At 71.1% G+C, this 55,462-nt stretch carries 55 protein-coding genes, 1 tRNA gene and 2 pseudogenes (2 of these 58 only partly in view); 26 read left to right on the forward strand and 32 right to left on the reverse strand.

The genetic code is table 11. The features are described 5' to 3' along the window. Positions 1 to 1,133, forward strand: the 3' portion of a protein-coding gene (locus ACZ3II_RS06830; RefSeq protein WP_465516675.1) for an alpha,alpha-trehalose-phosphate synthase (UDP-forming). It extends 274 nt beyond the left edge of the window; the window shows 1,133 of its 1,407 coding nt (coding positions 275–1,407); its start codon lies off the left edge, out of view; it ends in the stop codon at positions 1,131 to 1,133. A gap of 64 nt (positions 1,134 to 1,197) precedes the next feature. Here ACZ3II_RS06830 and cobA read toward each other — a convergent pair whose 3' ends face one another. The 3 genes and pseudogenes from cobA to cobC form a co-directional block, all read right to left on the reverse strand. Beyond that, positions 1,198 to 2,406, reverse strand: a complete 1,209-nt coding sequence (gene cobA / locus ACZ3II_RS06835; RefSeq protein ID WP_465516676.1) for a uroporphyrinogen-III C-methyltransferase — start codon at positions 2,404 to 2,406, stop codon at positions 1,198 to 1,200. Next, positions 2,403 to 3,455, reverse strand: coding sequence for a nicotinate-nucleotide--dimethylbenzimidazole phosphoribosyltransferase (gene cobT, locus ACZ3II_RS06840; protein ID WP_465516677.1), 1,053 nt, complete (start codon positions 3,453 to 3,455; stop codon positions 2,403 to 2,405). The genes cobA and cobT overlap by 4 nt, the downstream gene beginning before the upstream one ends. Next, a pseudogene (gene cobC / locus ACZ3II_RS06845) lies at positions 3,452 to 4,528 on the reverse strand (Rv2231c family pyridoxal phosphate-dependent protein CobC); the annotation flags it as partial. The gene cobT and the pseudogene cobC, both read right to left, overlap by 4 nt. Before the next feature lie 171 nt (positions 4,529 to 4,699). On the opposite strand from cobC, the gene ACZ3II_RS06850 reads away from it, so the two are divergent. Then, positions 4,700 to 6,844 carry a transglycosylase domain-containing protein gene (locus ACZ3II_RS06850; RefSeq protein WP_465516678.1) on the forward strand — a complete coding sequence of 715 codons (2,145 nt, stop codon included), beginning with the start codon at positions 4,700 to 4,702 and terminating at the stop codon, positions 6,842 to 6,844. A gap of 180 nt (positions 6,845 to 7,024) precedes the next feature. Here the strand turns inward: ACZ3II_RS06850 and ACZ3II_RS06855 are convergent, their stop codons facing one another. After that, positions 7,025 to 7,654 (reverse strand): TIGR03086 family metal-binding protein, encoded by a 630-nt coding sequence (locus tag ACZ3II_RS06855; RefSeq protein ID WP_465516679.1) that lies wholly within the window; start codon positions 7,652 to 7,654, stop codon positions 7,025 to 7,027. Positions 7,655 to 7,964: 310 nt separating this feature from the next. Beyond that, on the reverse strand, positions 7,965 to 10,208 hold the full coding sequence (locus tag ACZ3II_RS06860) for a cobyrinate a,c-diamide synthase (RefSeq protein WP_465516680.1): 2,244 nt from the start codon (positions 10,206 to 10,208) through the stop codon (positions 7,965 to 7,967). 137 nt (positions 10,209 to 10,345) lie between these two features. On the opposite strand from ACZ3II_RS06860, the gene ACZ3II_RS06865 reads away from it, so the two are divergent. Together ACZ3II_RS06865 and ACZ3II_RS06870 are read left to right on the forward strand one after the other, a co-directional pair. Then, the gene (locus ACZ3II_RS06865; RefSeq protein WP_465516681.1) at positions 10,346 to 11,263 is read left to right on the forward strand and encodes an SURF1 family cytochrome oxidase biogenesis protein; all 918 of its coding nucleotides are present in this window, start codon (positions 10,346 to 10,348) and stop codon (positions 11,261 to 11,263) included. Between the two features lie 10 nt (positions 11,264 to 11,273). Beyond that, positions 11,274 to 11,705, forward strand: coding sequence for a hypothetical protein (locus ACZ3II_RS06870; protein WP_465516682.1), 432 nt, complete (start codon positions 11,274 to 11,276; stop codon positions 11,703 to 11,705). A 9-nt stretch (positions 11,706 to 11,714) separates the two neighbouring features. Here ACZ3II_RS06870 and ACZ3II_RS06875 read toward each other — a convergent pair whose 3' ends face one another. From ACZ3II_RS06875 to ACZ3II_RS06920, 10 genes are all read right to left on the reverse strand, one after another. Then, positions 11,715 to 13,235, reverse strand: coding sequence for an ATP-dependent DNA ligase (locus tag ACZ3II_RS06875; RefSeq protein WP_465516683.1), 1,521 nt, complete (start codon positions 13,233 to 13,235; stop codon positions 11,715 to 11,717). Then, positions 13,213 to 13,434, reverse strand: coding sequence for a hypothetical protein (locus tag ACZ3II_RS06880; RefSeq protein WP_465516684.1), 222 nt, complete (start codon positions 13,432 to 13,434; stop codon positions 13,213 to 13,215). The genes ACZ3II_RS06875 and ACZ3II_RS06880 overlap by 23 nt, the downstream gene beginning before the upstream one ends. 175 nt (positions 13,435 to 13,609) lie before the next feature. Beyond that, positions 13,610 to 13,798, reverse strand: a complete 189-nt coding sequence (locus ACZ3II_RS06885; RefSeq protein WP_173476709.1) for a hypothetical protein — start codon at positions 13,796 to 13,798, stop codon at positions 13,610 to 13,612. Positions 13,799 to 13,979: 181 nt separating this feature from the next. Further along, a complete protein-coding gene (locus ACZ3II_RS06890) occupies positions 13,980 to 15,455 on the reverse strand; it encodes an FAD-dependent monooxygenase (protein WP_465516685.1) in 1,476 nt (491 codons plus the stop codon). A 13-nt stretch (positions 15,456 to 15,468) separates the two neighbouring features. Beyond that, positions 15,469 to 16,821 (reverse strand): M20/M25/M40 family metallo-hydrolase, encoded by a 1,353-nt coding sequence (locus ACZ3II_RS06895; protein WP_465516686.1) that lies wholly within the window; start codon positions 16,819 to 16,821, stop codon positions 15,469 to 15,471. 51 nt (positions 16,822 to 16,872) lie between these two features. Further along, a complete protein-coding gene (locus ACZ3II_RS06900) occupies positions 16,873 to 17,952 on the reverse strand; it encodes a M48 family metallopeptidase (RefSeq protein WP_465516687.1) in 1,080 nt (359 codons plus the stop codon). Between the two features lie 97 nt (positions 17,953 to 18,049). After that, positions 18,050 to 19,576 carry a cobyric acid synthase gene (locus tag ACZ3II_RS06905; RefSeq protein WP_465516688.1) on the reverse strand — a complete coding sequence of 509 codons (1,527 nt, stop codon included), beginning with the start codon at positions 19,574 to 19,576 and terminating at the stop codon, positions 18,050 to 18,052. Beyond that, positions 19,573 to 20,529, reverse strand: coding sequence for a cobalamin biosynthesis protein (locus tag ACZ3II_RS06910; protein ID WP_465516689.1), 957 nt, complete (start codon positions 20,527 to 20,529; stop codon positions 19,573 to 19,575). Before ACZ3II_RS06910 ends, ACZ3II_RS06905 begins: the two co-directional genes overlap by 4 nt. A 3-nt stretch (positions 20,530 to 20,532) precedes the next feature. Continuing rightward, the gene (locus ACZ3II_RS06915; RefSeq protein ID WP_465516690.1) at positions 20,533 to 20,997 is read right to left on the reverse strand and encodes a hypothetical protein; all 465 of its coding nucleotides are present in this window, start codon (positions 20,995 to 20,997) and stop codon (positions 20,533 to 20,535) included. Positions 20,998 to 21,252: 255 nt separating this feature from the next. Continuing rightward, a complete protein-coding gene (locus tag ACZ3II_RS06920) occupies positions 21,253 to 21,837 on the reverse strand; it encodes a single-stranded DNA-binding protein (RefSeq protein ID WP_465516691.1) in 585 nt (194 codons plus the stop codon). A gap of 173 nt (positions 21,838 to 22,010) precedes the next feature. Between ACZ3II_RS06920 and ACZ3II_RS06925 the strand changes: the two genes are divergently transcribed. From ACZ3II_RS06925 to ACZ3II_RS06935, 3 genes are all read left to right on the forward strand, one after another. Further along, entirely contained in the window at positions 22,011 to 23,093 is a 1,083-nt protein-coding gene (locus tag ACZ3II_RS06925) for an alpha/beta hydrolase (RefSeq protein ID WP_465516692.1), read from the forward strand. 13 nt (positions 23,094 to 23,106) lie between these two features. Beyond that, positions 23,107 to 23,182: transfer RNA gene (locus ACZ3II_RS06930), tRNA-Arg, on the forward strand. 396 nt (positions 23,183 to 23,578) lie between these two features. Beyond that, positions 23,579 to 24,460 (forward strand): SPFH domain-containing protein, encoded by an 882-nt coding sequence (locus tag ACZ3II_RS06935; RefSeq protein WP_465516693.1) that lies wholly within the window; start codon positions 23,579 to 23,581, stop codon positions 24,458 to 24,460. A gap of 13 nt (positions 24,461 to 24,473) precedes the next feature. Here the strand turns inward: ACZ3II_RS06935 and ACZ3II_RS06940 are convergent, their stop codons facing one another. The 5 genes from ACZ3II_RS06940 to ACZ3II_RS06960 form a co-directional block, all read right to left on the reverse strand. After that, a complete protein-coding gene (locus tag ACZ3II_RS06940; RefSeq protein ID WP_465516694.1) occupies positions 24,474 to 25,445 on the reverse strand; it encodes a hypothetical protein in 972 nt (323 codons plus the stop codon). A gap of 94 nt (positions 25,446 to 25,539) precedes the next feature. Further along, entirely contained in the window at positions 25,540 to 26,727 is a 1,188-nt protein-coding gene (locus tag ACZ3II_RS06945; RefSeq protein ID WP_465516695.1) for an ABC transporter permease, read from the reverse strand. A 1-nt stretch (position 26,728) separates the two neighbouring features. Beyond that, positions 26,729 to 27,379 (reverse strand): ABC transporter ATP-binding protein, encoded by a 651-nt coding sequence (locus ACZ3II_RS06950; RefSeq protein WP_465517240.1) that lies wholly within the window; start codon positions 27,377 to 27,379, stop codon positions 26,729 to 26,731. Between the two features lie 5 nt (positions 27,380 to 27,384). Continuing rightward, positions 27,385 to 28,434 (reverse strand): peptidoglycan-binding protein, encoded by a 1,050-nt coding sequence (locus ACZ3II_RS06955; protein ID WP_465516696.1) that lies wholly within the window; start codon positions 28,432 to 28,434, stop codon positions 27,385 to 27,387. Then, positions 28,431 to 28,985, reverse strand: coding sequence for a hypothetical protein (locus ACZ3II_RS06960; RefSeq protein WP_465516697.1), 555 nt, complete (start codon positions 28,983 to 28,985; stop codon positions 28,431 to 28,433). The genes ACZ3II_RS06955 and ACZ3II_RS06960 overlap by 4 nt, the downstream gene beginning before the upstream one ends. Before the next feature lie 125 nt (positions 28,986 to 29,110). Here ACZ3II_RS06960 and ACZ3II_RS06965 point away from each other — a divergent pair, with 125 nt between their 5' ends. Beyond that, the gene (locus ACZ3II_RS06965; protein WP_465516698.1) at positions 29,111 to 29,767 is read left to right on the forward strand and encodes a response regulator transcription factor; all 657 of its coding nucleotides are present in this window, start codon (positions 29,111 to 29,113) and stop codon (positions 29,765 to 29,767) included. Further along, entirely contained in the window at positions 29,764 to 30,879 is a 1,116-nt protein-coding gene (locus ACZ3II_RS06970) for a sensor histidine kinase (protein WP_465516699.1), read from the forward strand. The genes ACZ3II_RS06965 and ACZ3II_RS06970 overlap by 4 nt, the downstream gene beginning before the upstream one ends. On the opposite strand, the gene ACZ3II_RS06975 is transcribed toward ACZ3II_RS06970, so the two are convergent. Further along, positions 30,851 to 31,738 (reverse strand): DMT family transporter, encoded by an 888-nt coding sequence (locus ACZ3II_RS06975; RefSeq protein WP_465516700.1) that lies wholly within the window; start codon positions 31,736 to 31,738, stop codon positions 30,851 to 30,853. The two genes, ACZ3II_RS06970 and ACZ3II_RS06975, sit on opposite strands and share 29 nt — an antisense overlap. Positions 31,739 to 31,852: 114 nt before the next feature. Between ACZ3II_RS06975 and ACZ3II_RS06980 the strand changes: the two genes are divergently transcribed. Together ACZ3II_RS06980 and serA are read left to right on the forward strand one after the other, a co-directional pair. Continuing rightward, the gene (locus ACZ3II_RS06980) at positions 31,853 to 32,776 is read left to right on the forward strand and encodes an aminoglycoside phosphotransferase family protein (RefSeq protein ID WP_465516701.1); all 924 of its coding nucleotides are present in this window, start codon (positions 31,853 to 31,855) and stop codon (positions 32,774 to 32,776) included. 209 nt (positions 32,777 to 32,985) lie between these two features. Beyond that, positions 32,986 to 34,203, forward strand: a complete 1,218-nt coding sequence (serA, locus tag ACZ3II_RS06985) for a phosphoglycerate dehydrogenase (protein ID WP_465516702.1) — start codon at positions 32,986 to 32,988, stop codon at positions 34,201 to 34,203. Between the two features lie 34 nt (positions 34,204 to 34,237). On the opposite strand, the gene ACZ3II_RS06990 is transcribed toward serA, so the two are convergent. Next, on the reverse strand, positions 34,238 to 35,632 hold the full coding sequence (locus tag ACZ3II_RS06990) for a hypothetical protein (protein ID WP_465516703.1): 1,395 nt from the start codon (positions 35,630 to 35,632) through the stop codon (positions 34,238 to 34,240). A gap of 82 nt (positions 35,633 to 35,714) precedes the next feature. Continuing rightward, entirely contained in the window at positions 35,715 to 36,389 is a 675-nt protein-coding gene (locus tag ACZ3II_RS06995; protein WP_465516704.1) for a response regulator, read from the reverse strand. Between the two features lie 207 nt (positions 36,390 to 36,596). Here ACZ3II_RS06995 and ACZ3II_RS07000 point away from each other — a divergent pair, with 207 nt between their 5' ends. From ACZ3II_RS07000 to ACZ3II_RS07030, 7 genes are all read left to right on the forward strand, one after another. Beyond that, a complete protein-coding gene (locus tag ACZ3II_RS07000; RefSeq protein ID WP_465516705.1) occupies positions 36,597 to 37,082 on the forward strand; it encodes a hypothetical protein in 486 nt (161 codons plus the stop codon). A gap of 18 nt (positions 37,083 to 37,100) precedes the next feature. Then, positions 37,101 to 37,694: a class I SAM-dependent methyltransferase gene (locus ACZ3II_RS07005; protein ID WP_465516706.1), complete on the forward strand. Its 594-nt coding sequence runs from the start codon at positions 37,101 to 37,103 to the stop codon at positions 37,692 to 37,694. Positions 37,695 to 37,758: 64 nt separating this feature from the next. Further along, complete coding sequence (locus ACZ3II_RS07010; protein ID WP_465516707.1) at positions 37,759 to 38,232, forward strand: MarR family winged helix-turn-helix transcriptional regulator; 474 nt, start codon at positions 37,759 to 37,761, stop codon at positions 38,230 to 38,232. Further along, positions 38,229 to 39,881, forward strand: a complete 1,653-nt coding sequence (locus ACZ3II_RS07015) for an MDR family MFS transporter (RefSeq protein WP_465516708.1) — start codon at positions 38,229 to 38,231, stop codon at positions 39,879 to 39,881. Before ACZ3II_RS07010 ends, ACZ3II_RS07015 begins: the two co-directional genes overlap by 4 nt. A gap of 63 nt (positions 39,882 to 39,944) precedes the next feature. Further along, positions 39,945 to 40,247 carry an antibiotic biosynthesis monooxygenase family protein gene (locus ACZ3II_RS07020; RefSeq protein ID WP_043527900.1) on the forward strand — a complete coding sequence of 101 codons (303 nt, stop codon included), beginning with the start codon at positions 39,945 to 39,947 and terminating at the stop codon, positions 40,245 to 40,247. A gap of 795 nt (positions 40,248 to 41,042) precedes the next feature. After that, on the forward strand, positions 41,043 to 41,282 hold the full coding sequence (locus tag ACZ3II_RS07025) for a hypothetical protein (RefSeq protein WP_465516709.1): 240 nt from the start codon (positions 41,043 to 41,045) through the stop codon (positions 41,280 to 41,282). An 849-nt stretch (positions 41,283 to 42,131) separates the two neighbouring features. Continuing rightward, positions 42,132 to 42,863 carry a DNA-methyltransferase gene (locus ACZ3II_RS07030; protein WP_465517241.1) on the forward strand — a complete coding sequence of 244 codons (732 nt, stop codon included), beginning with the start codon at positions 42,132 to 42,134 and terminating at the stop codon, positions 42,861 to 42,863. 44 nt (positions 42,864 to 42,907) lie between these two features. Here the strand turns inward: ACZ3II_RS07030 and ACZ3II_RS07035 are convergent, their stop codons facing one another. Both ACZ3II_RS07035 and ACZ3II_RS07040 read right to left on the reverse strand, forming a co-directional pair. Continuing rightward, positions 42,908 to 43,147, reverse strand: a complete 240-nt coding sequence (locus tag ACZ3II_RS07035; protein ID WP_465516710.1) for a hypothetical protein — start codon at positions 43,145 to 43,147, stop codon at positions 42,908 to 42,910. 370 nt (positions 43,148 to 43,517) lie between these two features. Then, positions 43,518 to 44,087: a DUF5753 domain-containing protein gene (locus tag ACZ3II_RS07040; RefSeq protein ID WP_465516711.1), complete on the reverse strand. Its 570-nt coding sequence runs from the start codon at positions 44,085 to 44,087 to the stop codon at positions 43,518 to 43,520. Positions 44,088 to 44,156: 69 nt separating this feature from the next. Here ACZ3II_RS07040 and ACZ3II_RS07045 point away from each other — a divergent pair, with 69 nt between their 5' ends. Both ACZ3II_RS07045 and ACZ3II_RS07050 read left to right on the forward strand, forming a co-directional pair. Further along, on the forward strand, positions 44,157 to 44,669 hold the full coding sequence (locus ACZ3II_RS07045; protein ID WP_465516712.1) for a helix-turn-helix domain-containing protein: 513 nt from the start codon (positions 44,157 to 44,159) through the stop codon (positions 44,667 to 44,669). Positions 44,670 to 44,689: 20 nt separating this feature from the next. After that, a pseudogene (locus tag ACZ3II_RS07050) lies at positions 44,690 to 45,934 on the forward strand (PBSX family phage terminase large subunit). Positions 45,935 to 46,157: 223 nt separating this feature from the next. Here ACZ3II_RS07050 and ACZ3II_RS07055 read toward each other — a convergent pair. The 3 genes from ACZ3II_RS07055 to ACZ3II_RS07065 form a co-directional block, all read right to left on the reverse strand. After that, positions 46,158 to 46,328 carry a hypothetical protein gene (locus ACZ3II_RS07055; protein WP_465516713.1) on the reverse strand — a complete coding sequence of 57 codons (171 nt, stop codon included), beginning with the start codon at positions 46,326 to 46,328 and terminating at the stop codon, positions 46,158 to 46,160. Between the two features lie 998 nt (positions 46,329 to 47,326). Further along, the gene (locus tag ACZ3II_RS07060; protein ID WP_465516714.1) at positions 47,327 to 48,133 is read right to left on the reverse strand and encodes an ANTAR domain-containing protein; all 807 of its coding nucleotides are present in this window, start codon (positions 48,131 to 48,133) and stop codon (positions 47,327 to 47,329) included. A 70-nt stretch (positions 48,134 to 48,203) separates the two neighbouring features. Next, positions 48,204 to 48,386 (reverse strand): hypothetical protein, encoded by a 183-nt coding sequence (locus tag ACZ3II_RS07065; protein WP_465516715.1) that lies wholly within the window; start codon positions 48,384 to 48,386, stop codon positions 48,204 to 48,206. 307 nt (positions 48,387 to 48,693) lie between these two features. On the opposite strand from ACZ3II_RS07065, the gene ACZ3II_RS07070 reads away from it, so the two are divergent. Continuing rightward, entirely contained in the window at positions 48,694 to 48,894 is a 201-nt protein-coding gene (locus ACZ3II_RS07070; protein ID WP_465516716.1) for a hypothetical protein, read from the forward strand. Here ACZ3II_RS07070 and ACZ3II_RS07075 read toward each other — a convergent pair whose 3' ends face one another. Further along, the gene (locus ACZ3II_RS07075) at positions 48,895 to 49,416 is read right to left on the reverse strand and encodes a DUF1360 domain-containing protein (protein ID WP_465517242.1); all 522 of its coding nucleotides are present in this window, start codon (positions 49,414 to 49,416) and stop codon (positions 48,895 to 48,897) included. After that, on the reverse strand, positions 49,413 to 49,661 hold the full coding sequence (locus ACZ3II_RS07080) for a DUF6158 family protein (RefSeq protein ID WP_465516717.1): 249 nt from the start codon (positions 49,659 to 49,661) through the stop codon (positions 49,413 to 49,415). Before ACZ3II_RS07080 ends, ACZ3II_RS07075 begins: the two co-directional genes overlap by 4 nt. 90 nt (positions 49,662 to 49,751) lie before the next feature. Here ACZ3II_RS07080 and ACZ3II_RS07085 point away from each other — a divergent pair, with 90 nt between their 5' ends. The 3 genes from ACZ3II_RS07085 to ACZ3II_RS07095 all read left to right on the forward strand — a co-directional run bounded on the left by ACZ3II_RS07085 (position 49,752) and on the right by ACZ3II_RS07095 (position 51,790). Further along, positions 49,752 to 50,183 carry a hypothetical protein gene (locus tag ACZ3II_RS07085; RefSeq protein WP_465516718.1) on the forward strand — a complete coding sequence of 144 codons (432 nt, stop codon included), beginning with the start codon at positions 49,752 to 49,754 and terminating at the stop codon, positions 50,181 to 50,183. An 18-nt stretch (positions 50,184 to 50,201) separates the two neighbouring features. Further along, positions 50,202 to 50,519, forward strand: a complete 318-nt coding sequence (locus tag ACZ3II_RS07090) for a DUF3817 domain-containing protein (protein ID WP_465516719.1) — start codon at positions 50,202 to 50,204, stop codon at positions 50,517 to 50,519. A 308-nt stretch (positions 50,520 to 50,827) separates the two neighbouring features. Then, positions 50,828 to 51,790: a C40 family peptidase gene (locus ACZ3II_RS07095; RefSeq protein ID WP_465516720.1), complete on the forward strand. Its 963-nt coding sequence runs from the start codon at positions 50,828 to 50,830 to the stop codon at positions 51,788 to 51,790. Between the two features lie 152 nt (positions 51,791 to 51,942). On the opposite strand, the gene ACZ3II_RS07100 is transcribed toward ACZ3II_RS07095, so the two are convergent. Further along, the gene (locus ACZ3II_RS07100) at positions 51,943 to 52,944 is read right to left on the reverse strand and encodes a sigma-70 family RNA polymerase sigma factor (RefSeq protein WP_043529791.1); all 1,002 of its coding nucleotides are present in this window, start codon (positions 52,942 to 52,944) and stop codon (positions 51,943 to 51,945) included. 527 nt (positions 52,945 to 53,471) lie between these two features. Here ACZ3II_RS07100 and ACZ3II_RS07105 point away from each other — a divergent pair. Beyond that, positions 53,472 to 54,161 carry an SDR family NAD(P)-dependent oxidoreductase gene (locus ACZ3II_RS07105; protein ID WP_465516721.1) on the forward strand — a complete coding sequence of 230 codons (690 nt, stop codon included), beginning with the start codon at positions 53,472 to 53,474 and terminating at the stop codon, positions 54,159 to 54,161. On the opposite strand, the gene ACZ3II_RS07110 is transcribed toward ACZ3II_RS07105, so the two are convergent. Next, positions 54,152 to 54,799 carry a dTMP kinase gene (locus ACZ3II_RS07110; protein WP_465516722.1) on the reverse strand — a complete coding sequence of 216 codons (648 nt, stop codon included), beginning with the start codon at positions 54,797 to 54,799 and terminating at the stop codon, positions 54,152 to 54,154. The two genes, ACZ3II_RS07105 and ACZ3II_RS07110, sit on opposite strands and share 10 nt — an antisense overlap. A gap of 161 nt (positions 54,800 to 54,960) precedes the next feature. Between ACZ3II_RS07110 and ACZ3II_RS07115 the strand changes: the two genes are divergently transcribed. After that, positions 54,961 to 55,462 carry the 5' portion of a nucleotidyltransferase gene (locus ACZ3II_RS07115; RefSeq protein ID WP_465516723.1) on the forward strand. Its footprint extends 74 nt past the window's final position, so only the first 502 of its 576 coding nucleotides appear in the window; it begins with the start codon at positions 54,961 to 54,963; its stop codon lies beyond the right edge, outside the window.

Below are 55,462 nucleotides of genomic sequence, written 5' to 3' on the forward strand. Positions count from 1 at the left end.
CGATCTGGCCGCTCTACCACGACGCGGTCGAGACCCCGGCCTACAAGCGGCGCTGGCGGGAGACCTATCGCGTGGTCAACCACCGGTTCGCGCAGGCAGCGGCGGAGGTGGCCGACGAGGGCGCCACCGTCTGGGTGCAGGACTACCAGCTCCAGCTGGTGCCGTCCATGCTCCGGGAGATGCGTCCCGACCTGCGGATCGGGTTCTTCCTGCACATCCCGTTCCCGCCGATCGAGCTGTTCATGCAGATGCCGTTCCGGGCGGAGATCCTGCGCGGCCTGCTCGGCGCCGACCTGGTCGGTTTCCAGCAGAAACTGGCCGCCCAGAACTTCGTCCGGCTGGCCCGGCACCTGCTCGGCCTGCGCTACGAGGGCCAGTCGATCCAGGTGGACGGGCGCAAGGTCAAGGCCGGCGCGTTCCCGATCAGCATCGACACGCGCGAGATGGAACGGCTGGCCGCCGATCCGGCGGTGCAGGCCCGGGCCAAGCAGATCCGGGCCGAGCTGGGCGATCCGAAGACGGTGATCCTCGGCGTCGACCGCCTCGACTACACCAAGGGCATCGAGCTGCGCCTCAAGGCGTTCCGCGAACTGCTCGCCGACGGCAAGCTCAACGTCGGCGACGCGGTGATGATCCAGGTCGCCACGCCGAGCCGGGAGCGCGTCGAGCACTACCAGACCCTGCGGGTGAAGGTGGAGCGCGAGGTCGGCCGGATCAACGGCGAGTTCGGCAAGGTCGGCACCCCGGCCGTGCACTACCTGCACCAGTCGGTCGACAAGCAGGAGCTCGCCGCGATGTACGCGGCCGCCGACGTGATGATGGTGACCCCGCTGCGGGACGGGATGAACCTGGTCGCCAAGGAGTACATCGCCTGCCGCGGTGACTCCGGCGGCGCGCTGGTGCTCAGCGAGTTCGCCGGCGCGGCGACCGAGCTGCGGCAGTCGTTCCTGTGCAACCCGCACGACCCGGACGGGGTCAAGGACGCCCTGCTCCGGGCGATCAGCGCCGAGCCGGCCGAGCTCAAGCGCCGGATGCGGGTGATGCAGCGGCACCTGCGCACCCACGACGTCTCCCGCTGGGCCAAGACGTTCCTGGACGAGCTGGGCGTCGGCGAGGCCCCGGAGCCTTCTTAAGAGCGTTCGGGCGCCGGGCCGCTTTCGGCCCGGCGTCCTTTCGCTTTCGTACGGGGTGAGCGCGCTACCCCGCCGCCGGACTGAACTGCTCGCCCACCGACACCACGTCACCGATCACGACCACGGCCGGCGGGCGGATCCCGGACGCCGCCGTCTCCTCCGCGACCGCCGCGAGCGTGCTGATCAGCGACCGCTGGTGGGCCGTCGAGCCCTCCTGCACCACACCGACCGGCGTGCTCGCCGCCTTGCCCTCGGCGATCAGCCGCTCGGCGATCCTCGGCAGGTTCTTCAGGCCCATCATCAGCACGACCGTGCCGCGCAGCCGGGCCACCGCCGCCCAGTCGACCAGCGACTCCGGGTGGTCCGGCGGGATGTGCCCGGAGATCACCGTGAACTCGTGCGCCACCCCGCGGTGGGTGACCGGGATGCCGGCCAGCGCGGGCGCCGCGATCGAACTGGTCACCCCGGGCACCACCAGCACCGGGATCCCGGCCTGGGCGCAGGCCAGGGCCTCCTCGCCGCCCCGGCCGAACACGAAGTTGTCGCCGCCCTTGAGCCGCACCACGAACTTCCCCTGTGACGCCCGGTCGACCAGGATCCGGTTGATCTCCTCCTGGGCGGCCTGCGGACCGTACGGGATCTTCGCCGCGTCGATCAGCTCGACCTCCGGGCGCAGCTCACCCAGCAGCATGCCGGGGACCAGCCGGTCGGCGACCACCACGTCGGCGGCGGCCAGCAGCCGGCGGCCCTTCACGGTGATCAGCTCCGGGTCGCCGGGGCCCGCCCCGACCAGCGCCACACCCTTGAGCTCGGGACTCGCCGGCGGGGTGGCCTCCAGAACGTTCGCCACCATGTCCCGGACCGCCATCGCGCGGCGGCGGTCGCCACCGTCGGTGACCGCCACGGTGACCTGGCCGTGCCGGGTGACAGCCGGGGTCCAGGCGGTGGCGGCGTCCCGGTCGTCCGCCCGTACGCAGAAGATCCGGTGTTGCTCGGCCGCGACGCTGACCTCGGCGGCCGCAGCCGGGTCGTCGACCGCGACGTGGACCACCCAGGCGCCCTCGACGTCCGCCGACGCGAAGCGGCGCGGCGTCCAGACCGCCCGCCCGGCGTCGACGTGCCCCTGCAGGGTGGGGGTGAGCTCGGGCGACACGATCTCGACAGCGGCGCCCGCCGCGATCAGGGCCGGCACCCGGCGGGTGGCGACCGAACCGCCGCCGACCACCAGCACACGGCGTCCCTCGAGACGCAGCCCGAGTGGATAGATGCTCATTTCTCCGAAACTCCCGCCGAGTCGAACGTCGCCACCTCGTGCAGCACGCGCACCGCGGCCGACACGACGGGCAGGGCCAGCACCGCGCCGCTGCCCTCACCCAGGCGCATGCCCAGGTCGAGGAGCGGCTCCAGGCCGAGGTGGGCGAGGGCGACACTGGCCCCGGGCTCGGCCGAACGGTGCCCGGCGACCATCGCGGCCACCGAGTCGGGGGCGAACGCGGCGGCGGTCACCGCGGCCGACGCCGCGATCACCCCGTCGACGATCACCGGTACGCGGCGCGCGGCGGCGCCCAGGATGAAACCGGTCAGGGCGGCGTGCTCCAGGCCGCCGACCGCGGCGAGCACGCCCAGCGGGTCGGCCGGGTCCGGCCGGTGCCGCTCCAGCGCGGCCGTCACCACGGAGATCTTGTGCGCCAGCGTCGCGTCGTCGATACCGGTGCCCCGGCCCGTCGCGACGTCCGCCGAGGCGCCGGTGAACGCGGCGATCAGCGCCGCCGCCGGCGTCGTGTTGGCGATCCCCATGTCGCCGGTGAGCAGCGCTTTCGCACCCTGCTCGACGAGCGTCTCGGCGACCCGGACGCCGATCTCGACAGCGGCCAGGGCCTCCTCGCGGGTCAGCGCCGGGCCGATCGTCATGTCCCGGGTGCCGCGGCGCACGTTGGCGTCCAGCAGGGTCGCGCCGCCGTGCAGCGGAATCGCCACCCCGACGTCGACCACCATCACGTCGGCGCCGGCCTGACGGGCGAACGCGTTCACCACCGCGCCGCCGGCCACGAAGTTCGCCACCATCTGCGCGGTGACCTCCTGCGGCCACGGGGACACGCCCTGCGCGTGCACGCCGTGATCGCCGGCGAAGACCGCGACCGTGGCCGGCTGCGGCAGCGGCGGCGGGCACTCCCCGGCCAGCCCGGCCAGGCGCACCGACAGCTCCTCCAGCGCGCCCAGCGAACCGGCCGGCTTGGTCAGCCTGGCCTGCAGGTCCCGGGCGGCGGTCATCGCCGCCTCGTCGGCCGGCCGGATGGCGGCCAGGGTGCTCTCCAGCGTCACGGTCGCTCCTCGATCACATCGGTCAGAGTCTGCACGAATCCGTCTGTGGTGGCAGTGTCGCGCACCGCAATCCGCAGCCAGTCCGGGCCCAGCCCCGGGAAGGTGTCGCCACGGCGTACCGCGTAGCCACGTTCGCGCAGCTCAACGCGTATGTCATCGGCGCCCGGGAGGCGTACCGCAACGAAAGCGGACGCCGGATCCCCGGGAACCGTGACGCTCGGCACTCGCCGCAGCCGTTCCACCAGGTGGGCGCGCTCCGCCGCGAGCTCGGCGGCGATCCGCCGCTCGGCCGCGACCGCGACCGGGGACGCGCAGGCGGTCGCGGCGGCGAGCGCCGGGGTGGAGACCGCCCACAGCGGCCGTACGGCGGTCAGCCGGGGCACCAGATCGGCCGGTCCGAGCAGGTAGCCGATCCGCAGCCCGGCCAGCCCCCACGTCTTGGTGAGGCTGCGCAGCACCACCAGGCCGGGCAGGTCACGGCGCGCGGCCAGCGACTCCGGCTCGCCCGGCACTCCCGGCCGGTAGGTGGTGTCGGCGAACGCCTCGTCCACCACCAGAACCCGGCCGGGGCGGGCCAGCTTCGCGATGTCGGCGGCCGGGTGCAGCACCGACGTGGGGTTCGTCGGGTTGCCCACGAAGACCAGGTCGGCATCCTCCGGCACCAGCCCCGGATCGAGCCGGAAGCCGTCCTCCTCGCGCAGGATCACCCGTTCCACCGGGTGGCCGGCGTTGCGCAGCGCGGCCTCCGGCTCGGTGAACTGCGGATGCACCACGACCGGCCGCCGGGCGCCACGCAACGCTTGGGCGAGCAGCACGAACGCCTGGGCGGCGCCGGCGGTCAGCAGCACCTCGGCCGGGTCCCGGCGGTGCCGGTCGGCGACTGCCGCTGTCGCTTTCCCTTCTTCGGGGTACGCCGCCAGCGCGCCCAGGGACTCCACGATCGGATCCGCCAGCCACCGGGGCATGGCCTGGCGCCGCACGTTGACCGCGAGATCGATCAGGCCCGCCCCCACCTCGGCGTCGCCGTGATGATCAAGGTCGAAACTCATGCGCTCAGCATGCCTCTTTGTGGCCGTTCCCCTTCGTCCGGGCGCTCCCGCCCGGCCGCCTCACCGTCGCCGGCCCCTCTGCGCCACACCCCTCCGGCCGCCTCGCCCTCGCCGCCCTCAAGCCGCGCTTCTTTTCGGCTTCCTTACTTCGGGTGTTCCGTCCGAACATGAGGGGTTTTGTCATACCTTCTTAGGGTGACCAGCCGACGCCTCACCGTAGCCGGAAGAGTCGCCCTCCTGATCCGCGCCGGGCTCATCGCGGGCCTGGTCCTCGCCGGTCTCTCCTACCCCTTCACGGCTCTCGCCGGGATGGGGGTCAAGGCCGGCAGCGAAGCGCTGGAAGGCATGCCCGAACAACTCACCGAGACACCGCCCGCCCAGACCACCTACGTCTACGCCAGCGACGGCAAGACCCTGCTCACGTTGTTCTACGAGGAGCACCGCAAACACGTCAGCCTGGCCGACATGTCCCCGCACGTGATCAAGGCGATCGTGGCGTCCGAGGACGCACGCTTCTACGAGCACAACGGGGTCGACGCCAAGGGGGTGGCCCGTGCCTTCGTCGCCAACCAGCAGGCCGGCGGCGTCTCCCAGGGCGCGTCGACACTGACCATGCAGTACGTCCGGATGGCGTTACGGGACAGCGCACGGACCCCTCGGGAGGCCCTGGAGGCCACCGAGCAGACCGCCACCCGCAAGCTGCGCGAGATGCGGCTCGCCATCGAGGTCGAACAGCGGTTGAGCAAGGACGAGATCCTCGAGCGGTATCTGAACGCCGCCTACTACGGGCACCGGGCGTACGGCATCTACGCCGCGTCGCAGGTCTTCTTCTCCAAGTCGCCGCGCGACCTCACGCTCACCGAGGCGGCACTGCTGGCCGGGTTGGTCAAGGCGCCGTCCGCGTACGACCCGGCGACCAAGGACCAGAAGGCCGCCCTGGAACGGCGCAACTACGTCATCGACCAGATGCGCAAGATCAACGCGATCACCGCCGACCAGGCCGCCACGGCGCGCCGGACGAAGATCAAACTGAGGTTGTACACCCCGCCGAACGACTGCGTCTCGATCGCGCCCCGGCACAACGACTGGGGCTTCTTCTGCGACTACTTCAAGAAGTGGTGGCGCGACCAGCCGGCCTTCGGCCGCAGCCCGCAGGAACGCGAGGAGAACCTGCGGCGCGGCGGGTACCGGGTGGTCACCTCGATCGACCCCGCAATCCAGCGGTACGCCATGGAGCACGTGCTCGACAAGGAAGGTCGCAACAGCTCCATCGCGCACGGGCAGGTCGTCATCCAGCCGGGCACCGGGCGGGTGCTGAGCATGGCGGTCAACCGGCGGTACTCCCTCGACCAGGAGGAGAACGGCAGGCACAGCGACCGGTCGCTCGACGACGTCAAGGGCAACTATCCCAACACCGTGAATCCGCTGCTGGGCGGCGGCGACATGGCCGGATATCAGGCCGGCTCCACCTTCAAGATCTTCACGATGCTGGCCGCTCTGGAAGCCGGGATGCCGCTGTCGACGTCCTTCTACTCCCCGCAGCGGTACGTCAGCCGGTACATCACCGCGCCCGGGCCGGCCACCTGCGGCGTCCACTGGTGCCCCAAGAACTCCAGCGAGTCGATGACCGGCAACCAGACCATGTGGAGCGGCTTCGGCAAATCGGTCAACACGTACTTCGTGCAGCTCGAGGAGAAAATCGGGGCGGAGAAGGCGGTGCAGATGGCGGAACGGCTCGGGCTGCGCTGGCGCACCGCCGTCGACAAACGGCTCGCCACCAAGGAGCACGCCTCCGGGTGGGGCGCCTTCACCCTCGGTGTCAGCGACGCCACCCCGGTCGAGATGGCCAACGTCTTCGCCACCCTCGCCGCCGAAGGCAGGCACTGCGAGCCCCTGCCGGTGATCAGCATCCGCAACCCGGACGGATCCCCGGCCCTGCACCAGGGGCGTCTCGTCGCGGCGCCCCGCTGCGACCAGGCCGTCAAGGTGAACGTGGCCCGGGCCGCCACCGACGCCGCCCGCTGCGTCACCGGTTACGGCGCGGCCCGCGGCGGCTGCGGCGGGTGGGGGACGTCGGAGATGGTCTACGGCACGCTGGGACGGCCGGTCGCCGGCAAGAGCGGAACCACCGACGGCAACAAGACCGCCTGGTTCAGCGGTTACACCCCGCAGCTGGCGGCGTCCGCCTTCGTCGCCGACCCGGACAACCCGGAGCATCTGGTCGGCACAGGCCGCTCGACGATCTCGAAATACACGGTCGCGGAGACTCTGCGCGACGCCCTGGAAGGCGTACCGGAAAAAGATTTCGAGCCTCCCTCCGACAAACTCGTCTGGGGCTGACCTCACCCCACGGGCCGCCCGGGCACCTCGCCCCGGCGGCCCGTGCCCTCTCCGGCCGCCGGCACCACCGGCTCGGCTCGCCGTTCGCTCCGGCGCCTCGGCACGCCGCCCTGCCGAGCCGCCACGAGCCGCCGCGTCAGACCACCCCACCTCCCGTGCCGGTGGCAGGCGCTGCGGTTGTCACCCGCGCGATCGGTGGCGAGGCGGGGCGGCTGGGGAGGGACGGCGTGGTCGGCGCCAGAGCGGGTCACGGCCGGCCAGCCCGAGCACCTGGGCCAGCAACTCCTCCTCCGGGGCGACCGGGACCCGGGGGCCGAACAGCCCGGGCGTGCCCTCGGCCGGCCCCTGCGCCAGGAACTCGACGAGCACCTCCAGCGCCCGCGGATCGGCCGCGTAGTCCTGGCCGGTGGCACGGGCCAGATCCCACCCGTGCATCACCAGCTCGCTCATCGCGACAGCGCCCATCGCGGTGGCCGGCATGGTCACCCCACCGGCCTGGGCCGTGCCGGTCCAGGCGGCCGGGTCCTTCCACGCGGTGGCGAGGTCGGCCAGCAGCACGGGGAGCCGGCTGCGCCAATGCCGGGACAGGTGCTCGGCCGAGGGCTCCGGTGGCGGGCCGCCGGCGCCGTCGCGTTTGCGGGCGGCCATGGTGAAGGCGAAGGCCAGGCCCATCAGATGATCGAGCAGGGTCGCGACCGGCCAGCCCGGGCAGGGGGTCGGCGCGGTGAGGTCACGGTCGTCGACCCCCAGCAGCAGGGCTCTGATCTGACGAACCGGCGGGTCGAAATCCAGCGGCACACGGTCGGCCACGATCTCCTCCTTCGGTTGTCGTATGCCTCACGGTACGAGGGGGGTACGACAACTTCCGGGCACGCGATCGCCCTTTCGCACGCTGGATCGTTTCCGGCGTCGGGCTCGCTGCTCAGGTCCGGTCAGAGCAGCAGCGGCAGCCACGCCGCACGGCATCGCTGCCGCCGCTCGACAGACCAGGGCCCGGCGGCGGCATCCGCCGCGGAGAGCATCACGATCGCCGCTCAGTTGACCGGCCGGGAAGCGCACAGCGGCCGGTCGCTGCAGGCAGTGCCTCGGCCCCTGGCTCGATGACTTCGGCGGTGAGCGGTCAGCGCGTGGGCATGTCGTGGGGATGGCCGTCCGCGGGCGGCATGCCGGGCCCGGACGATGCGGCGGGCGGCAGGATCTGACCGGAGATGGCCACGCCCGGGTCGGGGTGGTTGGTCGTGATCTGGATCTGCGGCATGGCGCCGGTGGGCAGGATGTGGCCCTGACCGGGGTGTGGCGGCATGCCCTGACCGGCGCCGCCGAAGGACATCTGGCCGGGCGGCATGCCGGGGCTGGTCGGCAGGCCGGGCGCCGGCATCACCTGGGTCGGCGCACCGTTGTCGGGCCCCTCCAGGTCGGAGCCACCCGGCATGCCGGAGTCCGGGAAGCTGGAGCCGGGCATTCCTGAGCCGGGCGCACCGAAAGGCGCACCGGCCGGACCGGGACCTTGGCCGGGCGGTGGACCGAAACCGGGACCACTCTGACCGGCGGAGGCGCCACGGGGCGACCCGTTCGGCCCGGCATTCTGACCGGGCGACATGTCGAACGGCGGCCCGCCGGGGCCTTGGCCGTGCGGCATGTCGAACGGCGAACCGCCCGGCATGTCAAAGGGCGACCCGTTCGGCCCCTGCGGCATGTCGAACGGCGGACGTGCACCCGGCATGTCGAAGGGCGAGCCGGAAGGGCCGGAGCCCTGGGGTATGTCGAACGGCGAGCCGCTCTGCGCGGGCGGCATGCCGTAGGAGGGGCCGGAACCCTGGCCGGGAAGCATCCCGACCGGCACCGCCTGCGGCGGCCCCGGCACGGCCGGTGACTCCTGGGTCGGCGGCATACCCGACGGCTGGCCACCCTGACCCGGACCACCGTGACCGGGACCGCCCGGGCCGCTCGGGGCGGGCGGCATCCCCGGATGGCCGGCGGGCGGACCGGCGTGCATGCCGTTCTGCGGGCCGTGCGGGTTCTGGGCGCCCTGCGGGCCGGCGTGGGCGGCGGCGACCAGGCGGCGGGCGATCTCCGGGGCCGCGGCCCAGTGCAGGGCCAGCTGGGAGGCGTGGACCTGGCGCCAGACGAAGCCTTCCGGGTTCCCGCCGGACCAGGTCCAGGCCGGGTTGGCGCCGTGCCGCGGGGTCACCACGGCGCGGTGCTGCTTGTAGCCGGTGATGCGGGCGCCGGCCGGGGCCAGCACGGACGTGCCGGGGGCGGTCGCCTCACGGTAGCCGGCGACGGTCTGCTCGCCGGTGGTCGCGGTCGCGTCGAGGACGCCGCACATCGGGCGTCCGTCGAGTTCGCGGCCGAGCCACGGCAGGGCGACGCCTTCGGCCACCACCGGCCAGCCGTCCCGGGCGAACTGGGCGACGGCCGCGCAGAGGCGGCGGTTGGCGGAGAGCTCCTCGGCGTACCCCTCAGGAAGACCCGCACCCACCACCAGCCCGCGCGTGCCGGGAGGCAGCACCTCATCGCGCAGCGGGTCGACGACCGCGACGTCCGCGCCTGCCGCGGTGAGCAGCTCGGCCGTCTCGACGTAGGTGTAGGGGGCGCCCTGTCCCCCGGCCAGGGCGATCAGCGGTCGCTGGTCGAACCGTTCGTCACCGGCCGCCTCCGCCGGGGTCCAGAGCGGGCCCGGGATCGGCGGCGCGGACGCGGCGAGGGCCATCAGCCGGTCCATGTCGAGGGCGCCGGAGACGGCCTCACCGAGGCGCCGGACCGCGCGACCGGCCTCGACCGTGCGGTGCGCGACCGGGACCAGGCCGTGGGTACGGGCGGGCAGGGTGTTGGGCAGATCACCACGGTGCAGGGCCCCGAGCACCGGCATGCCGATGTCGTCCATGGCGCTGCGGAGCATCTGCTCGTGCCGCTCGGAGGCGACCCGGTTCAGGATCACGCCGCCGAGGTGCACCATCTCGTCGAACATCCGGAAGCCGTGCACCAGCGCGGCCAGCGAGTGACCCATCGCGGCCACGTCGACGACGAGGACCACCGGCGCGCGCAGGGCGGCCGCGACCGAGGCGGTGCCGTCGATCTCGGGCTGGCCGGTGAGGCTGTCGAACAGGCCCATCGCGCCCTCGATCACGGCGAGCTGGGCGCCGGACGCGCCGTGCGCGAAGAGCGGGGCGACGCGTTGCGCGCCGACCAGGCGTGGGTCCAGGTTGCGGCCGGGGCGGCCGGCGGCCAGACCGAGGTACGCCGCATCGGTGTGATCCGGGCCGACCTTGAACCCGGCCGTCGGGACGCCACGACCGCTGAGCGCGGCGAGCAGGCCCACGGCGATGGCTGTCTTGCCGTGGCCGGACGACGGCGCGCTCACGACCAGACGAGGCTGGGCGGTGATCAATGTCTCCCCCGAGGTTTCCGCAGGCGGCCGCCACGTGTTCATCGGCTGCCGGATGTCGCAGACTACCTGGCTGCGGCGGGAGCCACCGCCTCGCCAGGTAGCCTCGGGGGGTGTACCGGTTCCTGCTGACCCCCCGCTGGCTGGGCGCGGCCGCGCTCACCGTCGCCGCCGCCATCGTCATGGTGATCTTGGGCAATTGGCAGTTGCACCGATACCAGGAACGTACGGCCATCAATGAACGCGTCGACGCGGCGGCCGCCACCGCGCCGGTCCCGCTGACCTCGGTCCTGGCCGCGCCGACCGCCGCGGGCACCCCGGGCGTCGATCCGGGCGAGCCCGTGGCCTGGACAAAGGTGACAGTGACCGGTCGTTACGACCCGTCCCACGAGATCCAGGCCCGGGGCCGCACGGTCGCCAGCAAGGTCGGGTTCGAGATCCTCACCCCGCTGATCCTGGACGACGGGACGGCAGTCCTGGTCGACCGCGGCTGGGTGCCCGCGCCACCCGGCGGCGCCCTCGAGTCGCCGCAGGTCCCGGCCGCGCCGACCGGCCGGGTGACGGTCGTCGGGCAGATTCACCTGTCGGAAAGTAGACCCGCTCCCGTGGAGCGCCGGGACGGCCGGCTGGACACCCGGCGGATCAACCTGCCGCGGCTCGCCGGCGAGATGCCCTTCCCGGTGTACGGGGCCTATGTCCTCCTCACCGAGCAGACCCCGGCCGCCGATCCGGCGTTCGCCCAGATCCCGATCCCGCACGAGGACTCCTGGCAGAACGGCGGCTACGCGGTCCAGTGGTGGCTCTTCGCCGGCATGACCTTCGTGCTGTACGGCTGGCAGGCCCGCCGGGAGGCCGAGGAACGGGCCGGCCGTTCCCCCCGGACCCGCCCCGCGAAGACGGTCACGCGCCCCCAGGACCGGGTCGCCGAGGCCGACGCCCGGGACCGCGTCGCCGCCGCTGACGCCCGCGATCGCGTCGCCGCCGCTGACGCCCGCGAGCGTCGTCTCGCGGCGCAGGACGACGCCGGTTAATGTCTCGGGCATGACCTTCCCGCAGGGTGACCCGTGGGGCTCGCCCACGCCGGAGCCGGACAGCCGGGACCACGTCGTTCCGGCGGCGACCGGCCCGGTGATCGTGGAGATCGCCGAGATCCAGGTCACCTCCACGCTGGTGCGCACGCCGGTGGGCGACTTTCCGCTCGCCGGTTCGCGCTGGCTGGTCACCGACCATTGGATCGCGCAACGGCGTACCCCCACGTGGGCGAAGGCCCTGGCCTTCCTGGGCATCTGCCTCACCGCCGGGCTGAGTCTGTTCCTCCTGCTCTACAAGGAGGCGATCCCACAGGGCAACGTGCATGTCACGGTCACGAGCGGCCCGCATCAGTACGTCTCCCGCATCACGATCCGTCACGAGGACGACGTGCACACGATCAACCAGCAGGTCAATTACGTACGCAGCCTGGCCGCCCTCTGACAGCGCCGGTCAGGCCGGGTTGAGGGCACGGACCGCATCGATGGTGTCGGCCTCGGCGGCCGGCTTGTCGTCGCGGTACCGCAGGACCCGGGCGAACCGCAGCGCGACCCCGCCGGGATAGCGGGGCGACCGCTGCACCCCGTCGAAGGCGATCTCGACGACCTGCTCCGGCCGGACCCGGACCACCCAGCCGTCGTCGGAGACGGCGAGTTCCTTGAACCGCTCGGTCTGCCAGCGCAGCAACTCGTCGGTGAGGCCCTTGAACGTCTTGCCGAGCATGACGAACTCGCCGGTCCGCGGGTCCCGGGCACCCAGATGCAGGTTGGAAAGCCAGCCGCGGCGCCTGCCGTTGCCCCATTCGACCGCGAGGACGACCAGGTCGAGCGTGTGCCGGGGTTTCACCTTGACCCAGGCGGCGCCGCGCCGGCCGACGTCGTAGGGCGCGTCCGGCGACTTGATCACCACACCCTCCTGCCCGGCGGCCAGGGCGGCGGCGAACGAGGCGGCGGCCTCCTCCGCGCTGCCGGCCTCGGCGCGGCCGACGGTCAGCGCCTCCGGGACGGCCCCGGCCAGGGCCGCCCACCGGGTCCGGCCGGGCTCGTCGAGCAGGTCGGCGCCGTCGAGATGCAACAGATCGAAGAAGTACGGCTGGAGGCCGCTGACCGGGGCGCCCCGGGTCGCCGCCCGGCTCGACGTCTCCTGGAACGGGCGGGGCCGGCCGGTGGCGTCCAGCAGCATCGCCTCACCGTCGAGAACCGCCTCGCGCAGCGGCAGCGCCCGGACGGCCGCCACCACCTCCGGCAGGCGGGCGGTGATGTCGTCGAGGCTGCGGGTGAAGACGGCCACGTCGTCGCCGGACCGGTGCACCTGGATGCGGATGCCGTCGAGCTTGACGTCGACGATCGCGGGCGTGCCGGTGGCCTCCAGCGCGGCCGCGACGTCGGGAGCGCTGGACGCCAGCATCGGGCTCAGCGGGGTGCCGACCCGCAGCTGGATCCCGGCAAGCGCGGGCGCGCCACCGGTCAGCGCGGTGGCGGCGACCATCTTCAGGTCGCCGGAGAGAAGCAGCGCCCGGCGTACGGCGGTGGCCGGGACCTCGGCGGCGAGCGCGATCGCCTCGGCGAGCAGCCCGGCCTGGGCGCCCTGGCGCAGCTCACCGCCGAACAGCCCGAGGAGGAGCCGCTGCTCAGGCTCGGTGGCGGCGGCGAAGAGGGCGCCGAGGAGCTGTTTGCGCCGCGCCTGCGACCCGGCTCCGGCCACGGTGGCGATCTCGGCGACGGCAGTGTCGACGGCGGCGACGGTCAGGGTCGGCTCGGCGGCGGGCGCGGGATGCTCCCGCAGCGCGGCCCAGCCCACACCGGTCTGCCGTTGCCGCAGCTCACCGGCGAGGTAGGCGGCTCCGGCGACGATCTCGCCCGGATCGAGGCCACGGAGCGCGCCGGCCAGCAGCTCGATCTTCGCCTTCCGGCCCGCGGTCGCGGCGACGGCGGCCGACGTGGCAGCAATGTCAAGAAACCGCACGTGTCCCATCCTGGCAGCAGGTCATCGTTTCCGCGCCCCGAGCGACGAGCAGCACGCGGACGAGCGGAACACCGGCGAGCAGCACAGACAAGCGGCACGCGGCGAACAGCACGGACAAACGGCACGCGGCTAACAGCACGGACAAACGGCACGCGGCGAACAGCACGGACAAACGGCACACGGCGAGCAGCACACCGACCAGCGGCACACGGAGGAGCGGCGGACGCGCCCGGCAGACCACGGCCGGACCAGAGTCGAGGCGGACGCGATCGGCGGCTCTGGGTGATCAGACGTGGACCAGGTGCTCTCGCGCTGGCCCCAGCGTGGGACGGGGTCCGCAGAGGCACGGGAGCAGTGCCCGTACCAAAGTCAGACCAGGGATCTCATGCGGCTTTCGGCTCCGCGATGCGGAAACCGCGGGCGCGGACCGCGTCGGCGACGCGAGCCAGCTCGGCGTCGAGCGAACAGAGGACCTTGGAGAGATCGTCGAGGTGATCGGTGAGGGTGGCGTCGTCCCACCCGGAGACGTCGACGTCCCCCAGGGCGCGGGCCGCGGCACGGAGCCGGGCGATCGACTCGATCCGGTCGCGGGTGCGGAGGCGATCGAGCGGGTCGCGCGTGCCGGGGGTCGCCCGGGACGCGCGACCGGTCAGCGCAGCCGAGAGCGTCGGTGCATTAATCGAACGCATGTACGAATCCTAACAGGATCAAGCCCGCCCGCCACCCCTGTGATCACCCTGTGGACAGTGGATTTCACCTGGCCATGGCATGCCGGAACAGGGTGTCGGCCTCACCCGGCTCGGCCTGCGCGGCGACGAAACCGTCCGGCCGGATCAGGTAGAACACGCCGGGCCGCAGAGCCGTCGACGGGGCCGGCGGGAAGATGTGCACCGGCAGGCCGAGGTCGGGGGCGTCGGCTGCGGTGACTCCGCCGTAACCGTGGATCTGCCAGCAGGCGGCCCGCAACGCGGTGTGGTTGCCGCCGGACCACGGCAGGCGGCGGCCGATCACCGGATCGCGCCGCTGGCCCTGGGCCCGGGGCGCCGGGTCGAGGCGGTAGTGGATGCGGAGCTGGGCGACGTACTGGAAGAGGCGGGAGCCGCCGGAGGAACGTGGCAGCAACCGCACGGCGACCGGCGCCAGCAGCGGGATGGCCAGCCGGCGCAGCAGCGGGGCGGGCTGCCGGACCGAGGTGATCAGCCCGAAGAGCCGGTCGGTGGTGGCGACCAGTTTCCGGGCGACCGGGCGGCGCTCGGCCTCGTACCGATCGAGCCAGCTGTCCTTGCGCACGCCGCGCAGCACGTCGGCGAGCTTGAAGGCGAGGTTGTGGGCGTCCTGCAGACCGGTGTTCATGCCCTGGCCGCCGACCGGCGAATGGACGTGCGCGGCGTCGCCGGCCAGGAAGAACGGTCCGTCGCGGAAGGCCGCCGCGACCCGGTGGTGCACCTTGTACGTGGCGAACCAGCGGGACCGGTCGTAGGTGACGCCGTACGTCCGGAGCATCCGCGCGCGGGCGTCGTCCTCGTCCAGGTTGCCGTCGCCGTCGGTGTCCCGGACCAGGCCGATCAGCCGCCAGCCGCCGGCCCGCATCGGGAACCCGAGCAGGAAGTCGGTGCGCTCCGGGCGGACGTTGATCGCATCCGGCACCAGGCCGCGGGCGCCGACCGCGTCCAGCACGAAGAACCGGTGCGGGTTGGTGACGCCCTCGAAGTCGATCCGGCGGGCCCGGCGGACCACCGAGTTGGAGCCGTCGCAGCCGACACAGAACCGGGCCCGCACGGTGTGGTTGCCGACCTTGGCCTCGACGCCGTCGTCGGTCTGCACGACAGCGGTGACCGGTGACTCCCAGAACACCTGGCCGCCGAGTTTCTGCAGGTTCTCGTAGAGGATCTCCTCGTTGCGGCTCTGCTCGAGGACCTCGATGAACGGGAACGCCGTGACCCCGGACCCGAGCGGGCCCAGCGGGATCCGGCCGAAGGCCCGCGCACCGAACCCGGGCGCGAGCGCCTCGGCCCGGTGCGCGGCCTCGAGAACCTGGTCGCCGATGCCGAGCTGGTCGTAGATCTCCATGGTGCGCGCCTGGACCACCAGCGCCCGGGACTCACGCGTCGGGCCGTCCTTGCCGTCCGCGACGATCACCTGAACCCCGAGCCTGGTCAGCCAGTTGGCGAGCATCAGCCCGGTCGGGCCGGCGCCCACCACGAGCACCTCACACGACAACTCGGTCATCGGCCACTCCGTTCTATCTCGTGAGTGTCTCCGCGACGTTCTTGAGCAGCAGGGCCTCGGCGGTGCAGACCCGCTCGAACTCACCCAGGTGCAGGCTCTCGTCCGGGCCGTGCGCGGCCGAGTGCGGATCCTCGACACCGGTCACCAGGACCGCGGCGCCGGGGAACAGCTCCTGGAAGGTGGCGATGAACGGGATCGACCCGCCCACCCCCATGTCCACCGGCTCGGCGCCGTCCCACGCGGTGCGGAAGGCGGCGCGGGCCGCGTCGTACACCGGGCCGGTGGCGTCGATCACGCATGGCGCGCCGTCGCTCTCCAGCGTGACCTCCAGCTGGGCGCCCCAGGGCACGTGCTTCTCCAGGTGGGCGCGGATCGCCTGGTACGCCGCGGCGGGGTCCTGACCGGGCGCCAGCCGCACGCCGATCTTGGCGGTGGCGGCGGGCTGCAGCGCGTTGGCCGCCTCCAGCGTGCGCGGCGCGTCGATGCCGAGCACCGAGATGGCCGGCTTGGTCCAGATCCGGTCGGTGATCGTGCCCTTGCCGATCAGCTCGACGCCGTCGAGCACGCCGGCCTCGTCACGGAACCGGCCGGCGGGGTAGTCGACGCTGGCGCCCTCCCGGCCGACCAGGCCCTCGACCGCGACCTCGCCGTCGTCGTCGTGCAGCGACGCCAGCAGCCGGGACAGGGTGATCAGCGCGTCCGGCACCGGGCCGCCGAACATGCCGCTGTGCACCGCGCTCTTCAGCACCCGGACCTCGGCGAACAGGTTGACCAGGCCGCGCAGCGAGGTGGTCAGCGCGGGCCGGCCGATGTCCCAGTTGCCGGAGTCGGCGATCACGATCACGTCGGAACGCAACTCCTCCAGGTGCTCGTGGATGATCGTGTCGAGGGAGTCGGACCCGTATTCCTCCTCCCCCTCGACGAAGACGACCACACCGACCGGCAGCTGATCGCCGAAGGCGCGCAGCGCGGCCACGTGCGCCATGACGCCGGCCTTGTCGTCGGCGGCGCCGCGACCGTAGAGCCGGCCGTCCCGCTCCACCGGCTCGAACGGGTCGCTGGTCCACAGCGCCGGGTCGCCGGCGGGCTGCACGTCGTGGTGCGCGTAGAGCAGGACGGTCGGGGCGCCGGCCGGCGCCGCCTTGCGGCCGATCACGGCGGGCTGGCCGCCGTGCCGGACGATCTCGGTGTCGAGCCCGCACCCGCGCAACAACTCGGCGACCGCCTCCGCGGACCGCTCGACGTGCGAGTGGTCGAAACCCTCGAAGGCGATGCCCGGGATCCGCACCAACCGCTCAAGGTCGGCACGGACACCGGGCATCTCACGCCGGATCGCGGCGCGCAGATCGGAATCACTCAGGCTCATGCCGCCGATCGTAGGCCGGAGGGGTGACATCTTTCCGGCCCGGCCGGTGGATCATGCGTCCGGCGTACCGTCGCCGCCGTTGGTGCCGCGCCCGCGCCGGGCCGCGTCGGAGGCCCAGTTGTACGCCTTTCCGGCAGCTGCCCCGGCCAGGTCGGCGGCCCCGCCACCGAGCCGTCGCACCAGGCCGACCAGCGGATCCTGCGAGTTGGCGAAGTCCTCCTGGTACGCCTTGGCGGCCGCCTTCACGTCCTCGCTGACCGAGGCGTCGCCGTCGGAGTCACGGCGCGGGTAGTCGCCGCCGAGAATCCGCGCGTACTCCCCGGAGTCGATCCACTTGCGCAGCTCGGCGGCCCGGGCGACCGGGACGGGATGGCTGCTGTACGCCGTCAGGCCGATCTTGTGAAGGCTGTCGCGCAGGTCTCCGCCGCCCTCGTATTCCGAGGCCTGCTCCAGGAACGCCGCGGTGTCGATCTGCGACAGATCGCCACCACCCGCCAGTTTCATCAGAAGGCGCAAAGACGCGGCCGGGTCCTGCCCGGCGAGCAGACCGGCCCGGTCGGCGGACAGCTCCGCCTTGCGCCACCACTCGTACATCGCCGCGATGATCGCCCGGAGCGCGAACACCCCCACCGGCAGCCAGCTCAGGTTGGTCAGCCAGCCGGTCAGGATCCGCATGATGGTCTTGTAGACGGCGTGGCCGCTGCGCACGTGGCCCAGCTCGTGCCCGAGCAGGGCCCGCAGCTCGTCGTCGTCGAGCTTCTCCACCGCGCCGGTCGAGATGGTGATGAACGGTTTGTCCAGGCCGATGGCCTGTCCGGTGATCATCGGGTTCTGCGTGATGTAGAGCTCGGGCAGCTCGGCCACGTCGAGCGAGGTGCCCGCCTCGGCATAGAGCTGGTACACCCGGGGGTACTGCCGGTGGTCGACGCGGATGCCCCCGGCCAGGAACATGAGCCGGAAACCCCGCTCGTTCCACATGCCGAAGAACGTCTTCACCACGTCGTCGAAACCGCGCAGCTCCCGCAGGGCCGACAGGGCGCCCCGGTCGGCCGGATGCTCCCAGGCCCGCGAGCTGATGCCGGTCAGGGGCACGCGGCGGCGCGCCGGCCGGTTGTCGTCCTCGATCGTCATGGGCCACACCCCGTTCTCGCCGCTGCCGCGGCGCAGGGGCCGCGCTTGCCCGCCCAACGTACGCCGCCGGCGCAACGCGTGGCCCCTGAGAAGTCCCTTACGGGGCGCCTGGGGGTACGAACGGCCACCCCGGCGTGGGACCCTTCTCGATCAGGCGCCACAGCGCGTCCGTGTCCAGATGCTCGGTCACCAGGTCTCCCAGGACGTCCAGGGCACGCTCCCGGACCCCGGCGAACCTGACGTCCGGCGCGGGCGTGAAACCGTGCCGGCCGGCCAGCCGCGCGGCCTCGGTGAGGAACCGGCGGCGGAACTCGTCGGATTCGAACGCGCCGTGCCAGTGGGTGCCGAAGACGTTCCCCACCGCGGCGCCCTCGGCCCGCCCGTCGTCGTACCGCAGCAACGGTTCCGGGGCGCCCGCGGAGACGTACCCGTGATGGATCTCGTAGCCGGTCGCCGGCGCGCCCAGCCCGGCCCCCGCCGATCGGGCCAGGGTCTTGCGGGCCGCGAAGGTGATCTCCACCGGCAGCAGGCCCAGCCCGGGCACCGTGCCGCGCCCGCTCTCCACCTCGTCGTGGATCCGCTCGGACAGCATCTGGAAGCCGCCGCAGATGCCGAGCAGCGGTTTGCCGGCGGCGGCGTGGGCGGTGATCGCGTCGGCCAGGCCGGTCGCGCGCAGCCAGGCGAGATCGCTCACGGTCGCCTTCGAGCCGGGGATCACGACCAGGTCGGCGTCGGCGATGTCGGCCGGCTCCACGGTCAGTTGCACCCGCACCCCCGGCTCGGCGGCGAGGGCCTCGGCGTCGGTGGCGTTGGAGATCCGCGGGACGCGGACCACGGCGACGCGCAGCCAGGCGGTTCCGCGCGGCGGTCCGGGGCGGCCGAGTGTCCTGCCGTACGCCAGCGAGTCCTCGGCGTCGAGCCAGACGTCCCCGTCGAACGGGAGGACCCCGTGCACCGGCCGGCCCGTCGCCGCGGTGATCATGTCCAGCCCGGGGCGGAGCAGGCCCAGGTCGCCCCGGAACTTGTTGATCACGAAGCCGGCGACCAGCTCCTGATCCTCCGGCGACAGCAGCGCCAGGGTCCCGAAGAACGCCGCGAAGACCCCGCCCCGGTCGATGTCGCCGACCACCACCGTGGGCAGGCCGAACCGCCGGGCCAGGCCCATGTTGACGAAGTCGCCGTCACGCAGGTTGATCTCGGTGGGGCTGCCGGCGCCCTCGCAGATCACCACGTCGTACTCGCGGCGCAGGTCGGCGAAGGCGGCGTACGCGGTCTCGGCCAGCCGTGGGCGCAGCGCCCGGTAGTTGCCGGCGGTGACCGTGTCGACCGCCTCGCCGAGCAGGACGACCTGGCTGGACCGGTCACTGCCGGGCTTCAACAGGACCGGGTTGAACCGCAGGTCGGGGGCGATACCGCAGGCGGCGGCCTGCATCGCCTGGGCCCGGCCGATCTCGCCGCCCCGGCCGCCGGCGGTCACCACGACGACCGAGTTGTTGGACATGTTCTGGGCCTTGAACGGGGCGACCCGGACGCCGTTGCGGTGCAGCCAGCGGCAGATGCCGGCGGTGAGGACGCTCTTGCCGGCGTCGGAGGTGGTGCCGGTGACCAGGAGGGCGCCGGTCATCGGGCCGAGATCCGGCCTCGTACGGCGGCGACCGCGGCCGCCAGCACCACCGTCACCGCACCCACCGCTCCGGACACCCGCGCCGCCCGCCGCAGATGCGCAGCCGACGGCCGCGGCCCGTCGCCGAGGAACGGCCGCGTCTCGCTGCGCCCGAAATAGACGTTCCGCCCGCCGAGCCGTACCCCCAGCGCCCCCGCCATCGCCGACTCGCACTGCCCCGCATTGGGCGACGGATGATCGCCCCGATCCCGCCGCCACACCCGCAGCGTCTCCCGCGGACTGCCGCCCGCCAGAGGCGCCACCGCCACCGTGAGCAGCCCGGTGAGCCGCGACGGCGCCAGGTTGAGCAGGTCGTCGAGCCGCGCGGACGGCGTGCCGAACCGCGCGTACCGGGCGTTCCGGTGCCCGACCATCGCGTCCAGCGTGTTGGCCGCCCGGTACCCGAGCAGCCCCGCGGGCCCGAGCAGCGCGCCCCACAGCAGCGGGGCGACGACCGCGTCGGAGGTGTTCTCGGCAACCGATTCGACGGTGGCGCGCGCGAGTTCCGGTTCGTCGAGCGTGGACGGGTCCCGGCCGCACAGGTGGTTGAGCCGGCCCCGGGCGGCCGGCAGGTCGCCGGACTCCAGGTGCCCGGCCATGAGCCGGGCCTCCCGCCGCAGGGTGCGCCCACCGAGGACGGTCCAGGTGGCCGCGGCGGTCACCGCGAACCGGGCGGCCGGGCGCCGCCGGGTCGCCCGGGACGCGGCGAGCCCGGCCAGGACGGGCACGCCGACGGCGATCGTGGTGAACACCGCGCCGGCCCGGCGGTGCGGCCGGTGGACACGGCGTTCCAGGGCGCCCGCCGCGGTTCCGAAGCCGGCCACCGGGTGCAGCCGCCGGGGGTCACCGATCGCCGCGTCGAGCAGGTATCCCGCGACGAGTCCGGCCGCGTCCGCGGCCCATCGTTGACGCACCGGTCAGCGGCCGGCGGTGAGGTCGAACGCCCAGACGGCGAGCGCCGGCGGTTCCGAGTCGTCGTCGGGGTACGGCACCGGCTCGAGCTCGCCCCAGACGATCGACCCGGGCGCCCGGTCCTCCAGGAACTCGACCACGATCGCCCGCAGGTCCTCGGTGATCTGGTAGTCGCAGTCGAACGGCAGGTCGCCGGGTTTCCTGGTGCCGGCCGAGCAGCGCAACTGCCCGGCGACGGCGTCGTGCCAGACGTAGAACGTCGCGGTGCCCCGGTGCCCGGCGCCGGACACCCGGTGCCGCAGCCCGGCCGCGGTCTCCTCGAACGCGGTGACGACCTCGTCCGCGGACAGGCCCATGCGCTCGTGGGGTGGAGCGCCGAACCAGTTGGTGTTGACGTCCTCGGCCGTCTGATCCTCCGGCGACAGCACCACCGTCTCGGACACGAGGGCGCGGATTTCCTTCAGCAGCACGGGTTCAGTCTGCCGGGTGGCAGCCCGTGCGGCCCACCCGGGCCGCTCCGACAGGCGGCCCATTCCGTCGGCACGATCGGCCCATCCCGATCGAAGGAATCCATCGGAGTGAACCGCGGCGTTCCGGGCCGCAGCAGCCCGGCCGGGACGCCTCTTGCCGGGGAGGCGGGTCGCCGGCCGGGCCGCCGGGCGCCACCGTGCCCGGAGATCCGCAGGGGTTCGATGTCCGGGCGCACGGCGGCGGGGTGGAAGGTCTCAGGCGGCGACAGGTTCCTTGCGTGCGGTACGCCGTACCGCACGCGTTTCCTCCTCGGGCTCGGTGATGTCGGCGACGACCTCCAGGAACGTCGGTTCCGGCCCGTCGGGCAGCCCGTCGCCGAACTCCACCGGGATCTCACCCTCCGGCAGCGGCTCGGTGGCCTCGCCGCGGACGAAGGCGTCGGACTCCGGATCCTCGACGGCGCTGGTGGGGACCGCCTTGGTGCGGTGGAAGCGGCTGCGCCCGCGGGCCAGGTCGTGACCGATCGCGAACGCCTCCATCTCGTAGGCGATGCGGTGCTTGTTGTCGTCGTCGGTCCAGTCGCGGGTGTAGATGCGCCCGTAGACGACGACCGGATCGCCGACGGCGAGGGAGGAGGCGACGCCCTCGGCCAGCCGGCGCCAGGCGGTCACCCGGACGCGGAGGCTGTCGCCGTCGACCCAGCGGCCGGACTCCCGGTCGAAGCGGCGGGCGGTGGAGGCGATCCGGAAGTTGGTGACCAGCTGGTTCTGGTTGTTGGTGCGCCGCCATTCGGGCGCGGTGAGCACGTTGCCGACGACGACGAGGTTGGTCTCGAACACGACTTTCTCTTCCTGTGGAGGGCTCGGGTGCTTCGATCGGCGCCGAGCTTGCGTCACCGGGGAAGATCTTGCGGGGTACGGGTGTGGACAGCGCCGCTCTGTGGACGGCGGAGCCCGTACCGCCGCTGATCTGATATGGCGCAACCGGCGGTACTCATGGGTAACCTGGGGGCGTGGAGACCGACGTCCTCGGATGGCCGTACGAACGGCACACCATCGATCTGGGCAGCGACGACGAGGGCCCGGTGGTCGCGACCCTGGTCCGGCGCCGCGCGGAGAGACCGGCAAGGCGGGCCGTCCTGCACGTCCACGGGTTCGTGGACTACTTCTTCCAGACCCACATGGCCGACTTCTTCGTCGAGCGGGGCTGGGACTTCTACGCCCTGGACCTGCGCAAGTACGGGCGCAGCCTGCTCCCCCATCAGACACCGAACTTCGCCCGCAGCCTCACCGACTACTTCCCGGAGCTCGACGAGGCGGCCCGGATCATCCGGGAGGACGACGGCCACGACCAGCTGCTGGTGACCGGCCACTCCACCGGGGGCCTGATCACCTCGCTGTGGGCGCACACCCGCCGCCAGCAGAAGGTCGTCGACGGACTGTTCCTGAACAGCCCGTTCTTCGATTTCAACCTGCCGTGGGTGATGCGGCGCCCGCTGATGTCCATGGTGCTCGCCGCGAGCGGCCGGAAGCCGTACCGGAAGATGCCCGTCGCCTCTCTCGGGTTGTACGGCCAGAGCCTGCACAGCGACCATCACGGGGAGTGGAACTACGACCTGGCCTGGAAGCCGATCCTGGGTTTCCCGGTCACGATGGGATGGCTGGACGCGATCCGCCGGGGCCAGCGCAAACTGCGCGCCGGCCTGGAGATCGACGCGCCGGTGCTGGTCGCCTGCTCGAAACGGACCTTCCGCGGCCGGGAGTGGCACGACGACGTCCGGCAGAGCGACTCGGTGCTGGACGTGGAACACATCACACGATGGGCGCCGGGCCTCGGCCCGCGGGTGACGATCGCCCGCTTCGACGGCGGCATGCACGACCTGACGCTCTCCGGCAAGGAGGTACGCACCGAGGTGTTCCGCGAGTTGGGACGCTGGGTGGACGCTTTCCTGCCGCCGCCGGGCACCCCGGATGTGGAGATTCCGCCCGCCCCGGAGGACCAAGCGGGCATAGCCACCGTCCTGGAGGCCGCCGAATCCGCCGTCGAACGCAGCGCCGAGGACAAGGCGGACGACAAGTCCGGCACGACCGCCTAGTATGTGCTGGCCAGCGCTCGTAGCTCAGCGGATAGAGCAACGGACTTCTAATCCGTCGGTCGCAGGTTCGAATCCTGCCGGGCGCGCCATCTGACTAGACGAACACGGCCCTGAGCTGTCGCTCGGGGGCCGTTCCACTGCTGCGCGCCAGACGTCAGCGCAACGATTCCGGCGGTTCGCCCTCGGATCAAGTCGTCAAGATGGGGCACGATCCTGATCTTGTACGCCCGGGTCCGGCGTCAGGTCCACAAGATCGAGAACTGATCCCGGTGCCTCAGTCTCGGCCGTGACCGCATCGCCCGGACACAGGCACGACTGACCCGAAGGCCGGATCGGCGCAGCCCAGGGACACCCCGACCCACCCGAGGAGGCGGCGGCTCCGCGCGCCACCCCGGCACGGCCGGCCGCCCTCGCTGAGCGATATCGGCGGGCCGGGTTCACCCGTACCAGAAAATGATGTTGAGGGGTGGCCCTATCGTCGGATCATGTTCGTCTTCGGTGTCATTCTCGCGGCAGTCGCGGTCTTCGCGCTGCTCACCGCCCTTATGAACAAGACCGGCAAGGTTCGCCGCAATGCGTGGGCCACGTTCGCGACGGGGCTGTTCCTGTCGGTGGCGTTCATCGTGGCGTCCTGCATCTCGGTGGTGCCGACCCGCAACGTGGGCATCGTCACCACCTGGGGGAAGCCGACCGGCCGGACCACCGGCGCGGGCCTGCAGTGGACGGCGCCGTGGGAGGACATCAACGACTGGGACGCGTCCGGTCAGACGTACACGCATCTCGGTGACAAATGTGTCTGGGTGACCATCGCGGCGCAGCGGCGGGCCTGCATCCCGGTGCAGATCGAGTGGTCGGCGAAGGCGGAGAACGCGCCGGAGAACTGGGCGGCCTACCGGGAGGTCGGTGGCCTGAGCCGCTTCGAGGTGTTCGTCGAGCGCCGGGTGAACCCGCAGATCAACGGGGCCATGACGTCGATCTTCGCGTCGTTCGATCCGCTCGGCGCGGTGGATGTGACCAGTGGGGACGCGCCGGCGCCGGATCTGAACAAGACCTACAAGGAGCCGCTGATCAAGGCGCTGAACGAGTCGCTCGGTGACGAGGTCGTGGTGAAGTCGGTGGCGTTCGAGTCGCCGCGGTACGACGAGCCGACCACGCAGGCGATCTCGGCGTACGGCCAGAAGATCCTGGAGGCCCGCAACCTGGAGATCGACAAGGCGAACGCGAAGACCCGCGCGGAGATCACCCGGACCGACTCGAGTGTCGACCAGGTGGCCCGCTGCCTGCAGATCGCCGAGAAGCTGGGCAAGGAGCCGGGCCTGTGCATGGGTGGTTCGGTGTCGTTGACCCGCCCAGTTCAGGCGAACTGAGCGGGTCACGAAACTAGCGGACCCTGACCCGTACGGAGTCGAGGGCGGGCGTCTGGTTGGCGCGTTCCATCATCGGGATGCGGTGCGACCCGTCGCCTGCCCAGGCCGAGCACTGGAAGTCGCCGGCCTGCGCGAGTCCGGGCACCTGGATGGCGATGGTGTCCGGGGTGGCGCCGCCCTTGCTGTCCTCGGTGGCGACGAAGAACGCCGGGACCGGATCGGGCGCCGGCGCCTGACGGGTGCTGCCGAGGATCCGGCAGGCGGTGTGGAAGTGGCCGCGGACCAGGCCGCCCTGCAGCACGCTGGACTCCACGTAGTAGCCGCCCTGACCAGCCGCGAGGAACCGGTCGCGGATCAGGTTGCGGGTGCTGATCTGCAGCGTGAAGGGCTGGTTGCGGCGCACCTGCTGCGGAGCCCGGGTGATCAGCAGGGTGGGGTTGCTCGCGGCCCCGCCGACCTCACCGAACTCGGTGGAGACGCATCGTTCGCCGCGCTGGAACCCGTCGTGCGGCTGCAGCCGGCTGGTCTCGCAGGTGTCGGTGAGGATGCCCAGGTTGTTGCCGGGCTGCGCGGCAGGCGGGGTGGTGACCGCGGGCGCCCCGCCGTTCTGGTTGAGGGTGCAGGCGGACAGGCCCTCGGCGTTCAGGTTGGGCCGGGGCGCGCCGCGTTCGATGGCGGTCTCGATCCGGTTGATGGTGGCGAACCGCTTGTCCTTGAGCGGGCCGAGGATCGCGTTCTGGATGAAGTTGGGGCCGCCCTGCCCGACGGTCGAGGCGATCCGGTTGTTCGCCTCGTTGATCTGCTGGTCGAGCAGGCGGAGGTTGTTGTCGACCTCGGCCTGCGCGCGTGCCGGGACGTTGACGGTGACGGTGACCTGCGGACAGTTCACGGTGGGCACAGCGGCTTGAGCGGCCGTCGCGACCGCGACTCCGGCGCCGGCCATGGCGACGGCGAGCCCGGCGGTGATGATCAGTTTTCGTTGCATGGACCTGCTGCTTCCCCCACTCGTGATCGATCACTTCACCCATCGATACGGGAACGCTCCCAGGTCGGATCAATGTGCGAGCGGGGGAAGATGATCAGGCAGCGGACAGCGCTTCCGTCGGCGCCAGCCGCGCCGCCCTGATCGCGGGGTAGAGCCCGGCCACCGCCCCGATCAGCAGGGTCGCGGCCAGCCCACCGGCGACCGCCCACATCGGTACGACAGCCGGCCACTGCTGCGTCCCGGCGTACACCAGCGTCACCACCCCTCCCCCGAGTACCCCGCCGGCCCCGCCGAGCAGTGACAGCAGCAGCGACTCGGCGACGAACTGGGTACGGACCTGCCCGCGGGTCGCCCCGAGGGAACGCCGCAGCCCGATCTCGGATCGCCGTTCCAGCACTGAGATGACCATCGTGTTGGCCACCCCGATCCCGCCGACCAGCAGCGCCACCGCGCCGAGCCCGAGCAGCAGCGAGTTGAAGGTCCGGGCGGCGGCCCGCTGGGCGATCAGCGCGTCGGACGGGTTGGAGACGTCGACCTCGTCGGGGTTCTGCGGGTTGGCGGTGGCGGCGAGGACGCCGTGGACCGCTTCCACCTGGGACTCGGCGGATCGGGTGTAGACGCGGGTGGCGTGGCCGTCGAAGTCCAGGTACGACGCGGCGGCGTCCCACCCGATCAGGACGGCGGTGTCGAGTTCCGGGGCCAGCGGCACGTCCTCCAGGACCCCGATCACGGAGTAGGTACGGCCGTCGATGTGGACGGCGGGCACCGCACCGAGCCGGCGGGCCGCGGCGGCGCCGAGCACGACCGCCGGGTACCGGGAGGTGGCCGCGTTGAGCCAGGTCCCGGCGGCCAGCCGTGCGTTGACGGTGTCCAGCAGGTCCAGCTGCGCGGCGAGCACGGCCAGCCCGCCGCTCTCGCTCCTGGGGATCCGGTCGGTGCGGTAGACGGAGGTTCCGCTGACCGCGCCGACGGCGGTTGCCGAGGTGACCGGACCGATCCGTTCGATCATGGCGAGGGCCTCGTCGGGCAGGGTCGCGTCGTCACCGAACATGGTCTGCCCGGGCGCGACGGTGAGCAGGTTGGTGCCGAGGGCGGCGAGCCGCGCGTCCAGGGCGGCCTGCCCGGAGGCGGAGATCCCGACGACGGACACCATCGCGGCGATGCCGATGGCGATGCCGAGCGCGGACAGCACCGCCCGCAGGGGCCGGGACCGCAGGCCGTACCCGCCGAGGCGCAGCAGGTCGGACGGGCGCAGCCGGGCCGGGCGGAGTGCGGCGGCCATCTCAGACCACCTGCCCGTCGCGCATCGGCACCTGCCGGGGCAGCGCGCCGGCGATCTCGTGGTCGTGGGTGATCACCAGGACCGTGGTGCCGGACGCGTTGAGTTCCCGCAGCAGGTCGACGACGCCGGCGCCGGACGCCGAGTCGAGGTTGCCGGTGGGTTCGTCGGCGAGCAGCACGGCCGGGTCGCCGGCGACCGCGCGGGCCACCGCGACCCGCTGCCGTTCGCCGCCGGAGAGCTGGTGCGGCCGGTGCCCGAGGCGGCCGGCGAGACCGACCCGGGCCAGGGCGTTCCCGGCGCGGCGTTCGCGTTCACGGCGGGGCAGGCCGGTGTAGAGCAGGCCGTCGGCCACGTTGGTGACGGCGTCGCGGCCGGGCGCCAGGTGGAACGACTGGAACACGAAACCGATCCGGCGGGCCCGCAGCGCGGACAGCTGCCGGTCGGAGAGCGCCGCCACATCGTGGCCGTCGATGCGGACGGTGCCGGAGGTGGGCCGGTCGAGGGTGCCGATCAGGTTGAGCATCGTCGACTTGCCGGAGCCGGACGGGCCGACGATGGCGATCAGTTCGCCCGGCTCGACGGTCAGGTCGACGGAGCGCAGCGCGTGCACCCCGCCCGGGTAGCTCTTGGTGACCCCGGCCAGTTCGATCACGGCGCTCATGCGGGCACCCGTACCTTCGTGCCCTCGGTGAGGCCGGCGCCGGTGACCTCGACCCGGCCGTCGGCGAACAGGCCGGTCTCGACCGCCCGGAAGGATCCGTCGGCGAGCTGCAGCCCGTAGCCGCCTTCGGCGAGAGCGACCAGAGCGTTCACGGGTACGGTCAGCACGTTCTCCCGCTGCGAGGAGACGAAGAGGACCTCCACCGCCGCGTCGTCGAGCCCCTGCGGCGCCTTGTCGAACCCGACCGTCACCACGATCTTGGTGGCGTCCTCCTGGCCCGGGTTCTCCGCCTCCTCGACGGTGGTCTCCAGCGCGGTGATCCGGCCGGCGGTGGTGCTGCCGTCCGGCAGGGTCACGTCCACCCTCGCCCCCTTCCGGGCGAGCCGCTGGTCCTCGATGTCGAGGGAGACCGTGGCGTACCGGGTGGTGGCGCTGGTGGTGAGCAGTTCGGCGCCGGGCTGGACCGCCGCGCCGGGGTCGGCCGAGCGGGTGGCGACCCGGATCGGCCCGGCCGCGTAGACGACGCGGCCCAGGTCGACGGCGCCGGTCTCGTCCAGCCCGAGGTCCTCCTGCCACTCCTCGACCGCGTCCGCCGTCGCGGAGGTGTACTCGTCGTCGACGGTGAACCCGCGGTGGCCCAGCGCCCACAGGTTCCGTTCGAACTGCAGCACGTCGGCGCCCTCGACGCCCGGTGACAGGGTCCGGTAGGCGGGCAGGGCCCCGTACAGCAGCACCACCGGATCGTTGTCGACGCGGTAGAGCGCACCGCCACGCCTGATCGTCGCCCCGGCCGCCGGCAGGAACGTGACGGTGCCGGTCAGCCGGGTGGTGAGGGCGGCGGTGTCGCCATACCCGAGGGAACCGTCGTGGCTCTCCTTGTCGACGAGCGTCTGCCGGGTGATCTCCGCGGTCGCCGCGGACGCGCTGCCGGTGGCCTGCGGGGTGGTGCTGCCGGAGGCCGACGGCAGGCCACCGGTGATCAGGAAAGCGGCCACCCCGCCCGCGGTCAGCACGGCAGCCGTGCCGGCGATCGCCAGGCGTCTCATGCGTGTGCCGCCTGGTTCTCGGTGTGCTTCCCGCCCGGGTTCTTGAACTGCGCGCAGGCTTTCTCGGCGGCGTTCCACTTCTCGCTGCCGGGTTCGGCGCCGATGGTGCGGCCATCGATCCTCAGCCGGCCGTTCGGTTCCGGGTCGGGGTATCCGCTGACGCCGTTCTCCCGCATGCACGCGGCGAACTTGCGTTCCCGTTCCAGGTCCTCGGCGCTCAGTTTCGGCGGCTCCCCACCGTCGGGCAGGTGTTCCTTGCACGCCTCGTGGGCCTTCTCGACCTTCTTCGCGTCGCTGCCCTTGGGAATGTTGATCTCCATCCGCCCGTCCTCCTTCGGGTCCGGGAACCAGTCGAGGCCCTGCTCGCGCATGCATTTCGCGAACGCCAGACCGTCGCCGTCGCTGTCGCCGGGCGTATCAACGCCGGCCGACGCCGTCGGGGCCGCGCTGGCCGCCGTGGCCACCCCGGGGCTGTTCACCTGCGGTTTCGCGCAGCCCACCGTCATCGCCGCGAGCAGGACGCCGAGAGTGGCAACCGTCCTGAGTCTCATCTCCGGTCTCCTTCGCCGGCGGCCGGGCGGCCGCCACGCACCGAAGTAGAGCGACCGGCGCGTCACCGCGGCGTCACGGAAAACGGTGACGCCGCGGTGACATCGGCAGGGGTGAAGATGGGCGTATGCGAATCCTGGTGGTCGAGGACGAGCCGCTGCTCGCCGACACGGTGGCGCAGGGGCTGCGGCAGGAGGCCCACGCCGTCGACGTCGTCTACGACGGCGGTTCGGCGCTGGAGCGGATCGACGTCAACGACTACGACGTGGTGGTGCTGGACCGGGACGTGCCGGTGGTGCACGGCGACAAGGTGTGCCAGGTCCTCGCCGAACGCAAGGCCGCGATCCGGGTGCTGATGCTGACCGCCGCCGCCGGGATCGACGACCGGGTCACCGGGCTGGCCCTGGGCGCCGACGACTACCTGCCGAAACCGTTCGCGTTCCGGGAGCTGTCGGCCCGGGTCGCCGCGCTCGGCCGCCGGGCCCGCCCGGCCGCGCCGCCGGTCCTGCGCCGGGCCGGGATCAGCCTCGACCCGTATAGGCGGGAGGTGCACCGCGACGGCCGGTACGTGCCGCTGTCCCGCAAGGAGTTCGCGGTGCTGGCCGAGCTGCTGCGCGCCGACGGTGTCGCGGTGTCCGCCGAGACGCTGCTGGAGAAGGCGTGGGACGAGAACGCCGACCCGTTCACCCACGCCGTCCGGATGACGATCCTGAAACTGCGCCGCAAGCTGGGCGATCCGCCGGTGGTGCTGACCGAGCCGGGAGTGGGGTACCGGATCCGATGAGGCTCACCGTGCGCGGCCGGCTCACCCTCGTCTACGGCGGCCTGTTCATCCTGGCCGGCGTGGTGCTGCTGGCCGCCATCTACGTGCTGGTGGAACGCGACCGTCCGATGATCACCGCGGCGAACACCCTGGTCCCGGCACCGGACGGGAGCACCACGCAGAAGAGCTTCCAGCAGATCGTCGAGGGCACCCGGGCGGAGGCGCTGAACGCGCTGCTCACCCAGGGCGCCATCGCGCTGATCGTGGTGAGCGCGGCGGCCATCGCGCTGGGCTGGCTGATCGCCGGCCGCCTGCTGCAGCCGCTGCACCAGGTCACCGCGGCGGCCCGGCGGATCGCCGAGTCCCCGGCCGCCGACCGGGGCCTGCACGAGCGGATCGCCCTGGACGGCCCGGACGACGAGCTGAAGCAGCTGGCCGACACGTTCGACCTGATGCTGGCCCGCCTCGACCAGTCACTGGACGGCCAGCGCCGCTTCATCGCCAACGCGTCGCACGAGTTGCGTACCCCGCTGACCTTGAACCGGACCCTGCTGGAGGTGGCCCTGGAGCCGGCCGGGACGCCGCCGGAGGTGCGGCAGCTCGGCGCCACCCTGCTGGCGATCAACGAGCGGCACAGCCGCCTGATCGACGGTCTGCTGCTGCTGGCCCGCTCGGACCGGGAGATCACCGAACGGTCGTACGTCGACCTGGCCGACATCGTCGATCACGTCGCCCTCTCGGACACCGTCACGGTCATCGCCGAACCCGCCGAGGCGCCCACCCTCGGTGATCCGGTCCTGCTGGAACGACTGGTGCAGAACCTGATCGAGAACGGGGTCCGGCACAACGTCCCGGACGGCTGGGTCACGGTCACCACCGGTTCCCGCCCGGACGGCTGGGTGGAGCTGCAGGTCAGCAATTCCGGCCCGGTCGTGCCCCGCTACGAGGTGGCCGGCCTGTTCGAGCCGTTCCGCCGGTACGGCAGGGACCGTCTCGCCGCCCCGTCCGGCGGCGCCGGCCTGGGCCTGTCCATCGTCCGGGCGATCGTCGGCGCCCACCACGGCAGACTGCACGCCGACGCCCGCGACGAGGGAGGCCTGACGGTCACGGTCCTCCTCCCCCGGGCTTCCTGACAACCATTTGCCGGTACGGGTCCTCAGCCGCGCCGTGGTCCCCGGGCGACGACGCGGCCGACCGCCGGGCCAGCCCGATCACACCCCACCCCATGACCAGCGCCGCGGCCGCCATCGCCACCAGCCCGGCCGTCCCGTGCCGGACGCCCTCACCGAACAGCACCACCCCGGCGACTGCCGCCACCAGCGGGTTCGTCACGCTGACCGTGGCCAGCGGCCCGGCCAGCCCGGCGCCCCGGTAGGACAGCTGCCCGAGCAGGTAGCCGCCCACCGCGAACGCCACCACCAGCACCGCCGCGACCACCGGGATCGCGCCGATACCGCCGCTCGTGAACGCCGCCAGCACCGCCTTGGACTGCACCGACGAGATCCCGAAGGCGATACCGGCCGCCGCGGCCAGCAGCACTCCCCGCGCCCGTGGACTGGCCCGCCAGGCGGCCAGGGAACAGGCGAGCATCGCTGCGGCGGCGACCCCGCCGAGAACCCACACCTCGGTGTCGCCGAGCAGCGCCGGCCCGTCCGCCCCGACCGACAGCGACAGGATCGCGGCCAGCCCGGCCACCGTCATCGCGGCGGCCACCCAGGAACCCCGGCTGATCCGGGTGCGGTAGCGGACCACCTCGATCGGCAGCGCGAACAGCAGGGTGAGGGTGCCCAGCGCCTGCACGACGGCGACCGTCCCGAAGTTGAGCGCGTACACGTGCAGGATCGCCCCGGCGGCGGTGAGCAGCAGCGCCACCGCCCAGCGGGACCGGCCGCGCTGGCCGTGCCGGGCGAGCCGCTCCTGCGCCACGGCGGCGGCCGCGTAACTCGCGGCCGACAGCACCGACAGCGTGACGGCCCAGCCCAGCGATCCCATCGACCCCACCTCGCGCCCGGCCCCATCGACGATTCCGGGCACCGGCCGGGTCTACCCACTCCCGGTCCGGAAAATGCGTATCGCCGTCTTGCGATCCCCTGCCACGATCCCGGGATGACGCTGACGAACGGGGCGCGGATCGGCTGGGCGGACCTGCCCGGCCCGGTGCGGGACAGGATCGAGGAGATCATCGGGGGCGGGCCGGTGGTGACGGCCGACTCCCAGCCCGGCGGGTTCTCGCCGGGCACCGCCGACCGGGTCCGGACCGCCTCCGGCGCACGGGCCTTCGTCAAGGCGGTCAGCCCGGCCCTCAACGAGCGGTCGGCCCAGATGGCCCGGCAGGAGTCATGGGTCACCGCCGCCCTGCCGGAGCACGCGCCGGCGCCCCGTGTGCTCGGCGGCTTCGACGACGGCGAGTGGGTGGTGCTGGTCCTGGAGGACGTGGCCGGGACGCATCCCCGTACCCCCTGGGTCGAAGCGGAGATCGACGCTGCCGCAACCGCGCTGCGCGACCTCGCCACCCTGCTCACGCCGCCGCCCCTGACCGGCCTGCCCACCGCGACCGAGACGTACGCCCCGATGTTCGGCCTGTGGGCGGACCTGGCGGCGGCCCCGCCGGACGACCTCGACCCGTGGGCCGCGAAGCGGATCGGCGCCCTGCGGGACGCCGCCGACCGGGGCGTCGCCGCGATGTCCGGCGGCGACACCGTGGTACACGGCGACCTGCGGGCCGACAACATCCTGATCCGCCCGGACGGCCGGTTCGTCCTCGTCGACTGGGCGTGGACGTGTGTCGGCCCGCACTGGCTGGACTCGGTGTTCCTGTCGACCGACGTGATCGCGCACGGCGGTGATCCCGGCCCGCTCCTGGCCGAATCCGGCGAGACCGCCGCGGTGGGCATCATCGCCGCGCTCGCCGGCGTCTTCCAGTACTCGGCCCGGCTGCCCGCGCCGCCGAATGCGCCGACCTTCCGCGCGTTCCAGCGGTCCCGGGGCGACGCCCTGCTGCCCTGGCTCCGGACCGCGCTCGGCGACTGACGCGAACCGCCGTCTCAGCACAGCCGGGCATAACCGAAACGGGGCTGAACCACACCCGCCGCCGTCCCGTAACAGTTACGGGGTTGACCGGTAGATGGGACCTCAAGCACACCGCACCGGGCCCGGCACGCCGGGGGACTAGGCTTGACGCCCGTGAACTGGGCTTCGGCGTGGCGGCCCGGGAGCCCAACCGAAACATGGAACGGAAGATGATGACCGACCAGCCCAAGGTGCGAGTCCTGCTTCTGGAGAACATCCACCCCGACGCCGTCTCCCGGCTCGAGGAGGACGGTTTCCAGGTCGAGTCCCTGCGCAACGCTCTCGACGAGGTCGAGCTGATCGAGCGCATCTCCGGAGTCTCCCTCCTCGGTATCCGCTCCAAGACCCAGGTGACGGCGAAGGTGCTGGAGGCCGCCGACAAGCTGGTCGGCATCGGCGCGTTCTGCATCGGCACCGACCAGATCGACCTGTCCGCGGCCACGGCCGGCGGTGTCGCGGTGTTCAACGCCCCGTTCTCCAACACCCGTTCGGTGGTGGAGCTGGCGATCGCCGAGATCATCGCGCTGACCCGGCGGCTCACCGAGAAGAACGCGCTGATGCACACCGGCGTGTGGGACAAGTCGGCCGACGGCGCCCACGAGATCCGCGGCCGCCGCCTCGGCATCGTCGGCTACGGCAACATCGGCACCCAGCTCTCCGTCCTCGCGGAGAACCTGGGCATGTCGGTCTCGTTCTACGACACCGCCGACAAGCTGGCGCTGAGCAACGCGCACCGGTGCGCCAGCCTGGACGAGCTGCTGGAGTCCAGCGACATCGTCACCATGCACGTGGACGGCCGCCCCGGCAACGCCGGCTTCTTCGGCGCCGAGCAGTTCGCCAAGATGCGCCCCGGCAGCCTCTTCCTGAACCTGTCCCGCGGCATCGTCGTCGACCACCTGGCCCTGCGGGACGCGCTGAAGAGCGGCCACCTGGCCGGCGCCGCCGTCGACGTGTTCCCGAAGGAGCCGAAGGGCCGCGGCGACGAGTTCCTGTCCGAGCTGCGCGGCCTGCCGAACGTGATCCTCACCCCGCACATCGGCGGCTCGACCGAGGAGGCGCAGTCCGACATCGGCGGCTTCGTCGCCAACAAGCTGGCCAAGTTCGTCACCGAGGGCAACACCACGCTCAGCGTGAACCTGCCCGGCGTGACCCTGCCCGAGCTGCCCGGCATGCACCGCATCGTGCACATGCACAAGAACACGCCCGGCGTGCTGGCCCAGGTCAACCGGATCCTCGCCGAGCACAACGTGAACGTCGAGGGCCAGATGCTCAGCACCCGCGGGGAGTACGGCTACCTGATCACCGACATCGCCCGGGGCTACCCCGACGAGGTGCTCGACCAGCTCCGCGACATGGAGCAGACCGTCCGCCTGCGCGTTCTGAACTGACGTCGGCGGTGGGACCGCCTGCCCCGGGGACGGGTCAGGCGGTCTCTACCGTCAGCAGGGTGACCGGGGCGACCGCGTCCACGTCGTACCGGTTGCCGTTGCTCCAGCCCTTCGGCGTCAGGGTGGAACCGGGCGCGACATCCTTGAGGGTCCGCGACCCGGCCGTCACCGAACCCGCGCCCCCGCCGACCTTGACCCGCACCGGGCTGCCGGCCGGCGCCCGCAGGATCAGCTCCTCGACCCCGCCGGTGATCCGCATCGGCACCGTGCCGGACGCCTCGGCCAGGGTCATCTCCGCCCGGCGGGTGCCGCCGACCAGCTCGATCCCCTTGATCCGCCCCTCGGTGAGGTCGACGATCCGCTCGGCCGAGTACCCGGAGAACCGGATCGTCCACCGCACCTTCGCCGCCAGCACGATCTCCACCTCGCCACCGGTCCCGGCGGCCTCCCGGGTCAGGTCCACCCGCAGCCGGTCGTCGCGGAGTTCCGCGCTGGGCCGTACGCCGGTCCCCTCGGGCGCGCTCACCCGGTAGAGGTCCTCGCCGAGCTCACCGATCCGCAGCCGGACCCGGTCGGTCGCCGCCATCAGCTCGAACGTCGCCGTGTTCTGATCGCCGAGCGGGCCGCTGACCACCTGCTGATCCTTCGACGAGCCCGGCAGCATCTCGCTGAGCCCGCTGTCGTCGCCGGTGTAGTAGACGACGCCGGTCAGCGCGATCGCCGCGACCGCCACCACCCCGAGCACCGCCATGCCCGCCGTGACCAGCCGGGACTGCCGGGGTCGCGGGGGCGGCGCGGTCGCGGGGCGGTCGGCCCACACCGTCGGCTCGGCCGGGCCCGGCGGCGTCCACGACGACGGGGACCCGAACTCCGCGCCTGAGGCCGGGACCGCCCCGGCCGGGGCGGGAACGGTGTCCGGCCAGAGCGGGGTGGCCAGCCCGGACAGCGGTCCGCTGTCCGGCCCGGCGGGCGGGGAAGCGCCCGGGGCGTCCTCCGTGCCGTTGCCGGTCTTCCGCACGATCGGCAGCTCTTCCGATCCGTCCCCGGCACGACGCCGGCGCGGAAGTCCCTCCCACGATCCGGTGTCCTCGTCCTCGCGCCCCCGGGACGCCCGCGCCCCACCGATCGGCCCGTCACTGAACCCGAACGAGACCCGTCCCGGCCCGCCGGGCGAGGCCGGCCCGAACTCGGGCGGCGACGAGACCGGCTGCGGCGGAACGGAAAGCGGCGAACTGTCGGAAGACGCGGCAGGCGCCACAGGTGAGGAACCTGTCCCGGCGTCACCGCCGAACCAGTTGACCGGCTCCCCGGCGATCTCCGGCGCCCGCGCCGACGGCCGCCTCCGCGGCAGCGGCTCAGCCGCGCCGTCTGCCCCCTGCGAGATCTCGGCCGGATCGGACGCTTCGCCGACAGCGGCGGTACGGTCCACAATTCCTCCCTGCAGCGCACGCACGTGTGTCCCCCGATGGGAGTACGTACGAATGCGGCTACCGGATGAGTGACCGGAGGGTTTACCGCGGGTCAGGTCGCACGAGCCCGCGCCGGGTGGCGATCGCGACCGCCTCCAGCTGGCTGTGCGCGCCCAGTTTGGCGAGCACCGCTTTCTGATATCCGCGGCAGGTGTGGACGCTGATCCCGAGCCGCCGGGCGACCGCGCGGGCGTCCAGTCCGGCCGCCATCAGCTGCAGCACCTCGTCCTCGCGGGCGGTGAGGCCACCTGCGGTGACACCGTTGCCGCGCTGGCCGGCGGCCGGTGGCGTGGTGCTGCGCAGCAGCCGGGCGAGGATGTCGGTGGAGACGGTCATGCTGCCGCGGTGGGCGGTGCGGAGAGCATTGAGGACGTCACCGAGCGCGCCGTTCTTGGAGATGAATCCGGCGGCGCCCGCCGTGGTGGCCCGCCGGACCAGGGTCTGGTCCTCGCTGGCAGTGAGGATCACCACACGGGAGCCGGGCTGGCGCACCTTGATCAGTTCGGCGATGGCGATGCCGTCGGCATCGGACAGTTCGGGATCGAGCACGATCACATCGGGTGTCAGCTCGGCAGCCAGGCGGATGGCCTCGGCCCCGGTGCGCGCGTGGCCCACCCAGCGCAGGTCGGGCTGTCCGGCCAGTGCGTGTCCCAGCAGCTCGGCGAAGGTCTGGTGACCGTCGACGACGAGCACCGTGATCGTCTCGTCGCTGTTCATTCGTCACCTTCCCGTTCCTCAGCCCCCGGCGGGCTCCGCGCAGTCTAAGGATTACCCGACGGGACGTCGTCCCCACCAACAGGCTGCCGACCGGTACGCCCGACGGCCGGTTGCCTCCGAGCGGACGTGATCACCAGTCGTTCGGCCGACAGACCCCCTCGCTTTGGGGCTTGTAGCCGGCGACCCCTGAAAGCAGAGTTCTCGATCATGCACGACATCCAGCTCTTCGGCCGTCTCGAGGTCCGCACCCGCGGCATCCGTCTCTCCGGGGACGACTTCGGCGGCGTACGGCCTCGCCACCTGCTCGCCCTGCTCGCCCTGCGCGGCGAGCAGTCGTTTGTGGATCTGGCCGACACGCTGGGTGTTCCCACCGCCACGGTGAAGCACGATCTGGGGATCCTGCGCGAACGTCTGGAGCCGGAGGCCCGCCGCCGTGACGCGGTGCTCGCCGTCCACCGGGGCCGGGCGCGCCTGCTGCCGGACCTTACCCATGTCGACACCGCCACCTTCGACGAACTGGTCGCCATGGCCTCGGAGCGGACGCCGGCCCGGGCCGCCCGCCCGCTGGCCGCCGCCGCCTTCCTGGCGTCCCGCCCGCTGCTGGAGGACGAGGACGCGCCGTGGGCCGCCGAGGCCCGCGCCGAGTACCGCGCCAAACTGATCATGGCGAGCACCCCGCAGCCCATCAGGTAGGCAACCGACAATGAGCGGGTGTTCTCCACCACGCTCTCACCGGTGCCGCTGGCGCCGGAAATCTCCCTGCACCTCGCCGACCGCCGGTTCGGGCTCTTCGACCTGACCGGCGGCGAGTTCCACAGCGATCAGCCGCCCCCGTTCTGGGCCTTCGCCTGGGCGGGCGGCCAGGCGCTCGCCCGTTTCCTGCTGGACCATCCGGCCGAGGCCGCCGGCCGCCGGGTGCTGGACGTCGCCACCGGATCCGGGGTGGCCGCGATCGCCGCCGCCCGGGCCGGCGCCGCCGCCGTGGCCTGCACCGACATCGACCCCGCGGCGGTCGCGGCGGCGCATCGCAACGCCGCCGCCAACGGTTTCTCCCTGGCGGCCGAGCTGGACGACCCCGATCTGCTGCTGGCCGGTGACGTCTTCTACAGCCCGGCGGTGGCGCCGAAGATGGTCACGATGTTCCGCGCGGCCCGCAGCCGTGGCGCGACCGTGCTGGTCGGTGATCCGGGCCGCGGTTTCTTCCCCGGGCATCTCTTCGACCTGGTCGCCGAATACGTCGTCCCGGTGCCTCCGGCGCTGGAGGAGAGCGAGACGTTGACCACAGGCGTGTGGCGGATGCGCTGAAGTGACATGCGTTCATCAAGCAACAAGTTGTAGGTTACATGCATATCGTGATGTGGAGGCATCGGTGCACGACGAGCAAGCCGGCCTGCTGGGCGACGAAATCACGCGTTTGATCCGGATGGGCGTGCGCTTCCGGGGCATGCTCAACATCGGAGACCTCGGCGCCGAGTTCTCCGCGCTGATGCTGCTGCCACCCCTGCGGGCGATGGGCCCGATGCGCGTCACCGACCTGGCGGAGGTCAAGGGCGCCGACCCGTCCACCGTCAGCCGCCAGGCCGCCCAGCTGGTGAAGGCCGGCCTGGCCCGCCGCGAGGCGGACCCGGCCGACGGCCGGGCCTCCCGCCTGGCCGTCACCGACACCGGCGCCGCCGCCTGCGAGCGGCTGCGTGAGGCCCGCGTGGCCATGATCACGCAGGTGCTGGCCGACTGGCCCGCCGATCAGGTCACCGCCTTCACCGCCCTGTTCGCACAGTTCAACGACGCGGTCGAGGCGCACCTGCGCACCGACCCGGGAGCACCCACACGGGAGACTTCGTGAGCCACCCAGCCCCACCGGCGCCCGCGCCGGTGGAATTCACCCACCGCCAGATCCTGACGATCCTCGGCGGCCTGATGATGGGCATGTTCCTCGCCGCGCTGGATCAGACGATCATGGCCACCGCGACCCGGACCATCGCCGACGACCTGCGAGGGTTCGACCTGCAGGCCTGGGCCACCACGGCCTTCCTGATCACCTCGACGATCTCCACCCCGCTGTACGGCAAGCTGTCCGACATCTACGGCCGCCGCCCGTTCTTCCTCCTCGCGATCGGCATCTTCATCGTCGGATCGTTCCTGTGCGGCCTCTCGGACAACATGTGGCAGCTCGCCGCCTTCCGGGCCATCCAGGGCCTCGGCGCCGGCGGCCTGATGTCGCTCGCCCTGGCGATCATCGGCGACATCGTCCCGCCCCGCGAACGCGCCAAGTACCAGGGCTTCTTCCTGGCCGTCTTCGGCACCGCCAGCGTCCTCGGCCCGATCCTGGGCGGCTTCTTCGCCGGCGCCGACGAGATCCTGTTCACCGACGGCTGGCGCTGGGTGTTCTACATCAACGTGCCGATCGGCCTGGCCGCCATGGCCGTCGTCGCCAAGGTCCTGCACCTGCCGCACCACCGCGTCGACCACCGGATCGACTGGCCCGGCGCGCTCACCCTGGTCCTCACCCTGGTCCCGTTGCTGACCGTCGCCGAGCAGGGCCGCACCTGGGGCTGGGACTCCCCCCGCTCGATCGCCTGCTACGTGATCGGCGGCATCGGCCTGATCGGCTTCATCCTCGCCGAACGCGCCTACAAGGACGAGGCGCTGCTGCCGCTCGCCCTGCTCGGCAAGCGCACCGTCGCCGTCGGCGTCACCGCCAGCACCATCCTCGGCATGGCGATGTTCGGCGGCCTGATGACCGTCCCGCTGTACCTGCAGATCGTCAAGGGCTCCTCCGCCACCCTGGCCGGCCTCCAGATGATCCCGTTCGTGGTCGGCATCATGGCCGGCTCGATCATCTCCGGCCAGCTGATCTCCCGTACCGGCCGCTACCGCATCTTCCCGATCGTCGGCAGCGTCTTCATGGTCGCCGCGCTCTACCTGTTCTCCCTGATCGGTGCGGACACCCCGCTCTGGCGCGTCATGCTCGTCATGGTCCTGATGGGCCTCGGCCTCGGCAGCAACATGCAGCCGATGATCACCGCCGTGCAGAACGCCGTCTCCCCCCGCGAGATCGGCACCGCCACCGGCGCCGTCACGTTCTTCCGGTCCATGGGCGGCACCCTCGGCACCGCCGTCTTCCTGTCGGTGCTGTTCAACGTGCTCCCCGGCAACATCAAGGACGCGTTCGCCACCGCCCGGACCACCCCGGAGTTCCAGCAGGCCCTCCAAGCCGACCCCGCCCAGGCCCAGCTCCTGGAAAAGGCCACCGGCAGCGACGCCCTCAGCGACACGTCGTTCCTGAGCCGGCTCTCCGACGTGATCGCCCACCCCTTCAAGGTCGGCTTCGCCGACAGCGTGCACGTCGTCTACCTGATCGCCTTCTTCATCATGATCCTGGGCCTGATCGTCGTCTTCTTCCTGCCCGAGCTACCCCTCGCCCAGCGCTCCGCCCAGCAGGCCCGCGCCGAGGACGCCCTCCAGGCCCAACAGGGCGCCGGCAACCCCTAGATCAACCGCTTGCGGGGTACGGGGAAAGCACCGCACCCGTACCCCCATGGGTAACGTGGCCTCATGGCTGTTGTGAAGATCAACGCAATCGAGGTCCCCGAAGGCGCCGGCCCCGAACTGGAGAAGCGCTTCGCCGCCCGCCACGGCGCCGTCGAGAACTCCCCCGGCTTCCTCGGCTTCGAACTGCTGCGCCCGGTCGCCGGCGACACCCGCTACTTCGTCTACACCCGCTGGGAGACCGAGGAAGACTTCCAGAACTGGGCCAACGGCGGCGCCAAAGAAGCCCACGCGGGAGAACGCGCCAAGCCCGTCGCATCCGGCGCCAGCCTCCTCGAGTTCGAGGTCGTCCAGTCCGTCCAGAAATAGGGTCACAAGCCGGCTCATCCCACGGGGGCGAGATGGGCCGGCTTCCTCACCCACAGGGTTGGGGCATCCGCCTTTCTCACCCACGGAACAAGGCGGGCTGACTTTCTCACCCACGGGACAAGGCGGGCTGACTTTCTCACCCACGGGACAAGGCGGGCTGACTTTCTCACCCACGGGACAAGGCGGGCCGACCATCTCACCCGCGGGGCTGAGGTATCCGCCTTTCTCACCACAGGACGAGGTGGACCGACCATCTCACCCACGGAACAAGGCGGGCTGACTTTCTCACCCGCGGGACTGGGGTACCCGACTTTCTCACCCACGGGAACAGGCGAGCCGACCATCTCACCCGCGGGGCGAGGCATCCGATTCTCTCGCCCCTCTGTGCTGACTTTGCTGCGCTTCGCTCCGCTGCAAAATGCCCGTTGGTGTCGAGCCAGGCGATTTTCTGACGCCCAGCAAACCCCACTGGGCGTCAGAAAATCGACTGTCTCGACACCAACGGGCATTTTGCGGGCAGTTCCGTGGATACGACCTCGCGGCGACTACGGGGGTGATTAACGCCAGCATGCGAACGCGCCCACCTGGGCAGACCTCCGTGGCCACGGGGCGGCGACATGCTGACGACCACGGAACCGCCCCACCGTTTCAGGGCTCGTGACACCGAGCAGCCAGGCCCCACAGCCGCCGCACCATGACCACAGAACGGTCAAAACCCCGTAGTCGGCAGGGCCCTTGGCCATGAACAGCCCAGTGGCCGTTCCGCTCGACCGGCTCCGGCAGGCAGCCCCGCACATGAGCGAGCGCATGGCCGATGCGACCCGGCTCCTTGCCGACCGCATCGACGGCCGTATCCGCCGACAGCTTCGGCTCGGCCACGACCGCCAGCTGGTGCCCCGGGTGCCCTGCCCGACCTGTGACACCAGCGGCTTGATGATGCGCACTTCCCCGCCGCGCGCCGAGCGTGTCATGGAGTGCACCACCTGCGGCGCTGCATGGCTGTGGATGACAGTGGTAAGGAGCGCCGCAGCGTGATTGAGGTGGCCGGAGAATGGTGGGGCACTGCCGCCGAGATTGCCGATCAGATCGGCCACGACGTTACCGTGGCGATGGTGCGCTGGTGGGCTGCACACGAGGGACTTTCGCGTATCCGGATTCGGGACGGCGATGGCCGGCCGCAGGTCCGGTATCTCCTTGGCGAGGCGGTAGTGATCGAGGCGGCGAAGCGCCACCGAGGTCGCGGACGTCGTCGGAGCTTTTCGGGGGACAGCTATCCACTACCGACGACACCGGAGATGGCGAGATCCGATCATCGATGTAATTCGACAGCAGATTCAGCGGCACGGCAGCTAAGAGCCCGATAAGGATGCTCGCTAAGCTCCACGTCCTGGCCTTTCGATACTGACGATCTTGGTCCGCTTTCTGCCGCTTCTCCCACTCGCGGCGACGCTTGACTTCCTTGGCGTGAGCAACGGCCATCTGCTCTAGCGCTTTCATGGTCTGCTGGAGCTGCAGCTCAGTGCGCTCCTGCGCCTTCATGATCTGCTGGAGCTGCAGCTCAATTCGGGAGGGCTGGGAGGGGGTGGACGGGACGCGGCGAAAGCTGGGGAGGCTAAACACCAGGAGACCTGTGTGCGCTACCGCTTCGAGGAGAAGCGGCCTTCCCCACTCAGGAGATCAGCTTCCCCTTCTTGACGTGCTAAGGATCTTTCTTCCCACTGGTCGTGGCGGAAGTGTGCCAGATGCAGCCCGGAGACCACAGGTCCCGGGCTGTTGTGCATCTCCGGCCGGTCCGTCCGGACGCCAGCTGTGTTTGGGGGAGCCGGCGTCCGGACGTGCCCCCAGACAGCCATGATCCCCCAGGTGAGCCACGAAGGCACGCACTTGACCACCTGGCACCTGCACCACGGCGACGCGCTCGCCGTCCTGCCCACCCTCGACCGTTCGAGCGTCGACCTGGTCCTCACCGACCCGCCGTACAACTCCGGCGGCCGCACCCAGTCCGACCGCACCAAGGAAGGCGCCCGCGGCAAGTACGTCTCCGGCGACGCCAAACACCAGCACGCTGACTTCGTCGGCGACAACCGCGACCAGCGCTCATATACGGCCTGGCTCTCGCTGATCCTCGCCCACTGCCTCGCCGCGGCCCGCCCGGGCGCGAGCCTTCTATTCTTCACCGATTGGCGGCAGATGCCGGCCACCTCCGATGCGCTGCAGGCCGGTGGATGGCTGTGGCGCGGCATCATCCCGTGGCACAAGCCGATCAGCCGGCCCCGGGTCGGCGGGTTCAAGGCCGAGTGCGAGTACGTGCTCTGGGGCTCGAACGGGCCGATCGACGCCACGCTCAACCCGGTGTACCTGCCCGGGCTGTACTCGGCGAGTCAGCCCCGGGGGAACAACCGGGTGCACATCACGCAGAAGCCCGTCGACCTGCTCGCCGAGCTGCAGCGCGTGTGCGTTCCGGGCGGAACTGTGCTCGACCCGTTCACCGGCTCCGGCTCGACCGGCGTGGCCGCGCTCCAGTCCGGCCGACGCTTCGTCGGCATTGAAGCGAGCGACCACTACGCCACCGTCGCCAGTGAACGGCTCGAGGCCGTTGCGGCGAACGAGGCGTAGGAGATGGTGCGGGCCGACCGGGAAGCCGGCCCGCACCAGCAACCTCAGCGCCGCCGGCGAAGGTAGACCACGGCCACAATCAGCGCGCCGATTCCCAATACACCGAAGATCACGAGCGCCACGAGGGTTGCCGCAGACTCCTTCTCCGTCGCGGTAAGAATGCCGATCATGCCAGCGGCCGACCCGGTGAACGCCGCGAAAGCGCCGAGGACGGCCTTGCCCTCGTCGTTGCTGTTGTTGCTACTGCTGCTGCCAGAGGGCGATCGCCTCTGTAGATTGGACATGTTGTTTCTCCATCTGTGCTCGTGAGAAGGCGCTCCGGGGAAGCGACATCACGACGGCCCGCCTGCCAGCGGGCCGTCCCCATGTACGGCTGGGGACGTTGTCAGGTGTCGCGACTACCTGCAGTTCTTGAGGGGTTACGTCCTTTCCGGCCTCGGCAACACTGGCCACTCGTGCAGCCTCTGTCGCCCCAAGGTCTCTATGCACAGTCTCCCAGCCCCCGACAGAACGAGCCAACAGTCACTTCCGGTGCTAGCTGTGTGACCATCGGTAGTCATCGTTGCCTGCGGGCCGTGTTCAAATTGCGAGGCGACGCTTTCTTGATCCTCATCAGGGTCTCCCATCGGTAATCAGCTGACGCAGAGCCGACCATCAGTGATCCCGCAGGACCCCTTCCATGAACGACGTCGTCTCGTGCACGGTGAGAGCCTTCCGCTGCAGATCGTGGAAGGCTTCCAGGTACCCGGCCACCTCATCAGGCTGCTCCAGGTACCAACCGGCGCCAACGACACCCTCGTGGTAGACGATGTCGGACATACTGGCCGCTGAGCCAGTAGATATCGCATTAGAGAACTGAAGGACGATGAACCCGCTCACCAGGCCCCGGTGGGCACCCACGGAGAACGGAAGGACCTGAAAGACGACGCGGGATCCGGTGCTCACCTCGAGCAGCCTGCGAATCTGGTCCCGCATGGTCTCGCGACCACCGATGGACCGGCGCAGCACGGATTCGTCGACGACGAAATTCAGGGCGGTGTTGCTGTTCAACAGCCGCTGCTGTCTGGCGACCCGTATCTCGACGAGCCTCATAAGCTCGCCGCTGACATCGGGATGGGCGACTCGGTAGAGGTCCAGCAGATCCCGGACATCGCGGGCTGAGATGTTTCTCTGTGCTGTTTCTAGACGGCTGATCTTTGAAGGCGACAGCAGCAGCCTTCCCATCGCGTGATTGTGTAGTGGGCCCATCCCGATCAGAACTCCACAGCGAGGTGACATCCCGGTGAGGTGACCATGGCTTCAGGACACCCACCCGTCACCGACGACGAGCGCCGCCGCGTGGCCGAACTCCACGCCGAAGGCAAGAGCCGCAACGCCATCGCCACCGCGATCGGACGGTCCGGGCGCACGGTCTCGAAGATTGCCGACGAGCTGGGCCTCGCCTTCGACCGCACCCGCACCGCCGCCGCGACCGTGGCGAAGAAAGCCGACGGCGCCGCCCGCCGCGCGCAGCTCCAGTTGGACGCCCTGGACGCCGCCGGCCGCCTGCTCGGCCAGATGTTCTCCCCGACCGTCGTCTACAACTTCGGCGGCAAGGAGAACGACTACAACGAGAAGGCCGTCGACGAGCCGACGTTCCGCGACAAGCGCGACATCGCCACCGCCATCAGCGCGCTCGCCGCGACCGCGCTCAAGCTCGCCGAGTACGACAAGGCCACCGGCAACGAAGACGAGAAGTCCATGCTCGGCGACCTGTTCGATCAGCTCCGCACCGCCCGCGACAACGCCCGCCAGGATGGAACGTGACCGGGCTCCGTGGCCTGGCGATGTCCGAGAAGCAGATCGACTACGTGCTCGACTCCGATGCCTTTGTGAATCTTGCTGAGGGCTCGGTGAGGTCTGGGAAAACGATCTCCGGCCTGCTCCGGTGGGCCAAGTACATCGCCAAGGACGCCCCCAAGACCGGCGACCTGGTCGTCTGCGCCAAGACGTACGACACCGCGAAGCGGAACATCTTCAACCCGCTCCAGGACGACTCCGTGTTCGGCCGACTGGCCAAGGCCACCAGCTACACCCGGGGAGCGCCGACCGCGATGATCCTCGGCCAGCAGGTCGAGGTCATCACCTTCAACGACGAACGCTCCGAGGCCCGGCTTCGGGGCATGACCTCCCGCGGCGCGTACGTGGACGAGTGGTCCCTGATGCCGCGGAGCTTCCACGAGCAGCTGCTCGGCCGGCACTCCGTCGACGGCAGCCAGATCTTCGGCAACACCAACCCGGACAACCCGCGGCACTGGCTGAAGACCGAGGGCATCGACCGCGCCCAGCCCGGCGGCCCGCTGGCCGGCGACTGGAAGGTCTGGAAGTTCGTCCTGGACGACAACCCTGGCCTGTCCGAGCGGGTCAAGGAGCGTTACCGGCGCCAGTACACCGGCCTCTACTACCGCCGGAACATCCTCGGTGAGTGGTGCGTGGCCGAGGGCACGGTCTACGACATGTGGGATGCGGCGAAGCACGTCGTCAAGACGCTGCCGGGCATCGTCCGCTGGATCTCCCTCGGGATCGACTACGGCACCACCAACCCGTTCGCCGGCCTGCTCCTGGGCATCGGTGTCGACGGGAAGATGTACCTCGCTCGAGAGTGGCGTTGGGACAGCAAGAAGCGGCAGCGCAGCCTCACCGACGCGGAGTACAGCGCACGGCTTCGGGCGTGGCTCGACCAGCTGGGCGTCCGCCCGGACTAGTTCTGTGTCGACCCGTCCGCCGCGTCGTTCTCCACCCAGCTGTTCCACGACGGCATCACCCCGGCCCCGGCCGACAACGCCGTCCTCGACGGCATCCGCCTGATCGCCTCGCTGCTGTCCGAGGGCCTGCTCCTCGTGCACGAGTCGTGCTCCGGTTGGATCGAGGAAATTGGTGGCTACGTCTGGGACGAGAAGGCCGCGCTGCTGGGCGAGGACAAGCCGGTCAAGGTCGGCGACCACTCCCTGGACGCAGGCCGATACGCGATCAAAACCCCAGAGGTGCTGTGGCGCCCGCTGGTGAGGGGCGCTCTTGACCTTGCTGCTTGACTGCGAGCTTCCTGGTTGTACGTCGGTGGAGCTGTACGCATTGAGAGATCCTGGCCAACATGCGGAGTGAGAAATCCTTGCCAATTCGCTAGGATTAACGCATAGCCTGTATGCAATCAACATCACGCAACGGTTGAGAGCACAGATGCGAGTAGAGCGGCCCGCCCCCGGCCTGGAAACCATGAGGCGGACCGTCTACCGTCCCGGCGGACTCACCTAGGCCTTAGGTGGGTCCGCCGCTTCCGTTGAGTACTGCGATCAGCGTGGCAACAGCTGAGATCAACGTTGCCGCCGCGGTGAGGGTCTCCGGCTTGAGCCACCACCGTTCAGTATTCTGCGTGCCTTCAGCCTTGTCTTCGCCGTTCTCCTCGATCGGCTCGTCATTCGCTGCCAACGTGGAGCGTTCCTTCCCGGCGCTACACACTCGGTGGCCCCTCGAGGGAATGTCACCGTGCGGCTGACCGCTCCGAAACGCTCGAGGTCACGATACCGACTCTGGAAGGCAATCGCGGGTGACGCACGCCTTTGAGATAGAACAGGCGTTCGCTTCATCTGAGCCGGATTAAGGTTCTCCAGCTTCTGAGCCCGTGGTCCGCTGGACCCGTGGCCACAAAACAGTCAGAACCCCGTGGCCTACGGGACGGGTGGCCACGTGACATAAGCCCCGTAGCCTTCGAGGGTGGGCGTGGCCACGGAACTGCCCGCAAAATGCCGTTGGTGTCGAGACAGTCGGTTTTTCGTCGCCCAGTGGTTTTTGCTGGGTGCCGGAAAATCGCCTGTCTCGACACCAACGGCATTTTGCCCGCGGAGCGAAGCGCAGCAAAGCTAGCACAGAGGGGTGAGGAAAACGGATGCCCGTCCCGCGGGTGAGATATTCGAATACCTCAGCCGGTGGGCGAGAAAGCCGGATACCCCAGCCCCGTGGGCAAGAAAACAACCCACCCCGCCCCGCGAGTGAGCCAGCCAGCACACCCCGCCCCGTGGGCAAGAAAGCCAGCACACCCCGCCCCGTGGGCAAGAAAGCCAGCACGCCTCGCCCGTGGGTGAGAAACCCGGCATCTGAGCCAGCGGACGACCCAACCGGCCCACCTTGCCCTACGGGCGACCCAGCCGCGCCCTCCTCAGGCCGCGGGTGAGCCAGCCGACCCGCCTTGCCCCGCGGGCAACCCAACCACCCACCTCAGGCCGCGGGCGAGCCAGCCGCCACCTCAGGCCGCGGATGAGCCAGCCGACCCGCCTTGCCCTGGGGGTGACCCAGCTGCCCACCTCAGGCCGCAGGCCAGCCAGCCGACCCGCCTTGCCCTGTGGGTGGACCCATAAAGCAAGCCCCACCCCTCGGGTCGACCCACACAGCCCACCCTCACGCCCGCGAGTGGGGCGCTGACGGCTGTCTCAGGCGCTGTTGCGGGCGGCTGCTGTCACGAGGCGGATCGCGACGGTGGTGCGGTCGAGGCCGAGCCGCTGGGCGCTCTCCTGCAGGATCGCGTAGGCCTCCTGGACGCCGCAGCCGCGCTGGGCGATGATCACGCCGACGGCGCGGTCGACTTCGGCGCCTTCAGTGAGGGCTTCGCGGCGGTGCAGTTCGCCGATCAGGACTTCGGCCTGTCCGGCCAGGGCCATGGCGGTGACCAGCACTTCGGGGTCGACGTCGCCGGGCCGGGCCAGGTACACGCTGACTGCTCCGACGGCGGTCCGGCGGATGTCGAGCGGGATGGCGGCGAGTCCGCCGAGGCCGTCGGCGCGGGCGGCTTCGCCGAGTTCGGGCCAGCGCTTGTCGGCTGTCAGGTCGGTGGAGGTGACGAGGGTCCGGGTGCGGGCTGCTTCGAGTCCGGGGCCGGTGCTTCCGGCGTACTGCAAATGGTCGAACGTCTCCCCCGCCCGCCCGGAGGACGCCGCGGTGAGGGGCCCGCCTTCGCCGATCAGCGCCACCGAGCACCGCGCGACGCCCGGCAGGGCGCCCGCCGCGAGGGCGGCGAACCGGTCCAGGGCCTGGGTGAGGGAGTCCGCGGCGAGGAGGCGCACGGTGAGTTCGTGCAGGAGACCGGCGAGTTCCACCGGGTGCGGGCCGCCGGCCGGGGTGGCGTGTGCGGCTGCCGGCCGGCGCGGCGTGGAGATCGTGGACGTGCCGTCTTTGGGGGTGCGCCGGGTCAGCCGGGCGCCACGTTGCGCGGCCGGGACTCGGCGTTTGGGAGCAGACACTCGAGGGATATTGCCACGTCTATCCGGAAACGTGCGCGATCAGGTGCCCCGTTAGGGGGGTGTCCCGGGTTCAAACCGACTCGTCGGATGTTCTCCGCTCAAGGAACGAATCCGGCGCGGCCCCGGGGTCGTCGGTCCGTTCGTCGGAGTCGGCGAGGATGGCTTCGGCCTGGGCCCGCGGGTCGGCGCTGCCGGTGGCCCGTTCCTCGGGCAGCAGGTCGGCGGCACGGTGTCCGGTGCGCTCGTCGGTCATGTTCGCGGGGTACCCGGAGGGCTGCCGGGAAAACCGGGCTGCGGGAGGCCGGGAGAGTATTGCGCCGCCCCTCGGGTTTCCCCGAGAGGCGGCGCGAATGCCGGTGTGCAGGTCGCCTCGCGGCGAGTGGCTCAACACGGCTCCAGCCGAACGGTATTCCGTGCAGGCGTTGGGTGAGGCCCGGGGACACTGGGCACACCGGCATCCGTTCACAACCGTCGGCACCCGCGCGGGATTCCGTGAGTCGTTGTGACCTGGCTTACACCCACGGTGTTTGGCAGGGGACCGCTCGGGTAGTCCTCCGCCCGTGACCGACGACATTCGTGAGCTGGACGCCTTCCTGGATGCCGCCTACGACGCCCAGGAGCGGCTGAGCAGCGGAGACCTGCAACGACGCGCGATCGCCGCGGACCTTCCGGCGACCGCGCTGACCCGGATCGACGCGCTGCCGGAGGGCGAGTACGCCCAGGACGAGGCGGCCGAGGCTCTCCGCGCCCTGCAGCTCTGATCAGTCCCGTTCCGCCTGCTTCTTGACGATGCAGTAGGCCATCTGCAGGAAATCGGATGCCGCCGTCGCGGTGAGTGCGGTGGCGGCGAGCCGGGTCAGCCGGGGCGCCAGCACTAGTCCACCGGTGAGCGCCGTGGACACCCAGACCGCCAGGCAGAACGGGCAGGTCAGCAGTTCGCCGATGCTGTGCCGGACCGTGCTGCCCTCGTCGCGTACCTCCTCGTGCAGTTCGGCCGCTCCGGCCGGTGCGGTGTACCGGGTGAACGGGGCCCGCAGCGGGCTGGTCACCGCTTCCTTGGCCACCAGCCGGCTGAGCTTGTGGGTGGCGATCGACACGAGCGCCACGTCGCCGAGGCTGGGCCGCTCGGGCACCGGCCGGCCGCTGAGCCGGGCGGCAGCGGCCAGCGCCCCGGCCATCGTCCCGAAGGCGCCCATGGCGACCAGATATCCGTCGAGCGGCCGGTGCTCGTGCGGCGCGTAGGCGCGCGCGACCCGGGAGATCCGCTGGCGCAACGCCATCAGAAGGCCTGGGTGAGCCGGTCCGGGTCGACCTCGCGCCCGGGGAATCGTGCCATGTATTCGGTCTCCAGTTCAGCGGTGCGTTTGAAATGGTTCTCCAGGGCGGCGTCCGGGCCGTGCCGGAGGGTGTGCAGCCGGGTCCGGTAAAGGCTGCCGAGTTCCCGGAACAGGTCGTCGTCGGACAGGCCCGCCGGGTCGACACCGGTGTCGAAGGACACCGCCGCGCCCTCCTCGAATCGCGCTTCCATCGTGCTGCGCCTCCTATCCGAATGGGAAAGGTCTCGCCAGCACGGTTGCCCGGGCAAACGTCCACCAAACCCGCCGGTACGCTCGTGTACATGAAAGGGCTGTGGACTCCGGCGTGGATGGCCCGCCATCTTCTCGCGCTGGTGATGACCGCGACCTGCCTGGCGCTGGGCTGGTGGCAGTTCAGCCGCGCCGCCGACGGCAACTCGATCAGCTGGGGCTACATGTTCCAGTGGCCGGTCTTCGGCGGCTTCGTGGTGTTCATCTGGTGGCGGGAGATCCAGCTGGCCCGGCGCAAGGCGTCGGGCGAGCCGCTGAGCGTCCCGGAGGAGACCGCTCCGGGCACGCCGGCGGCACCCGGCGCACCGGTCACTCTGGGTCGCCCGGTCCGGGTCGCGGTGGATCGGCCGTCCGCGGGCGCGCCCGACCCCGAGCTGGACGCCTACAACGATTACCTGGCCTGGCTCACCGCCAATCCGGGCGCCCGGCCGGCCGACTATCCCGGCCGTATCCCCCACAAGTAGCAAGAGGAGTCACCGACCGTGCAGGGAGCTCTCACCCGTTACCGGATCATCGCCTGGATCGTCGGCACGCTCCTGCTCGTGCTCACGGTCGGCATGGTGCTGAAGTACGGGCCCACCGACAACCCGATCCTGGTGGAGACGGTGGGTCAGCTCCACGGTTTCCTCTACATGGTCTATCTGGCGCTCACGTTCGACCTGTCGCGCCGGGTGGGCTGGCCGTTCCAGCGAATGATCGTGGTCATGCTGTCCGGCACGATCCCGTTCCTGTCGTTCTGGGCCGAGCGTCAGGTGACCCGGCACTGGGTTCCGGCGGCCGAACCGGCACTGAGCGAATAGTCCGGATAAGCGCGGCGAATTCACGCTCAGCGGCGATCGAATAACAGCCCGTTATCAGGATTAATCGCGCGAGCCGGGCTATTGGAAGATTTCACCCGCTGAGGTCTTGATTTCTTTTCTTCCGCCGATAGGTTAATGCGGTTGGTCCGGTCCGCAGCCACAAACCCTCCGGTGGCGCCGGCCAACGCCGCCGACCCGGCGCCTCTTTTCGAGGGCGACCGGCGCCATCGGGACAGGGCCTCTCTTCCAGCCCGGACACCTCCCGGCGAACCGGTAGGCGGCCAAGCGGAAGAAAGGCCCCCTGACCAGTGCCACACCCCCGAACCCGGTTCCGGGCGCTCGTGGTCGCGCTGACGGCATTCGCGATCACCACGTCGGGTGGGACCGCCGCGAACGCGGCTCCCTCCCCCGCCGAGCTCACGAAGAAGATCGAGGCGGCGTCCACGAACCTCGAGAACGTCACCGAGCAGTACAACAAGCTGCGGATCGACCTGACCAAGACCAAGGCCGAAGCCGTCAAGCTGGAGAAGTCGCTGAAGCCGGCCCAGGCGGCGCTCGCCACGGCCACCGCCAAGGTGGACACCATCGCCGACGCCACGTACATGCAGGGCCGCATCGGCCCGCTGGCGGTGATCGCGAACGGTGACTCGGCGAACCTGCTGGAGCGGCTGGCGATGCTGGAGCAGATCGCCCGCTCCAACCAGCAGGACATCGACGCGTTCACCGAGACGACCCAGACGTTCGCGGAGCGCAAGGCCGCTCTCCAGCAGACCCAGCGGAAGCAGAACGCTCAGGTCACCGAGCTGGCGACGCGCAAGAAGAAGATCGAGGGCGACCTCGAGGATCTGTACGACATGCGCGAGGCCGCCTACGGCAGTCCCACCGAGGACACCGGCTCCTACACCGGCACGATCCCGAGCATCCCGGGCAACGCCGGCAAGGCCGTGACCTTCGCGTTCAACCAGATCGGCAAGCCGTACGGCTTCGGCGACGCCGGCCCGAACTCGTACGACTGCTCGGGTCTGACCCAGGCGGCCTGGGCCGCGGCCGGCAAGTCCCTGCCGCACAACGCCGCCGCGCAGTACAGCGCCACCGCCCGGATCAGCCGATCCGATCTCCAACCCGGTGACCTGGTCTTCTACCGGAGCAACAAGCACGTGGCGATCTACGTCGGCGGCGGCAAGATCATCGACGCGCCGTCGGCCGGCCGGGACGTCCTGCATCGCACCATCGACATCATGACGCCGAACGGCTACGGCCGGGTCCGATAGGCGTCGGTCCGGCTGGTTCTGGTGGCTGTCTCGGCGGCGCCGAGACAGCCACCAGAACCAGCCGGACCGCCACAGCAGTACGAAAAGGCCGGCGCCCCCGCGGAGGGGGCGCCGGCCTTGATCGTTTCAGAGGGGCTGTGGACGGGTCGGGATCAGGCGGCGGCCAGACCCTCCGCGCGGGCCAGCTCACGCAGCCGGCCGAGCGCCTGGATCTCCAGCTGGCGGATCCGCTCCCGGCTCAGCGAGAAGCGGGACGCCACCTCGGTCAGCGAGTGCTCGCGGCCGTCCTCGAGACCGTACCGCGCCCGCATGATGCCGGCCGACCGGTCGTCCAGGTGGTTGAGCAGGCCCTCGATGCGCTGCCGCTCGAGCGCGTTGAGCACGATCTCCTCGGGCGAGGGCGCGTCGCTGTCGGCCACCAGGTCGCCGAGGTTGGTGTCGCCGTCGTCGCCGACCGGGGTGTCCAGCGAGACGGTGTCCTGCGCCCAGCGGGTGAGCTCGTTGACCCGCTCGACGGTGACGCCGAGCGCGGCCGCGACCTGCTCCGGCTCCGGGTCGCCGCCCAGCTCACGGACGAGCTGGCGGGTGACGTTGCGCATCCGGTTGACGTCCTCGACCAGGTGGACGGGGAGCCGGACGGTGCGCTCCTGCTGGGCGATGGCGCGGCTGATCGCCTGGCGCACCCACCAGGTGGCGTAGGTGGAGAACTTGTAACCGCGCTCGTAGTCGAACTTCTCGACGGCGCGGACCAGGCCGGTGTTGCCTTCCTGGATCAGGTCCAGCATCGGCATGCCGGACCGCACGTAGCGGCGCGCGATCGAGACGACCAGGCGCAGGTTGGCTCGGATGAACAGGTCCTTCGCTCGCTGGCCCTCGGTGACGAGGCGCTCCAGCTCCTCCCGGCTGACGCCGCGGCGCTCCTCCCCCGTCTCGAGCAGGTGCTCGGCGTAGAGGCCCGCCTCGATCGCCTTGGAGAGCTCGACCTCCCGCGCGGCGTCCAACAACGGCGTCCGGGAGATCTCGTGCAGGTAGACTCCGACGAGGTCGCGCTCCTCGGCGACCTGGTCGGTACGCATCACGGTGTTCTTCTCCACGTTGCCCACGGTCCCCTCATTGCCGTCACTAACCCTGTTACGGGCATTACCTGCGTCCATCAGCCCTCTCCCGTAACGTCCGCAGCTCGTGCATTGCGGTTGCTGACATCTACACAACAAATTGCCGACTCAACTGATTCCAGCTGGTGGGTCGAAAGTGTCACGAATGCCTGGGTGATACCTGAGAGCCCAGTGCGCGGTCCCTGAGTGCGGCATCTTCGCGACCGTCCTGCTGACGGTCGGATACCCTTTGCGCGACTCATAACACCATCGGCCTCTCATCGTCACAGCGACGGGCATCACCCTGGGCTCCGCGATGCTCGTCACCCCGGAGTACGGGTTCCACGCCCGCGGGGTTCATGTGCAGCATCGGCCGCGCAACGACAAGCCTGAAACAAACGCCCCACGAAAAGATCCTGGATCCCTCCGGGCGGACGGGACCACCGGTCACAATGCGCCTTGTCACGTCACACTTCACTCGCCCACATGGGTGACGCCCGCCGAGCACAGAACATTCCCAGGTGGGGGCCGGTTCGGGGTGGAAGTGAGGAACAGCACAGCCACGACGGTGTGACAGGCTGCTCGCCATGACTTCGACGCGTACCGCTCTGGTGACCGGCGGCACAGGCGGCCTCGGCACCGCCACGATCAGCGCTTTCACGGCAGCGGGCTGGCGGGTGGTGGCCCCCGTGCGGCCCGGGACGGCATCGCGGCTGCCCGATGGAGTGGTCGCGGTCGAGGCGGATCTGATGGTCGAGGCGCAGGTGCGGGCGGCGGCCGAGGTGGCCGGCGGGGACCCGGCGGCGCCGCTGGCCGCGGTGGTGAACCTGGCCGGTGGGTACGCGGGCGACGGCCTGATCGCCGACACCCCGGTGGAGCGGTTCGAGCAGATGCTGTCGCTGAACCTGCGGCCGGCGTACCTCACCACGGCGGCGGCCTTGCCGTACCTGGTCGGGGCGGGTGGCGGCGCGGTGGTGTGCGTGTCGTCGCGGGCCGCGGTGGCCCCGTTCGCCGGCGCCGCCGGGTACGTGACCGCCAAGGCGGCGGTGCTGGCGTTCGCCGCGGCTGTCGACGTCGAGTACCGCAAGCGGGGGGTGCGCTGCAACACCGTGCTGCCGAGCGTCATCGACACCCCGGCGAACCGGAAGGCCATGCCGGACGCCGACCACGGCAGGTGGGTGAGCCCGGCCGCGATCGCCGACGTGATCCTGTTCCTGGCCTCGGACGCGTCGGCGCCGACCAGTGGCGCCCAGATCCCGGTCTATGGTCAGGCCTGACCCAGCTCGGCGAGGATCGCCTTGGTGACCTGGTCGGGGGTGCTGTTGGCGTCGATGACGACGAACGTCGGGTACTCCCGGAGGGAGCGGTAGGCGTCGTCGGCGGTCCGCAGGTAGTCCATCGTCTCGGTGTCGTAGCCGCGCCGCTCGATCCGGTCCCGCGCCACCGCCGGGTCGACGGCCAGGAAGAAGGTGACGTCGGGGCGGGGGAACAGCCGATAGGCCAGCCGGGCGAAGCGCTCCGCGGACCGGTGGGCGCCGTGGGCGCGAAGGCTGGCGAACTGGCAGACGGCGTACCGGTCCATCACGGCGATCTCCCGGTTCACCGAGCGGCGCAGCAGGGTCCGGGCGATGGCCAGCCAGCGCAGCAGCGACTCCACCAGCAGGGTGCCGCGGCGGCCGAACAGGTCCTCGGCGTCCGAGCGGCCGAAGAAGTGCGCGATCCGCCCGAACCAGTGGCGGCCACCGGCGTTCTGCCTGTACGCCGCGGGGAAACCGGCGGCGAGCAACTCCGCCGCGACGACTCGGGCCTGGGTGGTCTTGCCGGAGCCGTCGATGCCGACCAGGGCGACGGTGCGTGGCATGCGGCGGGGGGCGCGGTCGATGGGGGGCGGGACGGACTGCGCGGGGAGAGCCATACCAACCGACGGTAGCGCCTCTCTGCACGCACCGTTCCCCGCCGCGGGCTGTCCTTTTCCTCCAGAATGAGCACAGGTTTCCTCCAGAATGATCGCAAGGGTTCAAGGTGCCGCGACTCCGGGTAGTCGTTCACGAACCGGACACGGGACAGGAGGTCGGCATGCCACACCGGGTGGACGAGGGCCTGGCCATCACCTTGAAGCGCGTCGCCTCGACGCTGAAGAGCGCGGACATTCCCTTCGCACTGGGCGGCAGTTTCGCGGTGTACGCACGCGGCGGGTATTCCAGTGATCACGACGTGGATTTCCTGATCCGCGAGCAGGACAAGGACCGCGCGTTGCAGGAGCTCGCCGCGGTCGGATTCCAGACCGAACAGCCCCCTGAGGACTGGCTGGTCAAGGTCTTCGACGAAGGCCGCATGGCGGACCTCATCTACCGGCCGGTGGAATCGCCGGTGGACGAGGAGACCCTCGCCGACACCGAACAGATCTCCGTCGAGGCGATCTACATGCCGGTGATCTCGGCGAGCAGGCTGATGGTGCACAAACTGCTCAGCTACAGCCAGCACTACTGCGACTTCGCGACCGGGCTGCCGGTCGCCCGGTCGCTGCGCGAGCAGATCGACTGGGAACGGGTGCGGCGGGAGACCAGTGGTTCCCCGT

The organism is Actinoplanes sp. NPDC019969 (assembly GCF_055562375.1).

What these genes read in the sequence shown, in the direction of transcription:
- ACZ3II_RS07080 (WP_465516717.1), bottom strand. Translation starts at nt 49,661, where the DNA reads ATGGAAGCGCGATTCGAGGAGGGCGCGGCGGTGTCCTTCGACACCGGT.
- ACZ3II_RS06960 (WP_465516697.1), bottom strand. Translation starts at nt 28,985, where the DNA reads ATGAGACTCAGGACGGTTGCCACTCTCGGCGTCCTGCTCGCGGCGATG.
- ACZ3II_RS06935 (WP_465516693.1), top strand. Translation starts at nt 23,579, where the DNA reads ATGTTCGTCTTCGGTGTCATTCTCGCGGCAGTCGCGGTCTTCGCGCTG.
- ACZ3II_RS06900 (WP_465516687.1), bottom strand. Translation starts at nt 17,952, where the DNA reads ATGACGATCGAGGACGACAACCGGCCGGCGCGCCGCCGCGTGCCCCTG.
- ACZ3II_RS06965 (WP_465516698.1), top strand. Translation starts at nt 29,111, where the DNA reads ATGCGAATCCTGGTGGTCGAGGACGAGCCGCTGCTCGCCGACACGGTG.
- ACZ3II_RS06980 (WP_465516701.1), top strand. Translation starts at nt 31,853, where the DNA reads ATGACGCTGACGAACGGGGCGCGGATCGGCTGGGCGGACCTGCCCGGC.
- serA (WP_465516702.1), top strand. Translation starts at nt 32,986, where the DNA reads ATGATGACCGACCAGCCCAAGGTGCGAGTCCTGCTTCTGGAGAACATC.
- ACZ3II_RS07025 (WP_465516709.1), top strand. Translation starts at nt 41,043, where the DNA reads ATGAGCGAGCGCATGGCCGATGCGACCCGGCTCCTTGCCGACCGCATC.
- ACZ3II_RS06895 (WP_465516686.1), bottom strand. Translation starts at nt 16,821, where the DNA reads ATGAGCCTGAGTGATTCCGATCTGCGCGCCGCGATCCGGCGTGAGATG.
- ACZ3II_RS07085 (WP_465516718.1), top strand. Translation starts at nt 49,752, where the DNA reads ATGAAAGGGCTGTGGACTCCGGCGTGGATGGCCCGCCATCTTCTCGCG.
- ACZ3II_RS07100 (WP_043529791.1), bottom strand. Translation starts at nt 52,944, where the DNA reads ATGGACGCAGGTAATGCCCGTAACAGGGTTAGTGACGGCAATGAGGGG.
- ACZ3II_RS07045 (WP_465516712.1), top strand. Translation starts at nt 44,157, where the DNA reads ATGGCTTCAGGACACCCACCCGTCACCGACGACGAGCGCCGCCGCGTG.
- ACZ3II_RS06955 (WP_465516696.1), bottom strand. Translation starts at nt 28,434, where the DNA reads ATGAGACGCCTGGCGATCGCCGGCACGGCTGCCGTGCTGACCGCGGGC.
- ACZ3II_RS06940 (WP_465516694.1), bottom strand. Translation starts at nt 25,445, where the DNA reads ATGCAACGAAAACTGATCATCACCGCCGGGCTCGCCGTCGCCATGGCC.
- ACZ3II_RS06975 (WP_465516700.1), bottom strand. Translation starts at nt 31,738, where the DNA reads ATGGGATCGCTGGGCTGGGCCGTCACGCTGTCGGTGCTGTCGGCCGCG.
- ACZ3II_RS07065 (WP_465516715.1), bottom strand. Translation starts at nt 48,386, where the DNA reads ATGACCGACGAGCGCACCGGACACCGTGCCGCCGACCTGCTGCCCGAG.
- ACZ3II_RS06870 (WP_465516682.1), top strand. Translation starts at nt 11,274, where the DNA reads ATGACCTTCCCGCAGGGTGACCCGTGGGGCTCGCCCACGCCGGAGCCG.
- ACZ3II_RS06970 (WP_465516699.1), top strand. Translation starts at nt 29,764, where the DNA reads ATGAGGCTCACCGTGCGCGGCCGGCTCACCCTCGTCTACGGCGGCCTG.
- ACZ3II_RS07035 (WP_465516710.1), bottom strand. Translation starts at nt 43,147, where the DNA reads ATGTCCAATCTACAGAGGCGATCGCCCTCTGGCAGCAGCAGTAGCAAC.
- ACZ3II_RS07020 (WP_043527900.1), top strand. Translation starts at nt 39,945, where the DNA reads ATGGCTGTTGTGAAGATCAACGCAATCGAGGTCCCCGAAGGCGCCGGC.
- ACZ3II_RS07110 (WP_465516722.1), bottom strand. Translation starts at nt 54,799, where the DNA reads ATGGCTCTCCCCGCGCAGTCCGTCCCGCCCCCCATCGACCGCGCCCCC.
- ACZ3II_RS06945 (WP_465516695.1), bottom strand. Translation starts at nt 26,727, where the DNA reads ATGGCCGCCGCACTCCGCCCGGCCCGGCTGCGCCCGTCCGACCTGCTG.
- cobA (WP_465516676.1), bottom strand. Translation starts at nt 2,406, where the DNA reads ATGAGCATCTATCCACTCGGGCTGCGTCTCGAGGGACGCCGTGTGCTG.
- ACZ3II_RS06905 (WP_465516688.1), bottom strand. Translation starts at nt 19,576, where the DNA reads ATGACCGGCGCCCTCCTGGTCACCGGCACCACCTCCGACGCCGGCAAG.
- ACZ3II_RS07105 (WP_465516721.1), top strand. Translation starts at nt 53,472, where the DNA reads ATGACTTCGACGCGTACCGCTCTGGTGACCGGCGGCACAGGCGGCCTC.
- ACZ3II_RS06875 (WP_465516683.1), bottom strand. Translation starts at nt 13,235, where the DNA reads ATGGGACACGTGCGGTTTCTTGACATTGCTGCCACGTCGGCCGCCGTC.
- ACZ3II_RS06995 (WP_465516704.1), bottom strand. Translation starts at nt 36,389, where the DNA reads ATGAACAGCGACGAGACGATCACGGTGCTCGTCGTCGACGGTCACCAG.
- ACZ3II_RS06890 (WP_465516685.1), bottom strand. Translation starts at nt 15,455, where the DNA reads ATGACCGAGTTGTCGTGTGAGGTGCTCGTGGTGGGCGCCGGCCCGACC.
- ACZ3II_RS07040 (WP_465516711.1), bottom strand. Translation starts at nt 44,087, where the DNA reads ATGGGAAGGCTGCTGCTGTCGCCTTCAAAGATCAGCCGTCTAGAAACA.
- ACZ3II_RS07000 (WP_465516705.1), top strand. Translation starts at nt 36,597, where the DNA reads ATGCACGACATCCAGCTCTTCGGCCGTCTCGAGGTCCGCACCCGCGGC.